Origin of the sequence: Brevibacterium jeotgali (assembly GCF_900169175.1) — a bacterium.
Lineage (GTDB): Bacteria > Actinomycetota > Actinomycetes > Actinomycetales > Brevibacteriaceae > Brevibacterium > Brevibacterium jeotgali.
Window position 1 is genome coordinate 1 of record NZ_FXZM01000005.1, and the last position, 56,563, is coordinate 56,563.

Here is a 56,563-nt window from a genome sequence, read left to right on the forward strand (position 1 = left end):
TCGCGGCACGCTCCGCCACCGTGGTCTCCGACCAACCGGTGAACGCCGCCGCACTCCGATCCTGCGCCTCGACGATCTGCTCGTCAGTGGCAGTCGGATACGTTTCCACGACTTCGCCGGTCGCCGGATTGAGGACCTGATAGATCGACATTGACTGCTCCTCTTCGTGGGGTACGAACACAATCGGCCAACCAGCCGACTAGTGTGGTTCCCACGTTAGGCGGGTCACACCCACGTGGCAAAAGGCAGTCCCCGAATATGGACGCCCGCGTCTATCGACGTGAGAAGACTCGGTCACGCGGCGGCTTCGACCACCGGCGCCCCGGGCCTGACCGAACCGACCCGACGACGGCCGAGCCGGCCCGCACAGCACGGGAACTGCTCGTCGACGACCCGACCCGCACGAGTACACCTGCAGGAATTCGACTGACAACCGATCAGAAGCCGAGCGATCGGCAACGGAGGACCCATGTCACGCACTGAGGATCTGGCACGCCACTACTACACCGTCGTCGACGCCGGCGATGCAGACGCGACGGTGGCGCTCTTCGCACCCGATGCCACCTACGATCGCCCCGGCTATGACACGCTCACCGGCCCGCAGATCGGCGAGTTCTACCGCGGCGCCCGCGTCATCGTGTCCGGCGCGCACACCGTCACGGAGATCATCGCCGACGACCGGCGCGCCGCGATCCGCGGCACGTTCGATGGTGTCCTCAACAACGGAGCAGAGGCCCACGAGGGCTTCGCGGACTTCATGGAGTTCGATGGTCAGGACCGCATCGCCAAGCGCACCACGTACTTCTTCCGCGCCGCGGTCTGAGAAGGTCCCCACCGGCGCCGAAGTCCCGGCCGGCTGAGCGGTCCCAGCCACATCAGACCCAGCCACATCAGACCCAGCCACGTCAGTCACGACCACATCAGCCCCAGTCGCATCAGTAGCGCTCGCATCAGTAACGGTCGCTCTCAGGCTGCCTCTCCCCGGCTGCCGCTCCCACGCTTCCTCCAGCGGAGGATCTTCTCCCGGATGCGGTCGCGTTCGCGGAAGTCAGTGGCACAATGTGCCCATGGAGACGCACGTCACGCACCCGATCAGTCAGGAGCACCTCGCGGCCGCAGAGGAAGAGCTCCGAGAGTCGCTCGACAGCGCGGGCATCGACGTGCGGATCGTCGAATCCGCAGAAGCCGCGGCAGAGGCCTCGCTGCTGCTCGATGAGATCTGGAGTGTGACGGGCTCCGGCACCACGGTGCTGGAGCCCAGCCTCTTCATCGCGCTGGCGCACGCCAAGAACTACACAGCGGCAGCGCACGACCGGGACAGCGGGAACTTGCTCGGAGTGACCGTGGGATTCTTCGCCGCACCCGTCGGGAAGTCGATGCACTCGCACGTCGCAGGTGTGAGGCACGAAGCGGTCGGCCGCGGCATCGGGGCTGCGATGAAGCTGCACCAGCGCCTGTGGTGCCTGGAGCGCGGCATCACACACATGACCTGGACGTACGACCCGCTCATCGCCCGCAACGCCTACTTCAACATCACGCGACTGGGTGCCCTTCCCACCGCGTATCACCCGGACTTCTACGGGCAGATGCGCGACGGCGTCAACGCCGGCCACGCCTCCGACCGCGCCTTCGTGGAGTGGGACCTCACCACCGCCAGGCCGGACCACTCCGACAGCACCCGGCCCGATGCCGCTCAACAGGGCGAGGCCTCCGACGACGCCGTCGCAGCCGTGCGGATCGACGCCGACGGCAGTCCGCTGGAGTTCGACGTGCCGCGCGAAGCGACACTGGTCTCCATCGAGATGCCCAGCGACATCGAGACGCTGCGCGGCACGGACCCGGAGCTCGCCTCCCGCTGGCGCGAGGTCGTCCGCCGCGCGTTTCTCGACCTGTTCGCCGACGGGTGGAAAGTCACCGGCTTCCGCCGCAGCGGCGCCTACCTCCTCACCCACCCCTGAGTGCCGATCGGGCCTCATGCCCTCCGCCCCGCCGGACGGGTCCTCAGACTCCCAGTGCTGTGAACAGATCGGTGCGCAGCGTCGCGGGGTCCATGTCCGGGGTCGGCTCCGTCGTGTAGACCTCCCAGAACGGCATCGCTGCGCGCTGGCCCTGCGACTCGAGCGCACCCATGAACGTCTGCCACGCCTCGCCCAGGCCGTCGTAGCCGCCCAGGTGCGCTGCCGTCGCGATCCGGCCGCCAGGCAGCGCCGACGCCCGCGCGACGAGCGGGAACGAGACCCGTTCGGCCCCATGATCTCCGCCGGCACCCTCCGGCACAGCGATCTCGCCGAGGTCCACCGCCCCGTCGAGCACCCGGTCCACCGGGATGCCCACCTCGATGTCGACGGTGTCCGCGGGCACCCGCGCGTACAGGGAGAACGCGGCGCCCACGGGCTGCACTCCTGCCTGCCCCAGTGCGGGGAACAGACGGGTGAAGACCCCGTCGAACAGGACCGGCAGATGCGCAGAGGGGAAGCCCTCCACGCGCACCGACGCGGTCACCTGCTCAGGAGCCTCGAGGAGCGCGGGCCGGGACGGCACTGGGACGGACACCGGGACGTCCTCACTGCCGCTCATCAGGCGTCCTCACCCAGATGCTGTGTGCGGAGCACCTTCTTGTCGAGCTTGCCGACCGACGTGCGGGGAAGCTCGGTGACGAACTCGATCACGTCGGGCAGCTGCCACTTGGCGAACTTCTCCAGCAGGCCCTCGCGGACCTCGTCCGCCGACACCGTCTCACCGTCGCGCAGGACGACGTAGGCGACGGGACGCTCGTCCCACTTCTCATCCGGCACGGCGATGACCGCGGCCTCGAGCACTCGCGCGTCGTCCATGATCGCGTTCTCCATGTCGATGGACGAGATCCACTCACCGCCGGACTTGATGACGTCCTTGAGGCGGTCCGTGAGCTTCACGTAGCCCGCCTCGTTGATGACCGCGACGTCGCCGGACTTCCACCAGCCGTCGTCGAAGCGCTCCGCGTTGTCATCCAGCTTGTGGTAGGCCGTCGCGATCCAGGGACCCCGGATCAGGAGCTCGCCCATCGACTTCCCGTCGCGCGGAAGCTCCTCCCCGGTCGGGTCGACGACCTTGACCTCGACACCGGCCACGGGCAGGCCCTGCGAGCGCTTGAGGTCCCACTTCGCGTCTTCGTCCAGCTCGCCCAGCTCCGGCTTGATCTGCCAGTTCACCGACACCACGGGGGTGGTCTCCGACGCGCCGTAGGCGTGGATTACCTCTGCGCCCGTGAGCTCGCGGAAGCCCTTCATGAGCGACACCGGCGGCTCCGTCGATCCGCTGATCAGACGCGCGCGGGACAGGTCCGGAGTCTCATCCTGGGCGCGGATGTACTCCAGCAGCCCGGCGAAGATCGCCGGCGCGCCGTTGGCGACCGTCACCTCTTCGTCCACGAATGCCTTCGCGATCGCGCCCATCTCCGCAGCAGAGAACTGGCCGGGCAGCACGACCTTCGCTCCGGCACCCGCGGCCATCTGCGGGAAGCCCCACGACAGCACGTGGAACATCGGGGTGATCGGCATGATGACGTCGGTGTACCCGACCTTCAGCCCCGCCGTGATCGCCATCGTGTGCAGGTAGGAGGCGCGGTTCGAGTAGTACACGCCCTTCGGCTTGCCCGTGGTGCCCGTCGTGTAACCGGCGTACGCGGCCGTCGACTCCTCGACCTGTTCGAAGTCGAACTCCTCTGGCGCCTCGCCCATCAGGTCCTCGAGGAACACGACGTTCTCAAGCGACGTCTCGACCTGCGAAGACGGAGTGTCCGAGGCGACGATCCACTGCTTCACGTACGAACCGGCCGCGAGCTTCTCCGCGATCGGCAGCAGCGATTCGTCGACGACGACGTACTGGGTCTGCGAGTGGTTGACGACGTACGCCAGGTCCGCCTCGCCCAGGCGCAGGTTCAGCTGCACCATCGTCGCCCCCAGCGCCGGGACTGCGAAGTACAGCTCGAAGTGCCGCCGCGAGTTCCAGTCGAGCACGCCCACCGTGCTCTCCGGACCGATCCCCAGCTTCGTGAGCGCGTGCGCGATGCGCGACACGCGACGCATCTCCTCGGCGTAGGTGCTCCGCCCCCAGTCGCCGTCCGACCGGCGGTACACGACCTCCGTGTTCGGGAAGTTCACCGCCGCGTGGCGCAGGAGTGAGAGAACATTGAGCTGGTAGTCGTCGCCCATGGTGGACGGGATTCCGCGAAGCATCGGCACCTCCGGGTGCAGTGATCGGATCTGCTGGCTGCCGCACGGGACGGACACGGCCCCCGTCTCGCACCGCACGATGTGACATCGGTGGGGAGACGGGGGCCGCACGCGTACATCCGCGCGGATGTGACTCAGAATACGGTGTAGCCGCCGTCGACCACCAGTTGCTGGCCGTTGACGAACGACGAACCCGAACCCGTGAGGAACACGGCGGCCGCCGCGAAGTCCTCCGGCGTGCCCCAGGTGCGGAAGGGCACCCGCGAGATCACCTTGTCGGTGAACTTCTGGTTGGCTACCGAACCCTGCGTCATCTCCGTCTCGATCCACCCGGGCAGGATCGCGTTCGTGCGGATCCCCTCCCGCGCGTACTCCGTCGCGAGCCCCCGCATGACCGACAGGACTCCAGCCTTCGTCGCCCCGTACAGGGTGTTCCGCGTGGGCGCCTCGATGCCCGCCAGCGAGGACACGAGGACGAGCGAGCCGCCCTCCCCCTGCTCCATGAGCGTGCGCACGGCGGCCTGGCAGCTGAGGATGACGCCCTCGATGTTCACCGAGGACACGCGCCGCCAGTCGTCGATCGACAGTTCGTGCAGACGCCCGTACGCGCCGGATACACCGGCATTGGCGATGAGGGTGTCGAGCCGACCGAACCGCTCGAGGGTGCTGGCCATCGACCGGGTGACGTCGGCCTCGTCGGCCACGTCGCAGGCGAACGCCTCGGCGTCCCCGCCCAGTCCCCGCAGCTGCGCGACCGCCGCCGCGTTCACCTCTTCGTTCCGCCCCCACACCGCGACCGAGGCCCCGGCCTGCACCAGCCCGCGCGCCATGCCGAGGCCGATGCCCCGATTGCCTCCGGTCACGACGACCACCTTGCCGGTGAGGTCGAGACCGACGCCTGCCGCGCCTGCCGCATTCTGCTGTGCGTCTGTCATCGTCAGGCCTCTTCCCTCACCTGGAGGAGCACCTTGCCGCGCACGCTGCGGGTCTCGAGCTCCTTGATCGCGGCACTCGCCTGCTCGAGCGTGTAGGTCCCGTGGATGACGGGATCCAGCCTGCCCGCGACGAGGTGGTCCCACATCGCCTCCCACTGCCTGGCGATGAGGCCCGCATCCTTCGCGAACGCGGCGCCCCAGCCCACGCCGGCCACGCTCACGTTGTTGAGGAGGAGTCGGTTGACCTTGACCTGGGGGATCTCGCCCGCGGTGAAGCCCAGCACGAGCACGGTGCCGAACGTCGCCGAGCAGCGCAGCGAATCGGTGAAGCGATCGCCGTCCTTCGGGTTGCCGACGGGATCTGCGACGAGGTCGACGCCACCGGGCACGATCTCCTTGACCGCATCCTTGAAGCCATCGCTCAGGACCGCATGAGCCGCGCCCAGGGAGCGGACTGTCTCCGCCTTCTCCTCGGTGGACACGACACCGATCACGGTCGCACCCATCGCGACCGCGACCTGCACGAGTGCAGTGCCCAGGCCACCCGCAGCACCATGCACGAGCACGGTCTGCCCGGCTTCCAGACGGCCCCGGACCCGCAGCGCGAAGTCCGCGGTCAGAAGGTTCATCGGCATTCCGGCCGCAGCCGACAGCGACACCGAGTCAGGCAGCTTCACCGTCGCGTTCGCGGGCGCGGTCATCACCTCGGCGTAACCGCCCTTGCCCGCGATCGTGGCGACACGGTCACCCACCGCGAGGTTCTCCACTCCTGCGCCGACTGCGGACACGACACCGGCGGCTTCGGAGCCGAGAGTGAAGGGAATCTCGTGCTTGACCTGGTAGAGCCCCTTGGTCTGGAGCAGCTCCGGGAACGTGACGCCTGCATAGGCGACGTCGATGAGGACCTGTTCCGCTCCGGGTGCGGGTGCCTCGATCTCTGCGACGGAGAGGGAGTCGGGACCATCGAGCGTGGTGACCTGTACGGCTTTCATGGATTCCTTTCGGGAAGCGCGTTGGCTGGATTGTGCGGTGGAGATGTCTGGTCAGCGGCCCGTGTACTGGGGCGCTCGCTTCTCGCGGAACGCGTTGGCGCCCTCCTGCGCGTCCTCGGTCCCGAGCAGGTGCGACTGACCCACGACCTCACGATTGAGATCGGAGCGCAGGGTCGGCAGCGCGATCTCATTGATCGCCTGGCGGGTGGCAGCCATCGACCGCGGAGCTCCGGCCGCGAAGGTCGCCGCCACTTCCTGCGCTCGCTCGAGCGGGGAGGAGTCCTCGACGAGCTCGCTCGCGAGCCCCCACTCCAGTGCCTTCTCGCCGTAGACGCGTTCGGCGGTCAGGGCCATCCGCATCGCGCGGTGGCGGCCAGCGGACGCTGCCACGAGGGCAGAGGCGCCGCCGTCCGGCATCAGGCCGATCTTCGTGAAGGCGAGCATGAAGAACGACGTCGGGCTCATCACGACGTAGTCGGTCGCGAGTGCGAGCGAGCAGCCCACACCGGCGGCGGCGCCGGACACGGCGGCGACGGTCGGCACGGACGAGTCCTTCAGCAGCATGATGATCTCGTTGACGTCGTCCAGCAGGCTGCCGGACGACTCGCCCTCCGCCTTGGCCTCGGCCTTCGCCTGCAGGTCCGCGCCGGAGCTGAACGAGCGATCGTCTCCTGTGAGCACGATCGCGCGGACGGCGTCGTCTGCCTGCGCGTCCTCGAGCGCCTTCCTCACAGTCGCGACGCTCTCGAGCACCACCGCGTTGAGGCGGTGCGGACGGTTGAGCTGGATGGTCATGACGCCGCGTTCGTCAGTGGAGACGAGGACGGCCTTCTCAGCGGTTTCGGTCATGTGTGTTCCTCTCGTGGGAGCTGGTTCGATGGGGAGACGGTTCGATGGGAGCTGGCTCGGTGGGAGCTGGTTCGGTGGGGAGACGGAGAGCTGGTCAGGATGCGTCAGCTGCGCGCGAGCGTCGGGTCGAGGCGCCTCTTCACGAGCTTGCCCGTGGGGGTGCGCGGCAGTGATGCGATGGTGTGGAACCGCCGCGGGATCTTGAAGTTCGACAGTCGGCCGTCCAGCCAGGCCCGCACCTCATTGTCGAGGTCCCGCGACGGGTCGACGTGGTCCTCGGGCTCCAGGTACGCCACGGCGATCTCGCCCAGCTCCTCATCCGGTTCGCCCACGACCGCGACGTCCCGCACGTCGGGATGGAGCGCGAGCGCGTTCTCGATCTCCTGCGGGTAGATATTCACTCCGCCGGTGATGATGAGGAAGCTCGTGCGATCCGCGAGGAAGAGATAGCGCTCCTCGTCGATCCACCCCATGTCCCCCGTCGTCACCCACGTGTCGTGCTGCGGATGGCGGGATTCGGCCGTCTTCGCGTCGTCGCCGAAGTACTGGAACGGAGTCCGTCCCTCCGCGACCTCGAAGTAGACGAGGCCGGTCTCTCCGGCCGGCAGCTCTTCCCCGCCCGGTCCGCAGACGTGGACCGTGCCCATGTACCCGTCGCGGCCCACGGAGCCCGGCTTGCGCAGCGCTTCCTCGGAGCTGATGAGCGTGAGGCCTGCGGCCTCGGTCGACGCGTAGTACTCATAGATGACCGGGCCCCACCACTCGATCATCTGCCTCTTCACCTCGGCAGGGCAGGGTGCTGCGGCGTGGATCGCATACTGCATGGACGTGACGTCATAGGAGTCGCGCACCTCCTGCGGGAGCTTGAGCATGCGGATGAACATCGTCGGCACCCACTGCGAGTGCGTGACGCGGTAGCGCTGGATGACGGCGAGCGCCTGCTCCGGATCGAAGCGGGGCATGATCACAGCGGTGCCGCCGCGGGCGTGAGTCGTCATGACGTAGCGCAGCGGTGCCGCGTGATAGAGCGGAGCGGGCGACAGGTAGACGCTGTCGGTGTCGAAGCCGTAGACCTGGGTGAACAGCTGCACGAGCGGAACGTTCGGGTCGTCGACCGCCTGGTCCTTGATCTCCGGCAGGATCCCCTTCGGCCTGCCGGTCGTCCCTGACGAGTAGAGCATGTCGTCGCCGCGCGGCTCGTAGGCCGGCTTCACATCGCTCGCAGCGGCGAGCGTGTCCTCATACGGGTCGAAGCCCTTGAGAGGCCCGCCGATCGAGATGCGGGTCTCGACGTCCGCGCACAGCCCCGCGAGCTCGTCCGCCTTCTCCAGACCACCGGAGAGCAGGACCACCTTCGCCTGGCAGTCGTGGACGATGTACGAGGCCTCGTCCGGGGTGAGATGGCGGTTCACCGCGGTGATGAGCGTGCCGGACCTGAGCGCCGCCCACAGGGCTTCGACGATCTCGAAGCGGTTCTCCGCGACGATCGCCACGTGATCTCCGGGCTCCAGCCCGATCGACCTGAAGTGGTTCGCCAGCCTGAGCGACCGCTCCTCGAGCTGCGCGTAGGTGAGGACGTCCTCCGTGTCCGCCATGATGAGCGCGGGCTTGTCCGGGTGGGCGGCTGCGTGGATTCCTGGATACACCGTGATCACTTCCCTGTGATGGTCGATGTGCCGATAACGGTTGTTTCTGACGCTACACTCAATTTGAGTGAACGTTTGCTCAGGACCCTAGCGGGATCCTGAACCACAGACAAGACATGTCCGCGCTCCGTCCCGGACACGAGAGGACCACCATGGGACAGCCCTCCCCCGTCGCCCAGGACTCGCCCACTGGGCAGGACTCGCCCACTGAGCAGGATCACGCCGCTGCTGGACACGCCGAGCCCGCAGCGCGCTCACCGTACGCGGAGCACACGGCGCGGCTGACCCGATCTCTCGCGCACGCACTCGTGAGCGAGAACGACGACGCAGAGCTGGCGGAGACTGTCCGCGCTCTCGCGACCCGCCTGCTCGACGCCTCCGAGGCCCCCGCCGCGGTCACGGTCGACGACCCGCACCCGCGCAGCGGATTCCGCCGGGACATCACGCCGATCACCTCTGCCGTCAACCCGCTGGCACCGCCGATGGCCATCCGTCGCGAAGGCGACGAGTCGGTGAGCGATGTGGCTCTCCCCCTGCAGTACCAGGGCCCTCCGGCCCGTGTGCACGGCGGGATAGTCGCCCTCATGCTCGACCAGGTCCTGGGCAATGCCGCTCACTCGACCGGCCTGCCCGGCGCCTACACCCGCGAACTCACCATCACGTACGACGCGGCGACCCCGCTCGACCGCCCGGTGCAGGTGGTCGGACGGATCGACCGGGTCGAGGGCCGCAAGAGGTTCATGTCGGGAGAGGTCCTGGTCGACGGCGCACCCAGCGCGCGGGCCCACGGCCTGTGGATCAGCCCGCGCTAGGAGGGCGCCCTGCGCCCTGCGGCGCAGGGCACCGCGGCGCAGGACACCGACCGGCCTCGCCCTCGGGCTCATCCTCGGTCGACCACCATGTCGCTCAGGGCGCGCTTGTTGATCTTGCCGACAGCGGTCTGCGGCAGCTGGTCGACGAAGAGCACCTGCTTGGGCGCCTGCACGGCGCCCTTGAGCTCTTTGACGTGGCTCATGAGCTGCTCCGGCTCCGCCGACTGGCCGGCCCGCAGCACGACGACCGCAGTGACCTGTTCGCCCCACTTCTCATCGGGCACGCCGAACACCGCCATCTGCGCGACCGCCGGATGGGTGGCCAGCGCGTCCTCCACCTCGCGGGGGTAGACGTTGAAGCCGCCGGAGATGATCATGTCCTTCTTGCGGTCGACGATGTAGATATAGCCCTCCTCGTCGATCCGCGCGATGTCGCCGGTATGCAGCCACCCGTCGACGATGGTCTCCGCGGTCAGATCGTCGCGCTGCCAGTAGCCGTCCATCGCTCCGCGCCCGCGGATGCACAGCTCACCGGACTCGCCCAGCGGGACCTCTTCGCCCAGCGGGTCCAGGACCCGCACATCGACCGACTGCACCGGCTTGCCGCAGGAGAGCAGTCGCTCCGGGTTCTGGTGGTCCTCGCGCGACAGGATGGAGATCGGGTAGCACTCGGTCTGGCCGTAGAGCTGCGCGAACACCGGCCCGATCCGCTCCAGCCCCTCCCGCAGCCGGGACTCCGACATGGGCGACGCCCCGTAGAGCACGTACTCGAGGCTGGACGTGTCCCGCTCATCCAGGTCGGGGTGGTCGAGCAGGGCATAGATCATGGTGGGGACGAACAGGGTGAAGTTGATCCGCTCGCGCTCGATCACCTCCAGGACCGCCGCCGGATCGAAGCCGTTCATCAGGTGCACCGTGCCGCCCCGTGCCAGCGTCGGTGTGACATTGGTGCCCGCCACGTGGCTCATCGGAGGGATCAGGAGATAGCGGGGCGAGGCCGGGATCTCGAAGTCCGCAAGGATGTCCGCGGTGGACGGACCCATGCTGATCTGGCGCCGCGTCACCCCCTTGGGCCGGCCCGTCGTGCCGCCCGTGTAATTGATGATGGCGCGGTCGTCGGGCCCGCCCTCGTCGCGGAACGGCTGCGGCCCCACACGCGCGGCGGCGGTTTCCAGGTCCCCGGCGAACTCCAGGTCCCCGGCGAACTGCGCGGGGCCGAACGACCACGCGGTGAGCCCGGCGCCGGCGACGAACTCCACGAGCTCGCGACCCCGCTCGGAATGATGCAGCTCATCGACGACCAGCGCCGATACCCGAGCATCCTCGATCTGGAAGATCTGGTCCGAGACACCGCCCATCGGGTGCAGCCACGTGGCGTAGAGGCCCAGTGACTGCACCGCAGCACCCAGCGCCCACACCTCGTACCGATTGGCACCGAGCGCGGCGACCCCCTCCCCGCGGCGCAGTCCCGCCTCTGAGAGAACCGCCTGGTAGCGGCCTATGAGGTCGAGGACCTCCGCGTACGTCTTCTCCCCGCGCTCGTCCACGAAGGCCACCCGGTTCGGGTAGCGCTCGAGGACGCGCCGGATCTGCGCGCCGATCGTGGGGCCGGTGAGGTGAGCTGCGATCTCCATTGATCCTCCGTTGTGTTCCGTCTCGGCCTGCGATGGTCGAGCGTTCCTGCGATGGTCCTGATGAGACGTGCGCGAGAGGCCTCGGGCACTGCTCCCGCACTGTCGCTGTCTAGCGAGTCCTGCGCTGTCTAGCGAGTCCCGCTGTCCGAGAAGGCTCTGTCGTAACCGTCGGCGAAATCGTCGACGATCTGCGCGACGGACAGCACGTCGCGCACTCCCGCCACCGAATGCCCGGCGGAGTGGATGTCCGCCCAGCGCGTGGGGCCGATCCCCCGGGCCCGATTGCCGAAGAGCTCCGCCGCGGATTCCCGTGTGACGCCCTCGTCGAGCGATTCGAGATCCACGCCCGCCGCGTGGATCGACTGCGTCAGCATATTCGTCTGCAGCCCCGTGAAGGCGCTCGTGAGCATGACCCCGTCCGGGTCCGAGTCGATGATCTCCTGCTTGTAGGTCGCAGAGGCAGGGCTCTCGCTGCTCGCGATGAAACGCGTGCCGGAGTAGGCGAGGTCATATCCGGCCACGCACGCCGCCGCGATGCTCCGCCCATCGGTCATGCCGCCGGCGAGCACCACGGGGCCGTCGAAGAACTCCCTCACCGCGGTGATGAAGGCGAACGGGTTGAGCCACCCGGTCTGTCCTCCCGCACCGGCGGTCAGCAGCACCAGCCCGGAGGCCCCGGCGGCGACCGCCTTGCGGGCGTGCGCCACTGTCGCGACGTCGGCGAACACGGCGATCCCGGCCTCGGCGAACAGCGGCGCGACCGGCGCGGGCGAACCCACCGATGTGATCACCATGCGTGCGGAGGATTCGGCGATGAGACGCGCATGCCGCGCGGAGTCCGCATCGGCCATCACGAGATTGGGGCACATGAGGCCGGCCGTGGTCTCCTGCACTCTGCCGAGCTCGTCCAACCACTCTCGCAGCGTGTCCTCCGACCGCGCATTGAGCGTGGGGAACGCCCCGACGACGCCCGCGCGCAGGGCAGCAGACGTGAGCCGCAGGTCGGAGACCCGCAGCATCGGTGCCACGATCAGCGGCATGCGGAGCCCGGAGAAGTCGGGAATCGTGCCCCTCACGTGAGGAACGCCCTCACCCAGGTCGCGAGCATCGGCTCGGTTCGGGGGTCCCGGCCGGAGAACGTGTAGGTGAGCGCCATCCCGCGCATGCTCGTGAACACGAGGTCGAGCGAGCGGCGGAAGTCGGGATCCGCGGCGACGACCTCGCCGAACGACCTCGCCGACGATGCGCGCACCCGTCGCAGCACTCTCCGTTCGTGGTCGACGATGTCGCCCGCGAGCTCGGGGTCCGTCCGCGCCGCGATCCACGTCTCCATCGCGGCCCAGAAGTTGTCCGCGAAGAACGTCTCCCACATCCGCTCCACGGCCCACTCCACCCGTGCGGCCACGTCATCGGCCGCCGGGGCGTCCGAGAAGTCGGACTGCTGCGCCGCGTCCATCCGGTCGTCCATGAGCCGCTTCACCGCCGAGGCGATGAGGACCCTCTTCGACGGGAAGTGATGCAGCAGCTTGCCCCGCGACACCCCCGCCCGCTGCTGGACGCGCAGCGTCGTGGTCGCCGCGTACCCGTCCTCCAGCAGGCAGTCCATCGCCGCGGTGAGGATCGCGTCCTTCGCGATCCGGCCGCGCTCCTGACCACTGCCGAGGGCGCGCTCACCGCCGAGGCCCCAGTCGGCCGGGGCCTCGGCAGCGGTTCCGTCATGCACGTCGATCAGTGTGCCGATCAGCGCGGAGCCATGCGGATGGCGCCGTCCAGACGAATGGTCTCTCCGTTGAGCATGGAGTTCTCGACGATCTGCGCGGCCATGAGGCCGAACTCCTCCGGCACGCCCAGACGGGAGGGGTGCGGCACCTGGTCGCCCAGCGACTTGAGCGTCTCCTCTGACGCTCCGAGCATGAGCGGTGTGTGGAAGATGCCCGGCGCCACGGTCATGACACGGATCTGCGACGACGCGAGGTCACGGGCGATCGGCAGTGTCATGCCCACGATGCCGCCCTTCGACGCAGAGTACGCGGCCTGGCCCACCTGGCCGTCGAATGCCGCCGCGGATGCGGTGTTGATGACGACGCCGCGCTCCTCGCCCACCGGGTCGATCGCCTGCATGTGCGCTGCCGCCAGTCGGGTCACGTTGAAGGTGCCGATGAGGTTGACGGTGACGACCTTCGTGAAGTGGTCCAGAGGGAAGACACCGTTCCGTCCGGAGACGCGGTGCGAGCCGCCGATCCCGGCGCAGTTCACGACGATGCGGAGGTCACCCAACTCGCTCGTGCGCTCGATGGCCGCCTGGACCTGCGCCTCGTTCGTCACGTCGCCCTCGACGAAGATGACGTCATCGCCCAGCGCCGCGATCTCGTCAGACCCCTTGAGGTCGAAGGCGACTGCTTTGCCGCCCCGCTCGACGATCGCCTGCACTGTCGCGAGCCCCAGCCCGGACGCGCCTCCCGTGACGAAGGCGACCTGATCCTTGATCTGCATGATGATGCTCCTTCTCCGAGCCCTGTGCCCGATCGAAAACGATTACCAGTCCATATTGACTGGTTTAGGCGGATATGTGAAGCTGGGCACACCGGCACCGAACATTCGTTCAGTTGGATTCGTCGAGTTCGACCAGCCAGTTCGCCCCAGTCGATTCGCCACAGACTCTCGAGACAGACTCACCGAGGAGAAGCCATGACCGACGCAGTCATCGTCGCCGCGCGACGCACACCCACCGGAAAGCGCGAGGGAGTGCTGTCCGGCGTCCACCCCGCAGACCTGTCCGCCCACGTCCTCGAAGACCTCGTGCAGACGGCCGGCGTCGACCCCGCGCTCGTCGAGGACGTCATCTGGGGCTGCGTCACCCAGGCCGGCGAGCAGACGGGCGACATCGCGCGCACCGCCGCCCTGTCCGCAGGCTTCCCCGAGACGGTCACCGGCGTCACCGTCGACCGCCAGTGCGGCTCCTCGCAGCAGGCGGTCCACTTCGCCGCCGCAGGCATCGTCTCCGGCCAGTACGACATCGTCATCGCGGGCGGCGTCGAATCCATGTCGCGCAATCCCATGGGCTCGTCCTCCATGGGCAAGAACCCCTACGGCGACCGCTTCATGGAGCGCTACGGCGTGAAGCCCAACCAGGGCGTCGGCGCAGAGATGATCGCAGAGAAGTGGGGCCTCTCCCGCTCGCAGGTGGACGATCTGGCGCTGGAATCGCATGCCCGCGCGGCCGCGGCCACCGACTCCGGCGCCTTCGAATCACAGATCACTCCGGTCCAGACGGAGGACGGACTCGTCTCCGCGGATGAGGGCATCCGTCGCGGCGGCACCCCCGAAGGGCTCGGCAAGCTGAAGACCGTGTTCAAGGAGGACGGCATCGTCACCGCGGGCAACTCCTCGCAGATCTCCGACGGCTCTTCCGCGCTCCTCATGATGAGCAGCGACCGCGCGAAGGAACTGGGCCTCAAGCCGATCGCACGCGTCCACACCGCGGTGCTGGCCGGCACCGACCCGGTCATCATGCTCACGGCGCCCATCCCGGCGACGCAGAAGGCTCTGAAGAAGTCCGGCCTCAGCGTCGATGACATCGGCGTCTTCGAGGTCAACGAGGCGTTCGCCACCGTGCCGCTGGCCTGGCAGCGGGAGCTGGGCGCGGACTTCGCGAAGGTGAATCCGAACGGCGGCGCCATCGCGATGGGGCACCCGCTGGGCGGCTCCGGCTCGCGCCTCATGACCACGATGGTCCACCACATGCAGAACAACGGCATCACGTACGGCCTGCAGACCATGTGCGAGGGCGGCGGTCAGGCCAACGCGACGATCCTCGAGCTGCTCTGATGGTCACGAGGAACCTCTACGAAGAGGACCACGAGGACTTCCGACGCACCGTCGCCGCCTTCTATGACAAGGAGGTCGTGCCCCACCAGGATCGCTGGGAGGAGCAGGGCGTCGTCGATCGGTCGATGTGGAAGGCCGCGGCCGAGGCCGGGGTCATCGGATTCTCCCTGCCGGAGCAGTACGGCGGCGGGGGCGTCACCGACTACCGCTTCGAGATGGTCCGCGGAGAGGAATCCGCGCACCGCGGCATCCAGTCGTCCATCAGCGGATGGGGCGTGTCCGACGGCATCGTCCCCGGCTACCTCACCGGATTCGGGAGCGAGCACCTCCAGGAGAAGTACCTCCCGGGGCTTGCCGCCGGTGACCTCATCGGCGCGATCGCGATGACGGAGCCGGAGGCCGGGTCCGATCTCCAGAACATCCGGACCAAGGCCGTCAAGGACGGCGACGACTGGGTCATCGACGGAGCGAAGACGTTCATCACGAACGGGCAGACCTGCGACTTCGTCATCGTCGTCGCGAAGACCGATCCCGATGCCCGCGGGTCGCGCGGGACCTCCCTCTTCATCATCGACGACGGGACGCCCGGCTTCACGAAGGGTCGCAAGCTCGACAAGGTCGGCCTCGCGGCTCAGGACACCTCCGAGCTGTCGTTCGAGAGCGTCCGAGTGCCCGGAACGCAGCTGCTGGGCGAGCTCAACAACGGGTTCATCCACCTCATGACGAATCTGCCGTACGAGCGGATGGGCATCGCGTCCGGCGGTCTCGCGGGCGCCCGCGCCGCCTTCCACTGGACGGCCGACTACGTCTTCTCCCGACAGGCGTACGGCGCGACGATCGGCGATCTGCAGGCGACCCAGTTCGAACTGGCGGAGCTCGAAGCGCGCATCGACATGCTCGAGGCGTACGTCGACCGCTGCGCCCTCGCACTCAACGCGGGCACGCTGACGGCGATCGACGCTTCGAAGGCGAAGATGCTGGGCGCCGACCTCCAGATCGACGTCGTCACGCGAGGACTCCAGCTGCACGGCGGTTACGGCTACATCCTCGAATACCCCATCGCCCGAGCGTTCCGAGACAGTCGGATCCAGTCGATCTACGGCGGCACGTCCGAAGTCATGAAGCACATCATCGGCAAGGACATCCGCTCTCGCTACCGACAGGACCGGTGATGCCTCGGGAGCCTCGTCTCCCGACACACTGCGCTGGCCGGGCACTGCGCGTGCGGCTGGTCCGCCGACTGCTGATCGACTGCCGCTGAACCACTGATCCCCACGCCGCTGGGAACACGAAGGGGCGGGCCCTGGGCCCGCCCCTTCAGCGCGTCCGATCACCACCCCGCAAAAGCGACTAGGATCACAAGTTGAGTAAGACCTCGATTATCCGGGCCTCCCCCCTTGCGCTCTGGGTGATCAATCGATAAGTTCAACCGCGAGGTCGGCGATCTGCGGATCGGCACCAGGCACAGCAGCCGTGTTCGGTCCGACCCCGACCCAAGAGCCACGGGCAGCGGGTATCCGTCTGCCCTCCAATGAAGGCGAAGGTGACTTCAATGACTCGAGTGAACGCAGGCATGGACAAAGTGCTGTCCGTGCTCACCGCGATCGCCGTCGTAGCGATGATGCTGCACGTCGTCGCGCACGCGCTCATGCGCTTCTTCCTCAACTCCCCCCTCTACGGCACCAACGAGATCGTGTCGTTCTGGTACCTGCCGATCGTCGCGCTGCTGGGCATCCCCGCAGCCCACCTGCAGAAGGAGCACATCACCGTCGTCCTGCTGGTGGAGACCCTGGGCCGGAAGGTCCAGAACGTCTTCCTGGTCTTCGCCTGCCTCATGGGCGCACTCGTGAGCGTGGGCTTCACGATCTTCGGCTTCCAGGAGGCCCTGGACAAGATGTCCATGGGTGCCACCGCCGGTGTCACCGACATCGTGACCTGGCCGGTCTATTTCCTCGTGCCCCTCGTCTTCCTCGTGCTGGCCGCGCTCTACATCGTCGACATCTGGGTCGTCGCCCGCACCGGGGACGCGGACAACGACGTCCGCACTGACGAGAAGGCAGAGGCCGAACCACAGGCAGAGGCCGAATCGCTCGACGAGACCGCTCGCTGAGACGTCGTCTCCGCGAGCCCCACCACATTCTTGGCGAAGGACCCCCGATGACAGCTTCGAAACTCACCACCGGCGGCAGCACCGCAGCAGCGGACGCCCAGCAGCCCTCCTCCTTGGCTGCCGGCACGCTCCTGCGCACCGGCAACCGTCGCAAGCCCGGCAAGACCGCCCTGATCGTCTGCTTCGTCCTCCTGGCCGTCTGCCTGGGTGGATTCTTCACCAGCTCCTCCGGCCCCGTCGCCGGCCTCTGGTGCGTGGCGATGATGATCCTGCTGATGTTCATGTCCGTGCCCGTCGCATTCTCACTGGCGATCCCCAGCCTGATCGGCGTCTACGGACTCGCAGGAGTCCCGGCCATGACGAACATCCTGGCCACCTCACCCTTCAACGCGGTCTCTTCCTGGACCTACTCCGTGCTGCCCATGTTCATCTTCATGGGCATGCTGCTGGCCCAGTCCGGAATGGCCGCGCGCATCTACCGCGCCACCGACCGCTGGTTCTCCTGGCTGCCGGGCGGCATCGGCATCGGCACGACCGCCGCCGGCGCCGGCCTGGCGTCCGTGTCCGGCTCGACCATCGGCATGACCTACACGCTGGGACGCGCCGGCATTCCGGAGATGCTCAAAGCCGGCTTCGACAAGCGCGTCGCCGTCGGTGCCGTCATCGTCTCCGGGCTGCCCGGCGGGCTCATCCCCCCGTCGATCCTGCTCGTCGTCTACGCCGGCATCGCCTCCGTGCCCGTCGGCCCCCAGCTCATGGCCGGCGCCGTACCCGGCATCCTCATCGCTGCGACCTTCGGACTCTTCATCCTCTGCCTGGGCATCTTCGCCCCCAAGCTCGTCGGCCGAGGCAAGTACGCCACCGTGGAGAAGGAGAAGGTCACCTGGGGCCAGCGCTTCCAGTCCCTCGGTGAGATCTGGGGCTTCCCCCTGATCATGTTCGTCCTCTTCGGCGGCATGTTCTCCGGTGCCTTCACCCCCACCGAGGCCGGCGCCGCCGCCGCTCTGACCGCGATGCTGCTGACCCTGTGGTACACCCGCAAGGACAACCCCATCGGCAACGTCTCGCGCGCCGCAGTGTCCACCGTCTCCTCCACCGCCGCGATCTTCTTCATCATCATCGGCGCGGAGATGCTCACCAAGCTGCTGGCGATCACCGGCCTGGCACCGGTCATCACGGAGTTCATCACGGGGCTCGGCCTCAATCGGGTCGGCTTCCTCCTCGTCCTCGTGGTCCTCTACGTCTTCATGGGCATGTTCTTCGACACCCTGTCCATGATGCTTCTGACCATTCCGATCCTGCTGCCGACCCTGGCAGCCATGGATGTCAGCCCGCTGTGGTTCGGAGTGTTCGTCGTCCTGCTGGGCGAGCTGGGCATGATCACCCCACCCGTGGGCATCCTGTCCTTCATCGTGCACAACATCGCGAAGAACCCGGAAGTGAACGTCGGTCACACCATCACGCTGAAGGACATCTTCACGGCCCTGCTGTGGTTCCTGCCCGTCGCGGTCCTCTTCCTGATCCTCATGATCGCCGTACCGCAGATGACCGAATGGCTGCCCGACCTGCTCGAACGCACAGCCGGCAGCACAGCCACCCAGTAGTACAGCCACCCAGTAGTACACCCGCAGTACAGCAGTACAGCAGTACCGCAGCAGTACAGCAGAGGGGTGCCGACCGGCCACAGGGCCGGTCGGCACCCCCGCCCCACCCGTTCGCTGACATCTCCGGGAAGACCGTCCCGGCAGAAAGTGAGACCACATTGCTCCTCTCCGCAGTGCGCACCTCGCGCCTCCACCGCCTCGCACCCGCCGTCGCCGGCGCCAGTGCACTCGCCTTCGCCCTCACCGCATGCGCCGGTTCTGCCGGCAGCGGTGGCGGCGAGGGCGGCGGCGATGCAGCCGGCGCCTACGAGGCCGGTGCCAGCCAAGAGGATGTCGACGCGGCACTCGCAGACCTCGAGCCGGTGGAGATCATCTATCAGCCGTCTGCCGCCTCTCAGGAGTCTGTCCAGTCGCCGTCGGGCACGGTGCTCGCGGAAGCGATCGAGGAGCGCTCCGGAGGCAAGATCACGGTCGACACCGTCTGGGGCCAGGCGATCGCCGGATACTCGGAGATCCACGATGCACTGGGCGACGGCCGCATCGACCTCGCCTACACCCTTCCGGTCTACGACCCGGCGCAGTTCCCAGCGGTCAATGCGCTGGGCGATGCACTGGGTGGACTGGATCCCTCGCCGTTCGTGGGCGAGATGATCACGAACGCCGTCGCCACCGACGTCGCGTGGCAGACCCCGGAGATCGTCGCCGAGTACGAGGACCTGGGCATTTCGCCGATCGCTCCCACCGTCGCGTCCGGCGGCTACTACACGATGTGCAACACCCCTGGCGTCGAGGAGTCCGACTTCGAGGGCCGCCAGGTCCGCATCGCGTCGAAGACGCAGGGCGAGCTCATGTCCAGCATCGGCGCCTCACCCGTGTCGATGGAGTACACGGAGACCTTCGAGGCGCTCCAGCGCAACACGGTCGACTGCACCCTGGGCCAGCTCGTCCCCTCTGCTGAGAGCGGCATCTTCGAGGTCGCCCCGCACATCGGGTACATGACGGAGACGAGCATCTCCCGCAGCCCCGGCGCCCTCATCGCGGGCTCAGGCGTCAACGACCTGCCCCTGGGCTACCAGCAGGTCATCTTCGATGCCTACACCGATTACTTCCACGGCCAGATGATGACGACGATCAATGGCAACTCCGTCGCCATCGGCATGGCCAAGGAAGCCGACGGCGAGGTCGAGGAGATCCCCGCGGAGTTCCAGCAGCAGATCGCCCAGTTCAGCGAGGACAAGCGCGCAGAGCTCGCCGAATCCGGCGTGGCCGGCGACGAACTCCAGGCACGGGTCGAGGAATCGGCCGAGAAGTGGGCGACTCGCATCGAGGAGATGGGCTACTCGGACGAGGGCACGACCGAGGACTTCGACGAGTGGTTCGACGAGGACACTGACTTCCGCCCCGTCGGCCAGGCCATCTTCGAGGAGGTGATCCTCCCCCAGCGTCCGGCCTGATCCCCACAGTTCCGCCCCCAGTCACACCCCATCGAGCGGCGCTCACGAGGAGCGCCGCTCGGTCGACTCAAAGGAGAGCCGATGACCACTGCACGACTGACTCACCGATTGCCGAAGGCTGCGACCGCGGCTGGCGCGTTCAGCGCACTCGCACTGACTCTCGGCGCCTGCGCAGGAACGGCGGGCAGCGGGGAAGGCGACGGCGGAGGGGGTGAAGGAGGCGACGGCTTCGCATACGACGCGGCCCAGGAGGATGTGGATGCGGCTGTCGCGGACCTCGATCCCGTGACGATCACCTTCCAGCCGTCCGCCGCCTCTCCGGACTCCGTCATGGCTCCGGCCGGCACGGTCTTCAAGGAGATCGTCGAAGAGCGGTCCGGCGGGAAGATCACCGTCGACATCGTCTGGGGCCAGGCGATCGCCGGCTACGCGGAGGTCCACGACGCCCTGAGCGACGGACGCCTCGACGTGGCCTACACACTGCCGGTCTACGACCCCGCCCAGTTCGCGGCGATCAACGATCTGGGCACCGTCATGGCGGCGGTCGAACCCTCTCCCTACAGGGGCGAGCTCGTCGCGAACGCCGTGGGCAACGAGCTCGGATGGAACAACGAGAACGCTCTGACGACCTACGAGGAGATGGGGCTGACTCCTCTCACCCCCTTCGCCGCCTCAGGCGGGTACTACACAGTCTGCAACAGCGCGGTGGAATCCGCGGACGACTGGGACGGTCTCCAGGTGCGGATCGCATCGACCGCACAGGCGGCGCAGACCCAGCACCTGGGCGGTTCGCCCACGTCGATGGAGTACGCCGAGACGTTCGAAGCCCTGCAGCGCGGCACGGTCGACTGCACCCTGGGACAGCTCGTGCCGTCTGCGGAGGCCGGCATCTTCGAAGTCGCGCCCCACCTGGGCTACACGACGGAGGCTTCGTTCTCCCGCAGTCCCGGCGCCTACCTCGCAGGGTCCGGCTTCAAGGATCTCCCGCTGGCGTACCAGCAGATCATCTTCGACTCCAACGCACTGGCCTCCGCGGGCGGCATGGAGGCCGTGATCGGCGGCAACGCGGACGCGGTGCGGCAGGCGAAGGAGGCCGGCGGTGAAGTCACTCCGTTCACCGATGAGCTCCAGGACCAGATCGCGGAGTACTCGGTGGGCCTGTCCGAAGAGGCCATCGGCAACGGCCTGATCGGCGACGACATCCTGGAAACGGTCAACAGTTCGGAAGAGGAGTGGTCGACCCGCTTCGAGGAGCTGGGCTACACCGACGAGGGCACCGTCGAGGACTTCGACGAGTGGTTCGACCCGGACACGGACTTCTCCGACTACGCGACGGCCGTGTACGAAGAGGGCACTGCACAGGAGCACCGCCCCAGCTGATCCTCCGCCCGTCCCTCGCAGACACCTGGGACGGGCGAAAGGGCCCGGGATCCCGATCGGTCACGATGACCGCCGAGGCCCCGGGCCCTTTCGCATGCGCCCAGCCGTTCGTGCGTGGCCAGCCGTCCGTGCGTGCCCAGCCGTTCGTGCGCGCCCAGCCGTCCTCACATGCTCAGTACCGGAAGGTCGCGATGGCGTCGGCCGACCATTCCCACGCATCCCACGTCCGGACCGCGCCGCGGGCAGCGACCGTCGCGATCACGGCCTCGTCCGCGAGCTCCGAGGCATCCGGAGAACTCAGACGCTTGCCGTCGCGCGGCAGGAAGAGGGTGTCCACGCGACCTTCCCGCGCGGCCGCAGCGATCTCCGCCAGGTCGAACGACCCACGACCGTTGTGGGCCTGCGTGAGGGCACGCTCCGACTCCTCCTTCTCCACCGCCTCGGACCGTGCGCCCAGTCGCTTCCACGCCTCGGACCTCAGTGAGTCCGGCGACGTGTGCTCAGGATTGCCCGCGATCACCTCGTCGTGGATCACCGGGTAGGGGCAGACGCTGCGGAAGATCGAGAGATACTCCGCGACAGAGGCGAGCACGAGCGGCTGTGACCGGTCGGTCCCCAGCTTCGCCGCCACCGCTTCGCCCACCGCGCGCAGGAACTTCTCCGTGAGCATGGTGTCGGCTTCGTCCGCACCGCCGTGGCCGTGGAAGGCGGCCTGGCCGGCACCGATCGAGCGGTGCTGCAGCTGCGGCTCCGGCAGCTCCCCGATGACGTCGTCGTAGTCGGTCGGGATGTCTCCCTGCGGCAGCTGTGTGATGCTGTTGCGGGTGGCGTCGAAGAGGCGCACGGAATTCTTCGACAGGGCGAGCACATAGGCCCTGCCGGCGTTCTCCACCACAGGCACGACGGGGCGGACGTGGAAATGCTCCCCGACCGTCACCGAATCGGCGACCTCGATCGGGATGCGGTTCGTCGAATGGAAGCCCGCAGCTGCGAACACCACGAGCCCGCGGCTCTGCTGCCGCCAGTACGTCGAGTCGGAGATCAGCTCGCGCACGGGCGCGAGCAGCGTGGACGCCTCCTCGTCACTCAGACCCTGCTCGCGGAGGCACGAAGCCGCGGTCTTGAGCTGTGCGGACAGGATCGCCGCAGACGTGCCCGCGGTCGTGCTCCGGACTTCAGTGGGGACATAGAAAGTGACCTTGGGGCCCGGACCCGCATCCGCTTCGACGACGGCGTCGAAGGCGAGCGTGTCAACGATTCCCTGGGGATTGGTCGTCATCGGTGATGACCTCCTTGGCGGCAACGCGTCTACGGTGACGTAGCTGACGCTCCCCACCCTAGTTCAGGCGCCACCCCCGGTCACCGATTCGAGGGCCTCCTCCAGGTCCGCCCAGAGATCCTCGACGTCCTCGATCCCCACACTCAGTCGCACGAGCCCCTCTGGGACGGTCTCCGGCTCCGCCGTGTGACGACGACGGCGCTCGATGAGGCTCTCCACACCGCCCAGGCTGGTGGCGGGAGTCCACAGGCGGCAGCCGTCGACCAGTGCGTCCGCCGCTGCGGCCGAACCCAGATCGATCGCGATGATGGCGCCGAACCCGTCCATCTGCGCGGCGGCGCGATCGTGGCCGGGATCGCTGCGCAGGCCGGGGAAGCGGGTCTCCTGCACCGCGGAGTGGTCCGCGAGGCGCTCCGCGAGCATCTGGGCGTTCTGTCCGGACCGCTCCACGCGCAGCGCGAGGGTGCGCAGACCGCGCAGGGCCAGCCAGACGTCGAACGGCCCGGCGATCGCCCCCTGGATCGAGCGGTGGTGCAGCAGCCGGTCCCGGACCGTGGCGTCGGCGGGCACGCACGCACCCAGGACCACGTCCGAATGCCCCGCGAGGTACTTGGTGACGGAGTGCACGACGACGTCCGCCCCGCTCTCGAGCGGTCGCTGCAGCAACGGGGTGGCGAACGTGTTGTCGACGACCACGAACGCGCCGTCCGCCTTCGCCCGTTCGACGAGAGTGGGGAGGTCGGCGACCTCGAGCATCGGGTTCGTGGGCGATTCGATCCACAGCAGGACGGGACGCTCGTGCCCCAGCTGGGCCTTCGCCTCGGTCGCGCTCCGCACCGCCGCGATGACTGCCTGCGTGTCCTCGACATCGACCGTCACCAGGTCGAAGCGTCCGGTCTTCGCAGTCTCCTGCGCACCCAGCAGGGCGCCCTGGTAGGTGTGGGTCGGCATGATGACGGTGCCGCCCGGGGCCACGAGGTCGAGTGCCGACGCGATCGCCGCCAGGCCGGACCCGTAGACGAGCGCGGGCACGTCCGCGCCCTCGAGCCGGGCGAGCGCGTCCTCGAACGGATCCCACGTGGGGTTCGAGTACCTCCCGTACGCGCGGGCACCGCTCGCCACCGCGCCCGTGCCCACGTATGTGGACGACAGGGTGATGGGCGGGTTCACGGGGGTGTCCTCGCCGCGGGCCGGGCGACCCAGATCGACGACACGTGTGGCGGGGTGATGGTTCCGGGGCGAAGACGTCGGCATATCCCCACAGTAGCCCCGACGGTCAGAACAGTCTTCACCCGGTTCGAAGCCCCCGACCGTCTCGACGCCGAACAACGACTGCTCAGATCATCGCCCTGGCGATCCTCACCGCCCTGCTGGGCTCCGGCCGCCCGCTGCTCAGTCCAGCTGCTTCTCCAGCACGACGAACTCGAGGTCCTCGCGCTGGGGCAGCCCGAACTGCTCCTGCCCGTAGGGGAAGGGCTCGGTCTCGCCCGTGGGGACGAATCCGCGTCGCGCGTAGTAGTCGATGAGCTCGGAGCGCTGCCGGATGACGGTCATCCTCAGCATCGTCGCGCCCCAGCGTTCTGCGACCGTCTGCTCCGCGGCCGCCAGGACCAGCGAACCGATTCCGCCTCCCTGTCTCTGCGGGGACACCGCGAAGGTGCCGAAGTAGGCGATGCCGTCGCCCAGGTCCTCCAGCTGCACGCACGCGACTGGCGGGGCAGGCGCGCTTCCGGTGGACGCGGTGAGTGCTTCAACGCCCTCCCCCTCCCAGAAGAGGAGGATCAGACCGCCGGCGGCATCGAGCATGTCGCGCCCCATCGCCTCATCGAGCCGCTGACCGGCCAGCAGATCCGCCTCCGTCGTCCATCCGGCGCGGGAGTCCTCGCCCCGGTACGCCGATTCGACGAGCGCCACGAATGCGGTGACGTCCTCCGCCTGCGCTTCTCTCCAGGTGAGTGCACCAATCATGCGGTCTCCTCCGTCAGTCGTTCCTCCGACCGCGCCAGACCGCGGCCGAGACGACGACATCCTCCCACGACATCCCGGTCGTCACGTTCACGATGGGCCGGCCCGGCGCGGGGTCTGCGGCAGCCGCAGTGACGACGTCGCGCAGCGTGAGGACCGCATCCCACGACAGGGCTCCCTCGCGGATCGCGATCCCCACATCACCCGACTCCGCTTCCGCGCTCGCACGGCTCTCGACGATCACCTGCGACCGCTCCAGCAGCGCACCGGGCAGTTCGCGCTGATGCGCTTCGTGCGCGCCCATGCCGATGACGACGGCGTGATCCGGCACGGCGTCCGCGGACAGGACCGGGGCATCCGACGAGGTGGCGGTCACGACGACGTCCGCGTCGCGCACGGCGGCATCGAGCGCGGGACCGATCAGGGCCTCGGCGGCGGTGATGCCCTGCTGTGCGGCCACGTCCCGCAGCGTGTCCGACCGGCCCACCGTGCGGACGCCGTAGGTGACGTGGGTGACCCGCGCGACGCTCCGTGCGGCGTCCAGATGCAGACTGCCCTGCACTCCGGTGCCCACGATCACCAGGCGGATGCCGTCCGGGAAGCGCGCACGAATGGTCTCCGACACCGCGGCGAAGGACAGGGCGGGGGTCCGCAGGTTCGTGAGCGCAGCACCGTCGAGCACTGCCTGGAGCGTGTGCGTCGTGCTGTCGGAGAGCAGCACCGCTCCCTGGATGAAGGGCAGGCCCCTGTCTGGGTTGCCGGGCGTGAGGGTGAGGACCTTGATGCCGGTGTGGGCGCCCACCTCGGACGGCATGAGGACGTAGTCGCCGTTCTCCATCGGCACGCGTGTCCGGATCCGGTCCGACTCCGGGTCGAAGTCGACGACCGCGTCGCGCAGTGCCGCGATCGCGTCGGCGAATCCGACGGCCGCGACCTCAGCGGGCCCGAGCATGAGGGGCGCAGCGACCGCCGCCTCGGGGTCGGTTCCGGTGGGCTGATGGCCGCCCTGGGTCTGGCTGCTGTCGGGTGTCATGCGTCCTCCTTGAGTTCACGAAGGTGATCCGCGAGCACGAGTGCGTGGTTCTCCTCCTCGTCCTTCGCCGCGTACAGGAGCACCAGCAGGTCCTCCTCTGATGCGGCGAAGCGGTCCAGCAGATCCTGCGGTGCGTCGGTGCGCCGCAGTTCGGCTTCGTAGGCCTCGGCGAAGTTGTGGAAGGTGAGGTGCCCGCTGTGGAATCGGCGGCGCAGATCGTCCGACGGTGCGACGTCACGGTCCCAGTCGTCGTGACCGAGCGCGGACTTCGCCACTCCCCGCGGCCACAGCCGGTCCACCAGTACGCGATAGCCATCGGGCTGGTCATCGCGGTGCAGCCGGACAGCAGCGATGCCGGCGGAGTCGTCGGTCTCCATCGTCTCGTCGTCGCCCATGCACCCACGCTACTCGGATCGGGGCAGGGCTGCGAGTGCGGACGGCGGGTGTGACGAGCAGGTGTGACGGGCCGGTGTGACGGGCCGGTGTGAGGGGTGAGTGCGAGAGCCAGTGCGGACGTCTTCGGGTGGTGAGACGGCCACGGGCAGTGTGGTCCAGGGCACGTAGACTGACACCCGTCCGGAACTCACCGTCCAAACTAGGAGGAGACGACGTGGATCTGACTCCGATCATCGAGAAGCTCAATACGGGACTGTTCATCAACGGCCAGTGGCGGGACGCCGAGGGCGACCGCACGCTGGAGGTCCGCAATCCCGCGAACGGATCGGTCATCACGACGATCGCCGACGCGTCCGAGGCGGACGCACTCGACGCGATCAACGCTGCACGGGACGCACAGGCCGGCTGGGCGGCGACCGCTCCGCGCGAACGAGCAGAGATCCTCCGCCGCGCCTTCGACCTGCTCCACGAGCGCGCTGACGACATCGCAGCCATCATGACCGCGGAGATGGGCAAGCCACTCGCCGAATCGAAGGGCGAGGTGGCCTACGGCGCCGAGTTCTTCCGCTGGTTCTCCGAGGAGGCCGTCCGTGTGGGCGGCGACTTCGTCCAGTCGACGGACGGCAAGAACCGCCTCATGATCTCCAAGGAGCCCGTGGGCCCCTGTGTGCTCATCACTCCGTGGAACTTCCCCCTGGCGATGGGCACGCGCAAGATCGGTCCCGCGATCGCTGCCGGCTGCACGATGGTGCTCAAGCCCGCACAGCTGACCCCGCTCACGTCGTTCATGCTCGTCGAGGCCCTGCGCGACGCGGGTCTGCCCGATGGCGTCCTGAACGTCGTGACCTCCTCCTCCGCGCGACGCGTCGTCACGCCGTGGATGGAATCCGGGATCGCCCGCAAGATCTCCTTCACCGGGTCGACCGAGGTCGGCGTCAACCTCATGAAGCAGGCTGCTGACAGCGTCATGAAGACATCGATGGAGCTGGGCGGCAACGCACCGTTCCTCGTCATGGACGATGCAGACGTCGACGCAGCGGTGGAGGGCGCGGTCCTCGCGAAGATGCGCAACAACGGCGAGGCCTGCACCGCCGCGAACCGCATCTACGTCCAGAAGCCGGTCGCTGAGGAGTTCTCGCGCAAGCTGGCAGAGCGCATCGGAAGCATGAAGGTGGGCGACGGTCTGGCCGACGGCACCCAGGTGGGACCGCTCGTCGACCAGGACCAGCTGGACAAGGTCGCGGAACTCGTCGACCAGGCAGTGGGCGCCGGTGCCACGGTGCTCACCGGCGGCCAGAAGGTCGACGGCGACGGGTACTTCTTCGCCCCGACCGTGCTGACCGACATCCCGGAGAACGCCACGCTGCGCGTGGAGGAGATCTTCGGGCCGGTCGCCCCCATCGTCACGTTCGAGACGGACGACGAAGCGATCGAGCTGGCGAATGGCACGGAGTACGGCCTGGCCTCCTATCTCTTCTGCACGGATCTCGAGCGCTCGCTGGGCCTGTCGGAGCGTATCGAGTCCGGCATGGTCGGCCTCAACACCGGCCTGGTGTCCAACCCGGCGGCACCGTTCGGCGGCGTCAAGCATTCCGGTCTGGGCCGTGAGGGCGGCACGTCCGGCATCGACGAGTACCTCGAGACGAAGTACGTCGCAGTCCCGCGCGCGAACGCGACGTGACACACACCGTCTCCTGACGCGCACAGCGACGGCGGCATGAAGAAGGCCCCCGCCCACGTGGAATCACGTGGGCGGGGGCCTTCTTCGCTGCGCGATCGGGCCCCGCTGCCCTCAGGCGCGCCGGCGGGCGAGGATGTCGCCCAGCTGTGGGGGCTGCTCCGCAGCCGGTGCGGTGCTGCGACCACGGCTGCTGCCGCTGCCCCGGATGGCCGCGCGGCCGTGGCCCAGAGGACCCTCCGACCCGGTGGCCGTCTCTGTCGTGGACCGGGTCGAGCGGACACTCTCATCGCGCGCCGCGTCAGCGAGCGCAGGACGGTAGCCGAGCTCTTCAGCGAACTGCGCGGCGAGCGATTCGTGGTTCGTGGGCGCCAGCGAGTAGGACGAGGCGTCGGCGACGACGGGTGAAGGCTCGTCCCGCTCGGCGACGGGAGCGTCGACGTACGTGGGAGTCGGCAGGGCGGTCGGGGTCCACTCCCCCGGCGCACGACGCCGTGCCAGCGATTCGGCGATGGTCGGCGCTTCCGGCTCCGGAAGCGCCGAGGCTGCGAAGACCGACCGGGTACGGCTCGCCACGGTGGGCTGAGCGGAAGCGTCGGGTCCGGGCCTGTCCGCTTCCGAGAAGTCCGTGCGGGCCTGCGCGGAGTCTGTCTGCGGGGCTTCGGTCTGCTCGGCTGAATCGCGCTCGGCGTCGGTCTGCTCTGCCTCTGCCTGGGCGTCTGCCTCTGGCTGGGCATCTGCCTCTGCCTGGGCGTCTCCGGCAGCCGCGGCGTCGCGGACGATCGGGATGTCCGCAGTGATGGGATCGTCCACGTCGATCGCCGTACGCGCAGCAGTCGGCGCAGCGGCACGTTCCTGTGGGTCGGGACGAGCCCGGTCCACAGTCGACATCCGGCCCACAGTCGAAGCCGGGCGCTCAGGCGAGGTGGCGCGGGCACGAGGAGCCGAGTCCGCCTCAGCGGTCATGCCGCGGCGCAGGACCCGGATCTCCCTGTTGAGCGCGCGCACCAGCCCGAGACTGGCGAGCCCCAGTGCGGCCGTGACGACCGGTACGCCCCAGGGCATCGATCCGAAGACGACGAAGCCCACGAAGACGAGAGTCAGCAGCGCCAGACCGATCACGGCGAGGCCGCAGAAGGGCAGCACTGCCCGGAGCGTGCGCACGCGCTTCCGTGCCGACGCGTCCATCGTCGGACGGCCGGCGCCGGGGCGGTGGCCGCTTCCGCGCCCCCTGCCGTGGTGCGTGTGCGGACGAGAGCCGCCCGGTGACGGGTGCGACGACGAGCCCGACCCCGTACGCCCCGACGAGGGCTGTGCGAGGCGTGCGCGGATGTCCGCCGGGAGCGCGCTCGGCATGCGCTCGGCGGCTGCGGCGACACGTCGAGGAGCAGGGCGGTGCGAGGAGTTCATGGGAAGGTCCATCGTTTCGGTTTCAGTGGATCCGGTGGATCCTGCGGAGGCGACGACTGTCGTCCCTGCGGGGGCGAAGGCGAGGACGTCCGCGGTGCCGGTGGCACTGCGGACGGCAGAGGATGTCGGAGCTGAGAGATCGAGCGGAGCGGACTGCCCCACCGCCATCGGCAGGGCTGCTGCGTCGCTCTCCCACCCCGGTGGGCCATGGGCGTCCGTCTCCGCCCCGTCGTCCCGACTCCCGTCGGAGGCACTGCGCGGCGTGTGGGAGCCACCGACCACTTCCAGCGCGGGGCCCTCCGTCCGGAGACTCAGCTGGGGTGCTGCCCGTGAGGTCTCCACGCCCGGCACCGGCAGGTCGATCCCGGCCGGGTGCGAACCGCCTCGCAGCAGATGCGGGCGCGAAGCATCCGTCGTGCAGCGCGGAGTGCGGTCGACCTCGACGGTCTGTGCCCGGTCCGGAAGCCGCTCCTCATGCCTCTCAGCACTGCGCTTGAGGATTGCGGGCACGATGACGGCAAACAGCACTGCTGCGAGAAGCAGGAAGGCGATGCTCGTGTCCACGAGACCAACCTTAGATTCGCAGGCGCGGTCACGATCGGATCACCACCCGCGTGTCTCCGATGTTTTCGCTGGAAGTGACCGTGAAGGGCTCTGAAGAGCCCCGATCTCCACTGCAGGAGGCCTCAGTCGTCGTCGAGCGGCGACAGGGGGCCCGCGTCCGGCACGATGTCATCGCCCGTCTCCTCCTGCACGATCGGACCGCTCTCACCCGCGCGCAGACCTCCGGTGAGTCCCTGCTCCCGGGCGTACCAGTGCATGAGTCCGAACGGGACGTCCTCACTCAGCAGGCTGAACACGCGGTGGTCTCGCCAGTCGCCGTCGATGTGCATATAGCGCTCCCGCACACCCTCGTCCCGGAAGCCCAGCTTCTCCACCACCCGCAGGCTCGCCGCGTTCTCCGGGCGGATCGCGACCTCCATCCGGTGCAGTCCTGCGGCGAAGCAGTGGTCGGTCGCCAGCGCGACCGCGACGGGCATGCATCCCCGCCCGGCGACGCGTCGATCGATCCAGTAGCCCAGGCTCGCGGATGCCAGGGACCCCCACTGGAATCCGGAGACCGTGAGCTGCCCGCGGAAGCGGCCGTCCACCTGGAGCGCGAACGGCAGCGACCGGCCTTCGCGTCCGCTGCGTGCCGACGTGCTGCGCACCTCCGCGAAGCCCGGCGCGCGCCACGTGGGATCCGGGACAGTCGCTTCCCACGGACGCAGCCAGTCAGCATTGGCCTTGCGGACCTCGACGTACTCGCGGCGGTCGCCGCGACGCAGAGGGCGCAGCAGCAGAGGACCCCAACTCAGCTCCGTCGGCCACATCCGGTCACCCCTCGGATACCGCGGACGCACTCAATCGTCGAGGTCCGCAACGAATTCCTTCAGCCAGGCACGGAGATCCGCGCCCAGGTCCTCACGGCGACTGGCGAGCTGGATCACCGCCTGGATGTAGGCGAGCTTGTCACCGGTGTCATAGCGATCGCCGGTGAACACGACTCCGTAGACGCCCTGTTCCGGTGTCCCGGCAAGGTCCTTGAGCGCGTCCGTCAGCTGGATCTCGTCGCCGCGGCCGGGCGCGGTCCGGTGCAGCACCGGGAAGATCTCCGGCGCCAGCACGTACCGGCCGATCACCGCGAGGTTCGACGGCGCGTCCTCAGGAGCCGGCTTCTCCACGAGGTCGGTGATCCTGACGACGCCGTCGATGTCCGTCTGCTCGACGGCCGCGCAGCCGTACATGTCGATCGATTCCTGCGGAACCTCCATGAGCGCCACGACGCACCCACCGGTCTGCTCGTGCACGTCGATCATCGTCGGGAGGATCGGGCTGCGCTCGTCGATGAGGTCATCGCCCAGCAGTACGGCGAAGGGCTCCCGGCCCACATGATGCTCGCCCTTGAGCACTGCGTGCCCCAGCCCCAGCGGGTCGCCCTGGCGGACGAAGTGGATGTCGGCGAGCTCGGAGGACTCGCGGATCAGTTCGAGCTTCGCGTCGTCGCCCTTCGCCCGCAGAGCCGCTTCGAGGCCGTCGACGCGGTCGAAGTGGTCTTCGAGCGGCCGCTTGTTGCGGCCGGTGACCATGAGGATGTCGGTGAGACCGGCGTGCACCGCCTCTTCGACGACGTACTGGATCGCCGGCTTGTCGACGACAGGAAGCATCTCCTTGGGTGTCGCCTTCGTCGCCGGCAGGAATCGTGTCCCCAGGCCGGCGACGGGCACGACGGCCTTGCGCACCGCTGCGGTTTCGTTCTTCGACATGCTGGTCATTCTAAGCTGGGGACGATGAGCACATCGGGTCCTTCTGCAAAATCCGCGCTGAGAGCGACGATCCGCGCGCGTCGCACCGCTCGCGTCGATGCGTCGCGCGCGGATGACGAAGGAGCGCCCGGCGTCTATGCCGCGCATGTCGCAGAGCTCGTCCGTTCGATGCGGCCCGCCGCTGTCGTCGGCTATGCGGCTCTGCCGGGCGAGCCGAGCCTCGATGCCGCGCTCCGGATGCTCCTCCGCACGCAGACGCCCGTCCTCCTCCCCGCCACGCGGAAGGGCGAGCCCCTGCAGCTGGGGCAAGTGACCGGCCCTCTCGACGATCTGCCCCGCGGCACGTGGGACATCCGGGAGCCGGCCGATCCCCTTCCCGCTCCCGAGGCCCTCGGACAGGTCCCAGATGCAGATGCTGCTGGCGACGGGGAGACGATCCTGGTGCTCGTCCCCGGCCTGTCGTATGACACCCGGGGGATCCGCCTGGGCAATGGAGGCGGGTTCTACGACCGGACCTTCGGCCCGCAGGGCCAGTTCGCGGACGGGCCCCTGGAACGACTGCGGGCGCGCCTTCGCTTCGTGGGCGTCTGCTGGGACGAGGAGCGCACCGATGGTCTGCCGCGCGCGGCATGGGACCTCACGGTCCGTGCGGTCCTCACGGAGACGGGCACGCATCTCGTGAGTTCCGACACCTGACGCTCCGCTGGGAAGGCGGGCGCACTATCATTCAGAGGGTCCCTGTCGTGAAAGGTCACAATGCCCACCTATTCTTACCGTTGCAAGAACTGCGATCACGCGTTCGACATCCACCAGAGCTTCTCCGACGATGCGCTCACGGCCTGCCCGTCATGCGGCGAGGAACGGCTGCGGAAGGTGTTCGGCTCCGTGGGCGTCAGCTTCAAGGGGTCCGGCTTCTACGCGACCGATTCCCGCTCGAGCACCAGCGCCAGCACCCCCGGGTCATCCGACTCGTCGTCGTCATCCGACGCGTCGTCGTCCGACTCGTCGTCGTCATCCGACGCGTCGTCCTCCTCATCGGAGTCGGCCTCATCGGACTCCTCACCGTCCTCGTCATCGGATTCCGGCGGTGCCGCGACGAAGACCGCGGCGGCTTCAGCCCCTGCTGCCAGCTGACTGCGGGGCATCTGACGCACAGACGCAGCTGCAGCACCTGTCGCACCACTTGCGGTCACAGGTTCCCGTCCAGAGGCGGCCTCCATCCACAGACGGAGGCCGCCTCTGGCGGACAGCGGCGCGCCCCGGCACAGTCAGGGCATGGACGTCCTCACCTCGCTGCGCACCGGACTCAGCCGACCTCGCGTGCTGCTCACCCGCATTCCCGCACGTCCGGTCGGCGTGGTGCTCCTCTGCGTCGCCACCGCGCTCGCGGCCTGGATGCTCGTGCCGCGCACCGGGACGGAAGAGGTGCTCGTCGCCGCGCACGACCTCGCACCCGGCACCTCCCTGCAGCCGAGCGATGTGCGGGTCGCCGACTATCCACCGGATCTCGCCCCCGCAGACGCGCTGACAGAGTCGTCCGACGTCGCTGTGGCGGTCACCGGCGGGGCCATCGCGTCCGGCACTCCCCTGACCTCTGCGTCCCTCGTCGGGCCCGATAGCGGGATCCGCCCGGAGGGCACGGTCCTCGCCCCCACCGTGTTCGGCGATTCCCAGGCTGTCTCCGTGGTCCGCCCGGGCCATCGCCTCCGGGTCTTCACCGCGAAGGACGGAGCCGGCGACGCGGGCGCGGAAGCGGACGAAGCCGGACTGCCCGGAGCAGCAGACAGCCCCGACGCCCTCCTCAGCGACGCAGTCGTCACTGCTGTCCACACCCCGACGGGCGGTATGGGACAGGGCTCGACAGTCGTGACGCTCGCGATCTCCGAGGAGGAGGCCGCAGCACTCGCACACGAAGCAGGCTCGTACCTCACCTTCGCTCTTCTCAACTGATCTATCGACGCAGGTCCGGCACGTCGCCGGCGCTGCCCAGCGCCGCAGCAGCCATGCTCCCCCGACGTGACGTCGCACACGGCGGAAGCCCCGATGCTTTGCACAGGTGACCGACATGTGTAATCTCGTGGCTCGCAGTACTGTAGAAAGCGCTGAGCCCCGTCATGGACGTGATCGTCGGCTCCCGCGCCGCTCCGTCCCATCGAACACGACACTGCGAATCACCGCCGGCGAATGCCCCTTCAGCCAGATCCGACGGCGCGGTTGCGAAAGGACCACTCGAAATGTTCCAAGGCTTCAAGGATTTCATCCTCCGTGGCAATGTCATCGAACTGGCGACCGCGGTCATCATCGGTGGCGCCTTCACGGCGATCGTCACCGCGATCTCCGACAAGGTCATCAACCCGATGATCGCCGCGCTGGGTTCCCCGGACATGGGCGGGCTGGGCTTCCGGATCCGTCCGGACGTCGAGGCGACCTTCGTCGATCTGGGCGCCGTCATCACTGCGGCCGTCAACTTCGTGATCATCGCCGCAGTCGTGTACTTCATCATCATCATGCCGATGAACAAGGTCTCCGAGATGCGCAAGCGCGGGGTCGGCGAGGACGAGATCCCGCCGTCCAGCGAAGAACTCCTCGCCGAGATCCGCGACCTCCTGTCGCACGGCCGACAGATGCAGGTCCCGGACCAGCGAACCGACGGCGACTCCCCCGACGTACCGCGCCACTGAGTCTGGCTGCATCACGTCAGTGCGGCAGGCTCCGCCGCTCATGACGCAGGGCGCGGATGACGTTCGTTCGTCGTCCGCGCCCTGCGTCATGTCAGTGACCGGAATTCGCGCCACTGCTGCACGCACGCGACCGCTGCACGCACACGAGTGCTGCACTCACGTGTCGTCGTCGTGCGAAACAGAGGGTTCACCGCGAGGCGGAGCCCAGTGCGGGGGCCGCTCCGCCAGGTGCCGCTCCAGGTCGGTGCGCGCCTGAGCCGTCGAGGCGTCGTCGGATTCGGGATCAGCCACGTTGCCCAGCAGCCTCCGGTAGCGGGCTATCGCGGCCTGCGCGGCGGGGCTGAGGTTCTGGGGAGCGTCAGACGCGCCCACTGTCGTCAGCCCCTCTGAGCCGGTGATCCGGGGCCGGCAGCATCCGCGTCAGCCGCAGCTGCGTCGGCATCGGGCTCCTGATCCGCGTCGACTCTGCTCTGCACGGCAGTGTCGTCACGATCGTCGTCACCCAGGTCGTCGGTCTCGTCCACCGGATCCTGTGCATCTGCCGTCGTGGCAGGCTCCGCACTGTCAGCGCCGGCGACACCATCTGCCTCGGCAACGCTGTCATCGCTGTCGACGCTGTCATCCCCCGCAACATCGTCTGTCTCGGCGCCCCCGGGCCCCGCGGCCTGTGTCCATTCCCTCAGGCCGGCGTCCCGCAGTTCCGCGTGGCGGAGGCTGTCCGTGTCGTACGAGGGGATGATCTGGTCGGCCGGGACCGCTTCCGGCGCTGCCTCGGCATCCTGCGCGTCGTCGTCCACGACGGCACCGGTCGCCGGCACCGTGACCGCGGCAGCCTGTTCCGCAGCACGCTGCGCGGCCCGGCGCTGGGCGCGGGTCATCGGAGCGTTCGACGTCTGCTCAGCTGCGGCCGGATCCTCGGAGTCCTGCTCACTGCGCGCCGATGAGTTCGACGCCGCGCGCTTCGACGCCGCCACCCACGCGCGGTACGCCTTCACCGCAGTGTCCAGAGCGGACTCAGTCCGAGCCGAGCGCAGCTTCTGTGCCAATGCGGCACGCAGCTGCTCCTTGAGATCCGTATCGGAGCGGGACACTCCATCCGACTGGATCCACTCGATCATCGCGATGAGCTGCTCATCGGTGTACATGTGCATCGGCAGGCCGGACGCCACGCGGGGGCGGCTGCCCTGGCGATCGACGACGACCGCCGCGGCGCGGGCTGCATTGAGCAGTGCCTGCGGAGACAGTTCCTCGACGGTCTCCTTCCACGCCTCGAAGAGACGGTTCGCCTGACGCTGCGGATCGACGAACGCGTCCGTCGTCCAGATGCGCACGGACCTCCACCCACGCCGTGCCAACTGCTCCGGGCGCAGGCGTTCACGCTGGCGGATGCTCTCCGTGTTCGCATACATCGCGCCGTCCGATTCGACGGCGACGACCATGCCGTGGACGGCATCCGCAGAGTTCGCGATCGCCAGGTCGATGCCCTGGTAGTCGAGGTGGGCGAGCACGCCCTTGCGGCTGAGCCGTTCCGCGAGGTCGGTCACGATCGGATCACCCAGTTCCGCTGCGGGCTCTGTCGCGATGCGGTTGGCCTCCTCGCGGTCACTGCGCACCATCGCGCCGGTGCCGGTCACAGCACCGTAGGTGCGCTCAGTCGGTTCTCCACCTGCTGCGATCTCACCGAGCAGGGCCGGCAGCAGAGCTGCGCCGTGGTCCAGTCGAGCGGGGTCGAAATCGTCCGCTTCGAACGCGGAGACCACGGTGAGGCGCCTGCGCGCACGAGTGACCGCCGCGGCCAGGAGCCTGTCGCCTCCGGGCTGGGACAGCGGGCCGAAGGAATGGATGACACGTCCGTGCCGAGTGCGGCCGTATCCCAGGGACAGGATGACTGCGTCGCGATCCATGCCCTGGATCTGCTCGCAGTCCGTGACGACGAACGGCTCCTTCTCCGGGTCCTCGAAGAACGCTGCGACATAGGGGAACTGTCTGATCGCCTTCTGGATCCCCGCAGCGACCCGCTGTGCATGCCACGGCGTCAGCGTGATGACTGCGAGCGACTGACGCGCACGGGTGCGCGCGTGCCGGGTGACGAGGTCGACGACCTTCTCCACTTCGACGTCGAGACTCTCGACCTGTCCCGTCGCTGTGTCCGGCGTGCCCATCGCGTCGGGGACATAGGCGAACTCCAGTCCGCTGCCCTCCCCCGTGAGCGCGGTGGGCACCGTCCGGATGTGCGCGTCGTAGAAGTGACGATTGGCCAGTTCCACGAGCTCCAGAGGAGAGACGCGGTAGCTGGTGTGCAGTCGATGCAGCGGCAGGAACTCGGCCAGATCCTCCCAGACGCTCTGCGGCGCCTCTTCCGGTGTCAGTGCGCGCCGGTCGACAGTGACGCTGAAGTCACGAGGACCGGGCAGGCGCATATCGCCCAGAGCGATGACCTGCTTGGCACGCGCCAGCGCCGGGAGGACTTCGGAGGTCGTGAGGCGCCCGGCATCCGCCAGGACGACGGTGTCGAAGAGCGGCACGTCTGCGAAGAGCTCCGGCACCTGGAAGGGGGTCACCGTCCACACGGGCGCAAGGGTCGTGACGATGTCCGGTGCTCGTGCGGTGATCTCCGCGACCGTCGGCCGGTCGGACCGCAGTGTGTCACGGACGACCTGGGCCTGATCGCGCTGCTCCGCGATCGCTCGCTTCCACCTGCGTGCGTGCCCGTAGCGCAGGCGGGAGGCGCCGGCTGCGACGTACTGGCGGTCGGAGACCCTGTAGTCCGCCGCGATGCGATGGAGGACGGCACCGTCATGAGCACCGATCAGCGCATCTGCGCCGGCAAGATCCTGAAGGATCGTCGCCCACAGCGCCAGATCGAATTCGAGCCCCACGACTTCGTGGGCGACGCGGCGGTCCCGCAGGTCGTCGAGCAGCTCACTCAGACCCGCGTCGCGCAGTGCATCGTCCGTGCGGGTCCGTGCCGGGAGGTCGCTCAGCGACTCGTTCTCCTCGGCAAGGGCCTGCAGACGCGCTTCGAGCTCTTCGACGAGCATGTCTTCGAGCTCGCCGCCGTCGGGGGTCGTGGCCAGAGTGGGGACGAGTGCCGAAAGCTCCGCGGACAGGGCCCGGTACTCGGCGACCGCTTCCGGGATCCCGCGGGGCACCTTGGGTCGGATATCGCCGCCGGCGAGCTCCTTGAGCTCGCGTCGCTGCTTCGACGCGGCGAGCAGCCCTGCGTGCATGTCTGCGACCTGGGCACCGGGACGCAGGAATTCGCGTGCGGCCTTCTTCAGCCGATTGCGCTCGAAGAGGCCCATGTCGCGCCCTGCCTGCGCCCGGTACTCAGCTGTGCCGGTGGCGGCGATGAGGTCGCTCAGGCTGTGCTCGAAGACGTCCGGACTGAACACATCGAGCGTCTGCCGGAGCTCCTGCAGCAGCAGGAGCGCTCGGCCCCACGCACCGATGGTGCGTTCGGGGTTCAGACCCGATTCGCGCAGCACGGGCAGCGCGACGCGAGAGAATTCCGGGACCAGCTCGACGGACTTCTTCGCCCGCTCCTGCGCGCGGCTCACTTCGTCACTCGAGTCGACGCGTGCACCGAACCAGACGGTGTCGCTCACCTCCATCGTGAACGCGCCCATCCGCGACAGCTCGAGCAGCTGCGTCCTGAGATCCGCGCGGTCCTCCGCGGACAGCTCCAGGATCGTGCGGTCGAACCGCACACTCGTCGACGGACCGGGCCTCACCGCTGTGAGTGCGGCCAGTCGCTCCATCACTTCATATGCGGAGACGCCCCACGGTTCACGGATGCGGTGCAGGGACTCTGCGTGCTCACGCAGCGCGGCGCGCTGTTCGGAGAGTCGGTCCACCAGGCCGGTGAGCTCCGGCTGCGGCGCGCGCTCCGCAGAGCTGATGAGGCGGATGAGGCTGCGGCGGAGAGATTCTCCGTCACCGCGGCCGTCGATCGCGAAGCCCTCGAGGCCCGCCTGGGCCATCCTCTGCGAGAAGTCGCCCAGTTCGTCCTCGTCCTGCGCCACGTAGAGGACACTGCGGCCGGAGTGCGTCAGCGAGGTCGCCAATGCCACGGCCAGCTGTGTCGCACCCGTGCCGGGAGGAGTGTCGACGACGACGGAGGCGCCGTCCAGAGCAGCATCGACCACGGCCTGCTGGTCGCCGTCAACGTCGATCGCGAGGAACTCTTCGTGCGGAGCGCGGTCGGGAAGAGCACGCGGCCCCTGGTCCGCGGGGTCGGACGTGTCGATGCGCTCTGTCGGCACACCGTCGCCCCCCGCACCCGCGGCCGAGTCCGCGTCCGACTTCTTCCCCGCGTCCGCGCTCGTGCCTGCGTCCGCACTCGCCCCCGAATCCGAGGTCGCCACGGTGCGCGTGTCTGCGTGTCCGTCTGGGCCTGCATCTGCGCCTGGGCCAGAGTCTGCGACTGCGCCTGAATCTGCGCCCGGAGCCGCATCAGCGTCAACACCCCCGTCCGCGTCTGCGTCCGCGTCCGTCCCTGCGTCTGCCCGGGTGCTGGGCTGACGGAAGCCGACGCGGGCCTCGGCATCGCCTGCGAGCGCGCGCAGCAGCGGATGCTCCTCCGGCAGCGATTCGGACGCGTACGGCACCGTGATGTTCGCGAACGTCGACACGACGAGCCGCTCGTTCACGAGCATGCCGAGCACCGGACGGGTGAGCGTCCGGAGCCGGTTGAAGACGGGGGCCGGGTCGAAGCCGTGGGCCAGCCCCGTCGCAGCGACCCATTCGTCGACGTCGACGACGACGTCGTGCTCCTGGCGCAGATATTCCACGAGTGCCGGGTTGATGCGGACTTCCTCGGAGAGGCTGATCTCGTAGTCGTCGACGCTGCTGCCGCGCGGCAGCAGGTGCACGTTGCGCAGGATGACGGGAGCCGCGAAGTCTTCGCGGCCGTTGCCCTTCGGCCGGTTCCACGACGCGAAGCCGATCGCCAGCTGCGCGGCGGCGATGCCGCGCTGGCGATGGAGCTGGTCCGCCTTGCTGCGGATCGACCGGGCGCGCCTGCGCGCGTCGGCGAGGTGCTCGGGATCGCGCAGGAGGCTCGAGAGCCGAGTCGCGCGGCCCGCGAGCAGCTGGGCGAGGCCGGAGGGGTGGGCGCCGGTCAGATCGATCGATCCGTCGCGAGACTCACGGAAGTGCAGCATCGTGTCGCGACCGCCGATCCGGGCAGCCTGAGCCCTCCAGTCGGCGAACACGTCGTCGACTGACGGGGGAAGAACGGAAGCAGATTCTGACACGTCTCCGACACTACCGGGTCGCACGGACACGGCACGATGCGGCGCACCGAGGACGATGGATTTTCCGGGGGACGCCTGATCTGCGGCCCCTTCCGCCGCGCATGCGCCGCCAGAATCCGCCCCGTGGGGAGCGGGCCGGGATTCGCACAGGCGTGGACAACCAGTAGTATGGCGATGTTCGCGCGCATGAGCCCGCGAACACGCCCCCGTAGCTCAGGGGATAGAGCACCGCTCTCCTAAAGCGGGTGTCGGCAGTTCGAATCTGCCCGGGGGCGCCACATCGACTGCTCGGACCGCATGTCCGGGCCATGCCACGCCTTCGGGCGATCCCGTTCACTCAGGCCGGTGGGCGCTGCGCTCACAGGACGGCGCACCCGCTCAGCAGGGCCACGGCGCCGGCCGCGTGGACTCCCACCCCCGCCGCGGACACCGGCGCGATGAGCACCGCGAGGCCCGCACCCGGCCACCGCCGGGGGCGCTGGCGACGGCCCACCAGGGACGCCACCCGTGCACTCGGTCCGTCCTCTCGGCGTCCTCCTCGCACCGGCGATCCTTCCCGCGGACTTCCGCCTGTCGCCCCCAGGACGGACAGTGCTCCCGCAGCGGGGACCTCCGGTCCTGCAACCGAGGCCGTCTCCACCGCCGAGGCACCGGCCGCCTCGGGTGCCCGGGGGCGCTCGGCCTCCTGCAGCTTCACGAGCGCGCTCACGAGCGCGCCCGTCCCGACCGTGCGCAGCGCTCCCGCGTCCGCGTCGATCTCCAGCAGGTCCAGCACCGTCCGTTCGCACGTCGCGATGAAGGGGATCCAGCGCAGCGGCGCCGCGGTTCCCCTCGCGAGGGCGGCGATGAGGTGGTGCCGATGCTCCACGTGGATCGCTTCGTGTGCGACGACGGCACGCAGCTCCTCCTCGTCGAGGAGGTCGACGGCACCACGGGAGACCACGATTCCGCCGCACCGCGCCGGCAGTGCATAGGCGAAGGCCGTCCGGTCCTCGTCCACCCGCACCCGCACACCGGCGACGCATGAGGTCGCACGGAGGTCGGCACGGGCAGAGCGGCACGCCCGCGGAATCAGGACCACGAGCTCCCGCAGCAGGGAGGCGGCGATCACAGCGATGGTGAGCGCGGACGCTCCGATGAGGACCGCGCTCGGTATGCCCACCGGGACCGGCTGCTCGGAGAACGGGTTGGTCGCCGCGAGGCACTGCCGACAGACCTCACCCGCTGCACCCGGCACCAGGCCGGGGCCGGTCACCGACCACGTGAGGACTGGGCCGACGGAGATGAGCGCCAGCACCCATGCCGCACCCCCCACGGCGACGGCGGCGATCGCAGTCCTCGGGCGCAAGGAGAGCTGGGGCCGCACCGCGCCGAGCGCTGCGGGCCCCGCGAACGCGACGCAGACGAGGGCTGCGAGCAGGGCCGCCGCGAGGACGAGCGCACCGGGCATGTCAGCGCTCCCCGTCCTGGGTGCGCAGGTGCTCGCGGAGCAGGTCGAGGTCCTCCGCGGACATCGAGTCCGCGAAGCGGAGGATCGTCGCCGACCGGTCGCGGCTGGCGGCGAGCACCCCGCCCATGACGGCGGCATCATGGTCCTCGCGGCTGGTGACCGGCTCGTAGGACGTCGAGCGACCCTCACGACGCGCCCGCACGTACCGCTTGCGCTTGAGATTCGTGAGCACCGTCGCGATCGTCGTGTACGCGGGGTCGGTGGGCAGCGCGTCGATGACCTGTCGCACAGTCAGCGCACCGCGATCCCACAGGATCTCGAGGACCTGCCTCTCCAGGGGGCCGAGCGCCCGGGGCTGTCGTTCCACCGTCCTCCTCGTCTCTGCCGCAGGTGACGCGCACTCACGGCGTCCGGTCACGCCGACGCCGTGGATCGGGGCCTCGGCACGGGACACACCACCATTCCCTGCAGCCGCCACAGCAGTGCGTACCCGGTGAGGGCGAGCGCCAGCACCGCGAGGATCGGCTGCAGCGGTGCGAAGTACGTCAGCGCCCCCGTGTAGCCCAGCGCCAGGAGCGCGACCTTGTTGCAGACCGGGCATCCGACGGCGAACCACGCGAGCACCGTTCCGAGCATACCCATGCGGCCGCCTCGGGAGACGGCCGCCGACTGCGGCGGGGAGTCTGCACCGTCCCGGTCGTCGCCTCCAGCGGCGGTCCCACCGACGCGCACGTACGTCGCGGCGAGCATGCCCGTGAGCGCTGCCATGAGGACGAGGACGGGCACGTTCCACCAGACGGGCGGGATGTCGCGCGTGAAGACGGGGTTGGGGATGAGCACGGTCGCCGCACCGATGAGGACCCCGACCATCACTGCGACCGCCACGGCGACCCAGGTGCGCCACCGCGTCCAGGTGCGCAGGGCCAGCAGCACCGCGCGGACGTCGATTCGCCAGGGCATCCGCGCCGTCCCACGGGCGGGCGTCACGTTCTCACGGCCCGTCGTCCCCGGACCGCCCTTCGACGGCTGTGGCACCGGCACGGCGTCCTCCTTCGGTCAGCGTCGTCTCATGACGCCGCGTGCGGCGTCTCCTGCATGACTATGCACATTAGTCGACTATGCTCCATAGTAGTAGTCAGCTCGACACTCCCGCCCCCACGCATCAGGAGGCCCTCATGGCCGCACGCTCTCCGCGCCCGCGCAGCAGGTGGTGGATCCCCGTCACCGTCGTCGTCGCAGCAGCCGCGCTCGTGCTCGCGATCCTCGTGATCGACCGGGGGGACGTCGACGAGGCGGACGAATCCGTCGCGCAGGACTCAGACACCGCCGGCGCACAGGAGCACAGCGCCGCCACCGACGTCGAGCACCCGGAGCACGCCGCCTTCACCGAGGCGGAGACCCGCGACGAGGACGATGTCCAGGCGATCGGGCCGGTCGACGCACCGGTGGTGCTCGTCGTCTTCTCCGACTACCAGTGCCCGTACTGCGCATCCTGGTCCGCCGACACCCTGCCGTCGATGATGGACTACGCGGACACCGGGGACCTGCGCATCGAATGGCGCGACGTCAACGTGTTCGGAGACGCCTCCGAGCAGGCGGCGAAGGCGGCGCACGCCGCCGGCCGCCAGGGCTCGTTCTGGGAGTTCCACGACGAACTGTTCACCGGCGGGGAGCACCGCTCGCCCGACGACCTGACCGCGGAGGCGCTCACGGACACAGCCGAAGGCATGGGCCTCGACACCGCACAGTTCGACGAGGACCTGGAGTCCGACGAGACGCAGGAGGCGATCGACGAGTACGCACAGATGGGAGTGGAGCTCGGCGCGTTCTCGACCCCCGCATTCCTGGTGGGCGGCGAACCGATCGTCGGCGCTCAGCCCACGGACGTGTTCACCGAGGCCGTCGACACCGCGCTCGCGGCACAGAGCTGATCCGCTTGGACATCGGCTTCGTCAGCGCCTTCACCGGCGGCGCCCTGGCTCTCCTGAGTCCGTGCGCCGCGCTGCTCCTGCCCGCCTTCTTCGCATCGACGGTGGGAGCCGGTGCGCGCCTGCTGCTCCACGGCACGGTCTTCTACAGCGGGATGCTGCTGGTCCTGGTCCCCCTGGGGGTCGGCGCCGGAGCACTGGGCGGCCTCTTCACCACCCACCGGCCACAGATCGTGATCGGCGCGGCGGTCATCCTGACGGTCCTGGGCGTCGCCCAGTTCCTGGGCTTCGGATTCGACCCGGCGAAGCTCGTGCCCGGCGGCGACGCGGCCCGCACCCGGACGGCACGGGCGAGCGGAATGACGAAGACCTTCCTCCTGGGCGCCACGAGCGGAGTCGCGGGCATGTGCGCCGGCCCGATCCTCGGTGCCGTCCTCACCCTCGCGGCCGCCCGCGGCGACATCGTGGGCTCCGCGTTCATGCTCGCCGTCTACGGCGCGGGCATGGTCGTGCCGCTGCTCCTCGTCGCCGCGCTCTGGCACCGGCTGGGCGGACGCGGACGCGCCGTGCTCCGCGGTCGCGAGATCTCTGTCCTCGGCACGCGACTGCAGACGATCTCGATGCTCACCGGAGCGCTCATGATCATCGCAGGGATCGTCTTCTGGGTGACGAACGGTCTCGTCTCCGTGCCCTCGTTCGTCTCCACCGAACTCCTCGCACGGTTCCAGTCGTCGGCGCTCCTCACGAGCCCGGCGGCGGACATCGCCGCGGTCCTCCTCCTCGCGACGGTCGTCATCGCCCTGTGGTTCGCCCGTGAGCGGCGCCTCTCGCGGGCACGCGTCTCCACCCGCCCAGAGGGAGAGGGACATGGATCTGAACGATGAGAGCCCCGTTGCCTCTGTGAGCACAACCGGGCCCCACCGCGGTCGTGCAGCCGCTGCGGCAGCGGCCCTCGCCCTGACCCTCGCCGCCTGCACGTCCGGCGAAGGCCTCGAGAGACAGGGTCCTGCCGACGTCGAGGGGCTCGAGCGCGACCCCCGCGCGTCGTCTCTGCAGCTGCCTGCGGCCGATACCGCGCACGTGCAGATGCCCACCCAGTTCGGGCAGCTCGTCACCGTCGAACCCGCCTGGGATCTGCCCGTGCAGCGCGGCGAGGACATCTTCCTATCGGCCGAGGAGACGGACCGCGCACTCGTGTTCCGCGCCGTCGACTCCACGGGCGCCGTGCGCTGGTCCGCGGAGAGGCCCCTCGCCTGCGCGGGCTTCGTCGTCACGCAGGATGCGGAGGGCCGCGATCTCGCGGTGCTCACCGATGCAGAGACCTCCGAGGACGACCTGTCGGTGACCACGGCGAGCGCGTACGACCTCGGCACCGGCGAGCAGGTGTGGGGGCCGGTCGAGGTGCCCGGCCCGCACACCGGCCCGGGTCTCGTGTTCGAAGCGCCGCCGGAGGGGTTCATGGGCCAGAGCGGGGAGCCCGCGGTCCTCGACCCGACCACCGGCGAGAGGCTCAGCGACGACGGCAGAGTGATAGGCGAGTTCAACGGCACCATCCTGCGCGTCGAGGGCGATGACGTGACCGCGCAGACGGGGGCGGGTCACGAGTGGTCGACGCCGCTCAGCGAGATCGGCGGAGGTGCGTTCTCTCTGGAGGCTCATGCGGCGGCGACGGCGGCCGACGGGCTCGCACTGCTCGACACCGGCGAGGGTGCGGGTCCGCTGCTGGACCTGGAATCCGGTGAGCTCCTCGCCGGCGACGTCCACGACGTCGCCCGCGACACGGGTTCCGCCACGATCGCGGTCCTCGACGGGGACGGTCTCACCGTTCTCGACGACGAGGGCGACGAGCAGCTGGCGATGTCCGTCCGCGAGGGTACGACGCTCGAAGCAGTCGTCGGGGTTCTCGTCTACGTGCGCGACGGCGGCTCGGTGCGTGTCCACAACGGGATCACCGGGACCATCGCTCAGGCATACGCGAAGGACGGTGCAGGACCGGTCGCCGTCCCCTCCCTCGTGACGAGGGAGGGGACGGGGGCGCTGAATGCGGGGAACCGGACTCTCCTCACCACCGACCGCGTGGTCGAGGATCGGGGGTGACGTGAGGCGGGGTCACCGCTTGACGCGCACCACCATCGTGGGAGCAGCGGAGTAGGGCAGAACCGACTGCGAGGTCGAGCCCAGGAGCAGTCCCGCGAACCCACCGCGGCCTCGGGAGCCGATGACGAGGATGGCGCACGTGTCCGACGCCCGCACCAGCACTTCGGCCGGCTGACCGTCGAACAGTGTCCACCGCACCTCGAGATCAGGGTGCTCCTCGACGATCGCCGCCCGGGCGGCCTCGAGCTTATCCGTGCCCTCCTGGATGAGCCGTTCCAGGTCGCCCTGGGACGGGATCCACTCCGGCCCGATCACCGTCGTCGTGATGACCGCCTGGATATGGAGCGGCGAGTTCCGGCGCATCGCGATGTGTGCGGCCTCCCAGAGCGCCGGCGATTCCCTGCCCAGCGAATCGACGCCCACGACGACCTGACCGGTGTAGTCGATGCCCGGGACCGTGTCCGTCTCCTCTGACCGCTCGATCGGACCGTCCGCGCTGCTGTGGACCGGGCGGGACGAACTGGGACGGGCCTCGCCGGTGACCCCCGGCTCCCACCCGACGGGGACGACGATCGTGGGGCATGCGGAGTGCGCCGGCAGCGCCGAGGACACCGTGCCCAGGAGCCGCCCGGCGAAGCCGCCCTTGCCGCGCGATCCGACCACCGTGAGGCTGGCCTGCTTCGACTCCTCCACGAGGACACCCGCAGCATCGCCGATCTCGATGATCGCCTCGACGGGCACGTCCGCCGCCTTCACCTCTGCGGCCGCCTCCTTGAGCACTGTCGTGACCGATGAGCGGACCGCAGAATCGTCGATGGGCACGTACGACACGTCGATGGTCGCGGCCGCGACGCTCGGCACCGTGTACGCACCGACGACGCGGATGGAGCGGCCAAGAGCCTTCGCCTCACCGATCGCGAAGCGGAGCGCGTTGCGGCTGGCGTTCGAACCGTCGACACCGACGACGATCGCCTGGGGGTCCGCGACCTCCGAGGTCTGGTTGTCTGCCATGTCTCCTCCTCCGTGTCACCACGGGCCGCTGAGCGGCCCGTGCCTCGCTCGCCCCCTGTACGGGTGCGTCGTGGCTCACATTACCGGCGATGCGAGATTCTGCGGGGCGGTTCACCACGATGTGATCCGCCCCCACTCGGATCCTGGAACGCCACGCGGATCGCAACGAGTTGCGTCGAGCAAGGCTCCTTGTAGGCTGAAGATCCGAACGACAAAGGAGGCAGTATGGGTATCCTCGCGTTTCTGCTCTTAGGACTCATCGCCGGCGCCATCGCCAAGGCGATCCTTCCGGGCCGTCAGGGCGGCGGCTGGATCGGCGCGCTGATCTGCGGCGCCCTGGGCGCCGTGCTCGGCGGCTGGATCGGCAGCGCTGTGTTCGGCACCGGCGTGACTGAGTTCTGGTCGCTCACCTCGTGGCTGCTGGCCATCCTGGGCGCCCTCATCGTGCTGGTCGTGTGGGGCTTCATCTCCCGCGCTGTCAGCAAGACGTGACACCGACCGCACGGTAGGCCGAGGCGCGTCGGAGTGGAGAGCACTCCGGCGCGCCTCTCTTGTGCCCGGACTCGCGCCCGGACGGCTTCACGCCGCCGGCGCGGCCACCGCCGCCGAGGCCGTCGTCACCGCAGCCGTCCCGCTCCCCCAGCCGTCGGCCACGAGGAACGGGCGCCACTCCTCGACCGGTTCTTCGATCTCGCGCAGCCAGAACCGCCCCACGCGCGGCGGAGACGGGGCGAAGCGCAGCGCCCATCCCATCTCCTCCGGTGTGCGGTCGCCCTTGCGGCCGTTGCACGACCGGCAGCAGGCCACCAGGTTCGTCCACGTGTTCCGCCCTCCGCGCGACCTCGGCAGGACGTGGTCGATCGTCGTCGCGTGCCCGCCGCAGTACGCGCAGAGGTGGCCGTCCCGCCGCAGCACACCCCTGCGGGACAGCATGACGCGTCGACTGCGGGGCGGCTTCACGTACCGCGTGAGGATGATCACCGACGGCCGGTCCAGCTCGACCGATGCGCTGCGGATCGGGATGGCGTCGTCTGACTGCAGCACTGCCGCCTTGCCCGTCAGCACGAGGACCACCGCGCGCTTGAAGGACACGACGGACATCGGCTCGTAGCCGGCGTTCAGGACGAGGGTCTTCACGACGCACCTCCAGGACTGCGCGGATGCGCGTGAATGACGAAACGGCGCCACACATGCGTGTGGCACCGTTCGTGGTGGACCGGCCCTGGGCCGAAGAGAGGGGATATCGCCTCTGGGCATATCCCCTCGACAGGTATGAGACGAGGACGTATCTCCTCTGCGCCGGTCACGGCGCGTCGGATTCCCGCGGGCGCAGGCAGGACTGCAGTGCCACGCGCACATAGTGTGCGGAGCGTGTGCATCACCGGCTTCGTCGCCGATCGCAGTTCGTGCCTCTCACCCATGACCCCTCCTGGACTCACTGCACCAAGGGTAGGCCCATCCGGGTCCGATGTGGAGTGCCGCGTCCGTCGTGTCATCGAACGTGCCGCCGGTGTTCCCGCAGCGTTCACCGGAATGCGGGGTAGACTCCGGAGCCGATCGGCACCCGCAGACGCAGAGACACCCGCGCTCCGTCCGGACCTGTGGACGGAGTGCGGGTGTCTTCGTGCGTGATGCGATCAGAGAACGCGGATGTAGGTGACGCTCCCCATCCACGAGTGGCTGCGGTAGGAAGTGCCGGACGACGACGATCCTGCGTCGTACATCATGCCGTTGCCCGCGTAGATTCCGATGTGCCCCGGCTTGTACACGAGGTCACCGGGCCTCGCCTCCGAAGCGGAGACGGTCTGACCGGCGGACGCCTGTGCGCCGGAGCTGCGGGGCAGATTCACCCCGACCTTGCTGAACACGAAGGAGGTGTAGCCGGAGCAGTCCCAGCCGGAGGTCGAGGTGCCGCCGTAGACGTAGGGGACACCCGTGTACTGCTTGGCGATCGCGATGACCTGCTCGGCCTTCGATCCATCCGGAAGCGCGGCGCCGCCGTCGTCGGAGGATTCGCCCGAATCAGAGGATTCGGAGTTCGACGAACCGGAGTCGGAGGAACCCGAATCAGAGGAGCCGGAGTCGGAGGAACCCGAGTCGGAGGAGCCGGAGTTCGATTCGACGGACTCGGAGGGAGTGGGCTCCGGCTCAGGCTCAGGCTCCGGAGCCTTCTCCGCAGTCACGTTGGAGACCGAGGCGGCGCCGACGACGTCCGCGTCGTCGGTGTCCTCGTCCTGCTCCGGGATGACCGTCTTCGCCTGGTTCACGAAGTCGGTGGTGGGCGTGTCGTCCGCTTCAGCGGTGACGGCCGCCGCATCATCCTCACCCATCGCAGGCAGAGTGGCGGTGACGACGAGTCCGCCTGCTGCGGCGACGACCGCCGCGCGACGACCGACCACGCCGTAGTTGGCGCCCAGGGCGTCGGTGAGTTCTGTGAGCGGGGTCTTGACGCGGGTTTCGGCCGCGCGGCGACCATGCTTCCTTGTAGCCACGATGTCCTCTCCATTTCCTACGAGATGTCGCACGTCGAGCTGGAGATGCTCTGTCCTTCCGGACTGTGCTGCCGGTCGCCCGGCCCCTCGCCGCCGCTCAGGTCCTGTTGCTGTTTCTTCGATCCGATCGTGCGGGTGCGGCGTGCGGAACCCGGGTCGGATGGCCTTCTTCCGAAGGCGCCTCGACAACTGTAAACGATCGGCAACGCCATGTCACATTTGGATCACGGATCAGATCACGGACGGTGACCTTCCGCGTCGACGGCCTCGCATCGTCGCAGGTGAGAGCCTCGATTAACCGAATGGACCTGATGTAACGAGGTTGCGCGTCAGCGTGTCACGAACACGAAAGCCGCGGTCTCGGACGGAAGATCGAGCACATCCGCGGATCCTTCAGCGCGGATGCTCACGTAGTCGCCGTCCCACTCCACGGTCACCACTGCGCCCGGCAGGATCCCGGTCTCCTGCAGCTGCGCCAGGAGCTCGATATCGACCTGGAGCGGCTCCGCGAGCCACGCGATGCCCACGGTCCGCGTCTCACCGGACTTCACCGCACGCGTGAGCGAGACCGTGTCCGGCACGACCGCCGGATCTGCGCCCAGGTCTTCGAGTGCGGGGATCGGGTTCCCGTACGGACCCGTCGTGTGCTCCGGGAGGATCGAGAGGAGTCGTGTCTCGACCTGCTCGCTCATGACGTGCTCCCAGCGACAGGCCTCATCGTGGACGAGCGACCAGTCGAGCCCGACCACGTCGGAGAGCAGCCTTTCGGCAAGACGATGCTTGCGCATCACATGTGTTGCGAGATCGCGTCCCTCGTCGGTCAGAGCGAGGTGGCGGTCCGCATCGACGACGACCAGGCCGTCCCGTTCCATGCGGGCCACAGTCTGCGAGACCGTCGGACCGGAATGCTCCAGGCGCTCGGCGATGCGCGCGCGCAGCGGGACGATCCCCTGCTCCTCAAGCTCGATGATCGACTTGAGGTACATCTCGGTCGTGTCGATGAGGTCGTTCACGTCTCACGCTCTCTCTTCGCAGTCCCGACACACAGTCGGGGAGCCATCGCATCCGTCTGGACAGGGCGGAAGCACCCGCGGTCATTTTACGGTGCAAAGCGGCGAACGGACACTCAGCCGAACCGGGGCGCCCCGCGCCGTCATGGCTGGAGTCGCACCGCAGACCATGTCGCCGCGTCGTCCAGGGATGCCGGGCGGCCGTCCCGACTGGTGAAGAGGAACCGATCATGCATGCGATTGAGCCTCCCCTGCCAGAACTCGATCTCGTAGGGCAGCACGCGATAGCCGCCCCAGTGAGACGGCCGTTCGACGTCCTTGCCCTCCCATCGGACCTCGAGCTCTGCCACCTTCCGAGCGAACGCATCCCGCCCGCGGACCGGCTGCGACTGCGCGGATGCCGCCGCCCCGATCTGCGAACCGCGAGGGCGCAGCGCGAAGTACTCGTCCGACTCCTCCGGTGTCACCTTCGACACGACGCCCCGGACGCGCACTTGGCGCTGCATGTCGTGCCACGGGAAGACCAGCGCCACGAGTGGATGCGCCTCGATCTGCCGTCCCTTCGCGGACAGGTAGTTCGTGAAGAACACGAAGCCGCGCGCATCGAAGCCCTTGAGGAGGACGATGCGGGCAGCGGGGCCGGCGTCGTCGTCCGTCGCCACGACCATCGCGTTGGGCTCCCCCAGGCCCTCGCCCGCGTCCTCGTACCAGCGGGAGAAGATGCCGTGGGGAGTCTCCGCCGGCAGGTCGATGTCCACGTCGTCGTACTCGACCCGCTGCCGCGCCAGTGCCGCGATGGCGTCCTGTGCCGCTGCGGGAGCCGCTTCCGTCTGCTCATCCATGGCTCCACGCTACTCCCGGCACACCCGAACTCGCCGCACACCCGAACTCGCGGCGCACCCGCACGCGGGAGGCGCCCGCCCCTCCCTCGCCGCGCAGGAGGACCGGCCTCGCAGTAGGATCGCTGGCGTGAGTACTGACACCCCCGCAGACATCGTGATCCCCGCCCATCTCCAGCCCGTCGACGGACGCTTCGGCGCAGGTCCCTCGCGCGTGCGCCCCGAGCAGATGGCCGCGCTCGCCGCCGCCGGCCCCACCGTGATGGGCACGTCCCACCGCCAGAAGCCGGTCAAGGAGCTCGTCCGTCGCGTACGCACCGGACTCACCGAGCTGTTCTCCCTGCCGGACGGCTACGAGGTGATCCTCGGCAACGGCGGATCGACCGTCTTCTGGGACGCCGCCTCGTTCGGACTCGTCCGCACACGTGCGTCGCACGCCCAGTTCGGCGAGTTCGGGTCCAAGTTCGCGAAGGCGACGAAGACCGCCCCGTTCCTCGAGGAGTCGCTCGTCGTCGACGCGGAGCCGGGCACCTCCGCAGTGCCGCAGACCGACGCATCGGTGGATGTCTACGCGTGGCCCCACAATGAGACGTCGACGGGAGTGGCGACGTCGATCCGGCGCCCGGCGGACATCGCCGACGACGCACTCGTGGTCATCGACGCGACATCCGCAGCAGGCGGCATCCCCGTCGACATCCGCGAGACGGACGTCTACTACTTCGCCCCGCAGAAGAACTTCGCATCGGACGGCGGCCTGTGGATCGCCCTCGTCTCCCCCCGAGCCATCGCCCGCATCGAGGAGATCGCCGCGTCGGATCGCTGGATCCCGGAATCACTCAGCCTCGCGACGGCGCTGGACAATTCCCGCAAGGACCAGACGTACAACACTCCGGCCGTCGGGACGCTGGTCCTGCTCGCAGAGCAGATCGAGTGGATGAACACCCACGGGGGACTCGCCTGGGCCGGTGCCCGCACGGCGGAGTCATCGGCTCTCGTCTACGCGTGGGCCGATGACTCCCCGATCGCTCGTCCGTACGTCTCCGACCCGGCCGACCGTTCGCAGGTCGTCTGCACCATCGACTTCGACGCATCGATCGATGCTGCGCGCCTGGCATCCGTCCTGCGCGCCAACGGCATCGTCGATGTCGAGCCGTACCGGAAGCTGGGCCGCAACCAGCTGCGCATCGCGACCTTCACCGCGGTGGACCCCGACGACGTCCGCGCACTGCTCGCATGCATCGATCACGTCCTCGAGCAGTGGGGAGCCACCGCCACGGCCTGAGGCGTGTGGTGCCTCTTCCCGCGGGCAGAGGCACCACACCGCTCAGGCGCGCCGCGTCAGGCGGCGACGAAGTGGTGGATCACCGTCCCGGCGAAGACCGCCAGGGCCAGTGCAGCGCACCCGAACTCGATGAGGATGCCGATGCCGGCGGCCTTGATCGCCGCCCAACTGGTGTCCCACGCCTTCCGCGCATCGCCCAGCCGCTGCCACTCTGCGGCCCAGAGGCCGCCCACGAAGCCCAGCAGCAGGCCGATCACGGGAACGACGAAGAACCCGACGACCGCCAGGATCCCGCCGACCAGCAGCGAGCGATTCGGGATCCCGCGCTCCTTGAGCCGTCGACCGGTCAGCACCCAGCCGGCAGCCATCCCCAGCGCCACGAGGACCGTGATCGCGGCGAACGCCGTCCATCCGGTGCCGGTTCCCACGACGATCGCCCACACGAGCGCGGACACGGCGATCGTGGCGGAGCCCGGCAGCACCGGGACGACGATTCCCACGATGCCCACGAACATCGCGAGTCCTGCGAGCACGGTGACGATGACGTCTGCGGTCACGATGAGGAGCTCCATTCGGATCAGGGGTGCCAAGGGGCCTCGGCAGGAGGATCGGTCCTGGCGCATCCGTCCGATCCGGAGTCTACGGGCGTCGTTGAACACGTGGACAGTGCAGGGCGGTCAGGCTTCCATACTGTGATGGAGCTGTGATCGCTCAGCCCTTCGGCTGCCGACCGTCGTAGCTCAGCCGGATGAAGCGCCGTGACCGGCGCACGTAGTGCACGCGCAGGTGCTTCGCAGACACCATCCAGAGCACTCCGATGAGGATCCCCACCATGCCCGAGGCGGCTCCGACTCCCAGCGCGGCCCGCGGGCCCAGCTGGTCGACGATCCACCCGGCGAACGGGGCTCCCAACGGCGCCCCACCCAGGACCACGGCGGCGTAGATCGACATGATGCGGCCGCGCACGCCCGCCGGTGTGGTCGTCTGCACATACGCGTTCGCGGACGTGAGCATGGTGATGGACGACAGGCCCAGCGTGGTGAGAGTCAGTGCGAACGTCCAGTAGTTGGGCATGACTGCCGCGGCTGCGCACGCCGCACCGAACGCTCCGGCCGCCCAGAAGATCGTGCGCAGGCGCGGCCGGTCGCGCCGGGCGGCCAGCAGAGCACCGGTCAGGGAACCCACCGCCAGGATCGAGTTCAGCAGTCCGAAGGCGCTGGCATCACGGCCGAACTCCATGCGCGCCATCGTCGCCGTGTAGATGTTGAACTTGATGCCGAACGTCGAGACCACGAAGATCACCGCCAGGACGACGATGATGTCGGGTCGTGTGCGCAGGTAGCGGAAGCCGCCCATGATCCCCCGACCGGGGGCGCGGCGGGTCCGGGCGTCCGGCGACTGCAGACGGCCGCGGTCCAGCGACAGCAGCACTCCGACGGTCCCGGCGAAAGCCAGCCCGGACAGCAGGAAGACGGCGGAGGCGCCGATCGCTGCCGTCAGCACACCGGCGACGGCGGGACCCAGCATGCGCGCGGTGTTGAACGACGCGGAGTTCAGGGAGACGGCATTGGGGACGAGCGCGTCTCCCACGAGTTCGGAGACGAACGTCTGGCGAGCAGGATTGTCGACGGTCGCCACGATGCCCAGCGCCAGGGCGAGCAGATAGACGTGCCACAGCTGGATCGCGCCGGTGGCGGTGAGGGCGAAGAGGACCAGACCCATCGTGCCCATGAGGACCTGGGTGATGAGGAGCAGGCGGCGACGCTGGAAGCGGTCCGCCAGTGAGCCCGCCACGGGGAAGAGGACGAGCTGCGGCCCCAGCTGCAGGGCCATCGTGATGCCCAGGGCCGTGGCGTCGTCGTCGGTCAGCTGGGTGAGGACGATCCAGTCCTGGGCAGTCCTCTGCATCCAGGTGCCGGTGTTCGACACCAGTGCGCCGCCGAACCACTTCCGGTAGTTGGGTTCGGCCAGCGACCGGAACATCGACGTCATCCGCGGGAGTGCGCCTCCTCAGGCCGGGCTCCCACATGCTCGACGATGTCGAGCGATTCGTCGAAGTCGTCGACGACGGAGCTCGCGGGCTCCGTGGAACGGCGCTGCACGTCCGTCTCCGAATGCGCTCCGCACCCGGAGTCGAGCGCGACGATGCGTCCGTCGAAGGGCGCCCACTTGTTCGCGCACACGCCGAAGCGGGTGCGCATGCTGCCGGCGATCGGCAGGAGGAAGCCGCATGTCGAGCACTGCCCGCGGGCCTCGCGGGCGAACTCCCCTTCCGGTCCGGCGTCGGACTCCACCCACCGCTGCGCGGCGCTGGCGATCCCTTCGCGGGACAGCACGCGCGTCCGGCCCAGCCCGTACTCGAAGTTCGGCACCTGATCGATGTCGTCGCCGGGGCGCACGTCGACCTGTTCGAGGCCGAGGTCCAGATTCGGGTCGTCCTCCGCCTTCGGCAGGACATCCTTGGGCCGCATGTCCCCGGGGCGCACACGCTCGTCCCACGGCATCCAGGCGGGTGCCACGAGGGCGTCGGCACCCGGCAGCAGCGCGGTTTCGCACACGGTGGTCTTCTTGGCGCGCGGCGCGCGCGCCAGCACTGCCACCCAGTGCCACCCGCGGTAGGCCGGGTTGGTGCACGCGAAGCTGTGGGTCACGAGCCGCGTGTCCTCCGCGACGACGCCCAGGTGGGCACCGACCTCGGACTCTCCGGCGACCTCGGTGATGGCTGCGCGGGCGACGTCGACGGCCTCGGCCAGCACAGTGTCCAGGACGATCGCGGTCGGCCTGCGCGGCTGACGGCGTTCCCGTGCGGTCGGCGCGTCCGTCGCCGAGGTCGTGGTGGCCTCAGACGACTCTGCCGCCTCAGCGGCACCAGCCGCTCGGGTCGTCGCGGTCGGCGAGGTCGCCTCCGCGGACGCCAGCCAGCGGTCGAACAGTCCGGACATCAGCCCTCCAGGTCGTCTGCGATTGCGCGGAGCACTTCCGCCACGCGGTGGGAGTGCCCAGCATCAGGGTACCGCCCACGGCGCAGGCCGTTCGATGTGTCATCCAGCATCGTGATGACGTCCTCGATCATCGCTGCGGTCTTCTCCGGGTTCCGACGCACGCGGGCGGGCGACTCGTGGACCCGGGCCTTGAGCACCTGCTTGCCCTTCCGCCCGTCGACGATGTCGAACTCCAGCCGCATCCCGGGAGCCGCGGCGACACCGTCGGGCAGCGACGAGCCGTGGAGGAAGATCTGCTCGCCGTCATCCGCGGTGACGAAGCCGAATCCCTTGTCTGCGTCGAACCACTTCACGCGTCCTGTGGGCATGTCCGTCCTTTCACGGCCGCGCGGCTGCGCGACCGGTCGATGGGGTGCGCGGTGCGCACGGGGTGGGTGTGCGCGATGCGCATCGGGGCGCCTTGCGGCGCGGGGTGATGAGGGTGGCCGCAGTCCATCGCGGCGGGCCTGTGCGTCAACGGGCTGCGCGTCGCACACCCGCGAACGGGATGCGGCTGAGCCTCAGATGGAGCGGCGGCGGGCGATACCCTGGGCGAGCACCACCAGCATCAGGATGAACGCGAGCGGCAGCAGCACCATTCCCGTCCATGTGAACACCGGTGGCACCGACGATCCGAGCAGCCCGACGATCACCACCAGCGTGAGGCAGGCGAGACCGAGCAGCGCGATCACTGCCGCGGCCGCGCCGAGCACGGCACCCGGGGGTCTCTGCGTGTCTTCTGCCATCGGGCACCTCCTTCTTCCGCTGACCGTGGGCCCCCACCATGATAGCCCCGACTAGAATGGGGAGGATGCCCGAGTCGCCGTCCTTCGCCGCCTGGCTGCGCACCGCGCCGGAACCCTGGTTCCGGGCCTTCGCCGCAAACCGCACCGATCTGCTCCGCACCGACGTGACCGACGTCGCCCGCCTGGCCGCGCTGGCCGCCTCGCAGGCGGCGGTCGCCCGAGGCCTGGAGTCCCTCGACGCGCCTGCACTGCGCGTGGTCCATCGCGCTGCCGTGCTTGCCCGCATCACCCCCGCCGTCGACCGCTCCGAACTGCTCGCCGCGGCAGAGGGGCCCGCTCCCGTGGCAGCCCTCACCGCAGCGATGACGGCCGGCCTCGTGTGGCCGGCAGCGGGAGCCGATGACCCGGCTGCGGCCTCGGCGTACCGCGTCCAGCCGGAGGCGGGTGCGCTGCTGCCCGTCACCGCGGCGGCCCGGGCGACGCCCCAGCCGTGGGAGTCCGCAGCGGATCCGCGACCCCTGCGCACCGCGACGGTGTCGAACGCACTGCTGGAGAACGCCCAGGGCGCCGGAGTCGCCGGGGCCGTGTCCCGTGCCCTCACCGTCGTCGCCGAGTTCTCCGACCACGATGTCTCGCAGCTGGTGAGCGGCGGCGTCGGCAAGCGCGACGCGCAGTCCCTCGCTCGCGCAGCGGGCACGGACACAGCCCGGTTCGCACTGCTCGTCGAGCTCGCCTCGTCTCTGGGGTGGCTGGCCACGACGCGCGACCCCGCCGATCCGCAGTGGAAGCCCACCGCGGAGTTCGACACCGCGGCATCCTCGCCGCGGGAGCAGGTGTGGACCGATCTCGTCACCACGTGGCTGACCCATCCGGTCGACATCGCGCACGTGCTCGCGGGATCGACTCCTGCGGGTGAGCGCATCCACCTCCTGGGCCGCGATGAGCACGCGCGCACGGCGTTCGGGGGCTTCCCGGCCTCGCGTCCGCAGATCCTCACCCTGCGCCGGCTGGTCCTCGTCTCCCTGCTGCGAGAAGGCGAGGGCCGGGCCCTGAGCGAGGAGGACGTCGTGGTCCTCCTGTCATTCACCCATCCGCTGCTGTCGGCAGTGCGCCCGAACGAGGTGGCACAGGTGCTCGCCGAGGCGGAGTCGTTCGGCCTCACCGCCTCGCCGCTGGGTCATGCCGACGCGCACGCGCTCACCCCGGTCGGACAGGCGCTCGCGGAGTGGATCGCAGCGGTCGATGATCCCTTCGACGTGCTCG

At 69.0% G+C, this 56,563-nt stretch carries 54 protein-coding genes, 1 tRNA gene and 1 pseudogene (1 of these 56 cut by a window edge); 21 read left to right on the forward strand and 35 right to left on the reverse strand.

The genetic code is table 11. The annotated features are described in order from the left end of the window. Window positions 1-151: aldehyde dehydrogenase family protein (locus BJEO58_RS05985; RefSeq protein WP_145997553.1), on the reverse strand; the 151-nt coding region annotated here is incomplete at its 3' end. Between the two features lie 318 nt (window positions 152-469). Here BJEO58_RS05985 and BJEO58_RS05990 point away from each other — a divergent pair. Together BJEO58_RS05990 and BJEO58_RS05995 are read left to right on the forward strand one after the other, a co-directional pair. After that, window positions 470-823, forward strand: coding sequence for a nuclear transport factor 2 family protein (locus tag BJEO58_RS05990; protein WP_101588585.1), 354 nt, complete (start codon window positions 470-472; stop codon window positions 821-823). 244 nt (window positions 824-1,067) lie between these two features. Then, the gene (locus BJEO58_RS05995) at window positions 1,068-1,958 is read left to right on the forward strand and encodes a hypothetical protein (RefSeq protein WP_101588586.1); all 891 of its coding nucleotides are present in this window, start codon (window positions 1,068-1,070) and stop codon (window positions 1,956-1,958) included. A 43-nt stretch (window positions 1,959-2,001) separates the two neighbouring features. Here the strand turns inward: BJEO58_RS05995 and BJEO58_RS06000 are convergent, their stop codons facing one another. From BJEO58_RS06000 to BJEO58_RS06025, 6 genes are all read right to left on the reverse strand, one after another. Continuing rightward, a complete protein-coding gene (locus tag BJEO58_RS06000; protein WP_101588587.1) occupies window positions 2,002-2,577 on the reverse strand; it encodes a GyrI-like domain-containing protein in 576 nt (191 codons plus the stop codon). Next, entirely contained in the window at window positions 2,577-4,217 is a 1,641-nt protein-coding gene (locus BJEO58_RS06005) for a long-chain-fatty-acid--CoA ligase (RefSeq protein WP_180951850.1), read from the reverse strand. Before BJEO58_RS06005 ends, BJEO58_RS06000 begins: the two co-directional genes overlap by 1 nt. Before the next feature lie 131 nt (window positions 4,218-4,348). Then, complete coding sequence (locus tag BJEO58_RS06010) at window positions 4,349-5,149, reverse strand: SDR family NAD(P)-dependent oxidoreductase (protein ID WP_101588588.1); 801 nt, start codon at window positions 5,147-5,149, stop codon at window positions 4,349-4,351. 2 nt (window positions 5,150-5,151) lie between these two features. After that, window positions 5,152-6,141, reverse strand: coding sequence for an NADPH:quinone oxidoreductase family protein (locus tag BJEO58_RS06015; RefSeq protein ID WP_101588589.1), 990 nt, complete (start codon window positions 6,139-6,141; stop codon window positions 5,152-5,154). Window positions 6,142-6,192: 51 nt separating this feature from the next. After that, on the reverse strand, window positions 6,193-6,990 hold the full coding sequence (locus BJEO58_RS06020) for an enoyl-CoA hydratase-related protein (protein WP_101588590.1): 798 nt from the start codon (window positions 6,988-6,990) through the stop codon (window positions 6,193-6,195). Window positions 6,991-7,094: 104 nt separating this feature from the next. Beyond that, on the reverse strand, window positions 7,095-8,636 hold the full coding sequence (locus tag BJEO58_RS06025) for an acyl-CoA synthetase (RefSeq protein ID WP_101588788.1): 1,542 nt from the start codon (window positions 8,634-8,636) through the stop codon (window positions 7,095-7,097). A 152-nt stretch (window positions 8,637-8,788) separates the two neighbouring features. Between BJEO58_RS06025 and BJEO58_RS15070 the strand changes: the two genes are divergently transcribed. Beyond that, window positions 8,789-9,448, forward strand: a complete 660-nt coding sequence (locus BJEO58_RS15070; RefSeq protein ID WP_219617079.1) for a PaaI family thioesterase — start codon at window positions 8,789-8,791, stop codon at window positions 9,446-9,448. Between the two features lie 68 nt (window positions 9,449-9,516). Here BJEO58_RS15070 and BJEO58_RS06035 read toward each other — a convergent pair whose 3' ends face one another. The 4 genes from BJEO58_RS06035 to BJEO58_RS06050 form a co-directional block, all read right to left on the reverse strand. Further along, window positions 9,517-11,082 (reverse strand): AMP-binding protein, encoded by a 1,566-nt coding sequence (locus tag BJEO58_RS06035; RefSeq protein ID WP_101588591.1) that lies wholly within the window; start codon window positions 11,080-11,082, stop codon window positions 9,517-9,519. 128 nt (window positions 11,083-11,210) lie between these two features. Continuing rightward, window positions 11,211-12,158 (reverse strand): NAD(P)H-dependent flavin oxidoreductase, encoded by a 948-nt coding sequence (locus tag BJEO58_RS06040; RefSeq protein ID WP_219617080.1) that lies wholly within the window; start codon window positions 12,156-12,158, stop codon window positions 11,211-11,213. Continuing rightward, a complete protein-coding gene (locus BJEO58_RS06045; protein WP_219617081.1) occupies window positions 12,155-12,805 on the reverse strand; it encodes a TetR/AcrR family transcriptional regulator in 651 nt (216 codons plus the stop codon). The genes BJEO58_RS06040 and BJEO58_RS06045 overlap by 4 nt, the downstream gene beginning before the upstream one ends. 17 nt (window positions 12,806-12,822) lie before the next feature. Further along, window positions 12,823-13,575: an SDR family NAD(P)-dependent oxidoreductase gene (locus BJEO58_RS06050; RefSeq protein ID WP_101588592.1), complete on the reverse strand. Its 753-nt coding sequence runs from the start codon at window positions 13,573-13,575 to the stop codon at window positions 12,823-12,825. A 195-nt stretch (window positions 13,576-13,770) separates the two neighbouring features. On the opposite strand from BJEO58_RS06050, the gene BJEO58_RS06055 reads away from it, so the two are divergent. The 6 genes from BJEO58_RS06055 to BJEO58_RS06080 all read left to right on the forward strand — a co-directional run bounded on the left by BJEO58_RS06055 (window position 13,771) and on the right by BJEO58_RS06080 (window position 21,458). Further along, window positions 13,771-14,910, forward strand: coding sequence for a thiolase family protein (locus tag BJEO58_RS06055; protein WP_101588593.1), 1,140 nt, complete (start codon window positions 13,771-13,773; stop codon window positions 14,908-14,910). Then, a complete protein-coding gene (locus tag BJEO58_RS06060; RefSeq protein ID WP_101588594.1) occupies window positions 14,910-16,082 on the forward strand; it encodes an acyl-CoA dehydrogenase family protein in 1,173 nt (390 codons plus the stop codon). The genes BJEO58_RS06055 and BJEO58_RS06060 overlap by 1 nt, the downstream gene beginning before the upstream one ends. Before the next feature lie 380 nt (window positions 16,083-16,462). Continuing rightward, window positions 16,463-17,020 carry a TRAP transporter small permease gene (locus BJEO58_RS06065; protein WP_246076139.1) on the forward strand — a complete coding sequence of 186 codons (558 nt, stop codon included), beginning with the start codon at window positions 16,463-16,465 and terminating at the stop codon, window positions 17,018-17,020. 47 nt (window positions 17,021-17,067) lie between these two features. Then, on the forward strand, window positions 17,068-18,624 hold the full coding sequence (locus tag BJEO58_RS06070) for a TRAP transporter large permease (protein ID WP_101588596.1): 1,557 nt from the start codon (window positions 17,068-17,070) through the stop codon (window positions 18,622-18,624). 158 nt (window positions 18,625-18,782) lie between these two features. Continuing rightward, window positions 18,783-20,078, forward strand: coding sequence for a type 2 periplasmic-binding domain-containing protein (locus BJEO58_RS06075; protein ID WP_101588597.1), 1,296 nt, complete (start codon window positions 18,783-18,785; stop codon window positions 20,076-20,078). An 81-nt stretch (window positions 20,079-20,159) separates the two neighbouring features. Then, entirely contained in the window at window positions 20,160-21,458 is a 1,299-nt protein-coding gene (locus BJEO58_RS06080) for a type 2 periplasmic-binding domain-containing protein (protein WP_101588598.1), read from the forward strand. Window positions 21,459-21,630: 172 nt separating this feature from the next. Here BJEO58_RS06080 and BJEO58_RS06085 read toward each other — a convergent pair whose 3' ends face one another. The 5 genes from BJEO58_RS06085 to BJEO58_RS06105 form a co-directional block, all read right to left on the reverse strand. Next, window positions 21,631-22,737 (reverse strand): baeRF3 domain-containing protein, encoded by a 1,107-nt coding sequence (locus tag BJEO58_RS06085; protein WP_101588599.1) that lies wholly within the window; start codon window positions 22,735-22,737, stop codon window positions 21,631-21,633. A gap of 63 nt (window positions 22,738-22,800) precedes the next feature. Continuing rightward, window positions 22,801-23,991, reverse strand: a complete 1,191-nt coding sequence (locus BJEO58_RS06090) for a trans-sulfuration enzyme family protein (RefSeq protein ID WP_101588600.1) — start codon at window positions 23,989-23,991, stop codon at window positions 22,801-22,803. Between the two features lie 138 nt (window positions 23,992-24,129). Then, entirely contained in the window at window positions 24,130-24,705 is a 576-nt protein-coding gene (locus BJEO58_RS06095; protein WP_101588601.1) for a GNAT family N-acetyltransferase, read from the reverse strand. Between the two features lie 13 nt (window positions 24,706-24,718). Then, window positions 24,719-25,735, reverse strand: coding sequence for an ornithine cyclodeaminase family protein (locus BJEO58_RS06100; RefSeq protein WP_101588602.1), 1,017 nt, complete (start codon window positions 25,733-25,735; stop codon window positions 24,719-24,721). Further along, window positions 25,732-26,130, reverse strand: coding sequence for a DUF488 domain-containing protein (locus BJEO58_RS06105; protein ID WP_246076137.1), 399 nt, complete (start codon window positions 26,128-26,130; stop codon window positions 25,732-25,734). The genes BJEO58_RS06100 and BJEO58_RS06105 overlap by 4 nt, the downstream gene beginning before the upstream one ends. Window positions 26,131-26,345: 215 nt before the next feature. On the opposite strand from BJEO58_RS06105, the gene BJEO58_RS06110 reads away from it, so the two are divergent. Beyond that, on the forward strand, window positions 26,346-27,812 hold the full coding sequence (locus BJEO58_RS06110; RefSeq protein ID WP_101588603.1) for an NAD-dependent succinate-semialdehyde dehydrogenase: 1,467 nt from the start codon (window positions 26,346-26,348) through the stop codon (window positions 27,810-27,812). Window positions 27,813-27,923: 111 nt separating this feature from the next. Here the strand turns inward: BJEO58_RS06110 and BJEO58_RS06115 are convergent, their stop codons facing one another. The 3 genes from BJEO58_RS06115 to galU form a co-directional block, all read right to left on the reverse strand. Beyond that, window positions 27,924-29,783, reverse strand: a complete 1,860-nt coding sequence (locus BJEO58_RS06115; RefSeq protein ID WP_101588604.1) for a hypothetical protein — start codon at window positions 29,781-29,783, stop codon at window positions 27,924-27,926. A 122-nt stretch (window positions 29,784-29,905) separates the two neighbouring features. Continuing rightward, window positions 29,906-30,592: a GNAT family N-acetyltransferase gene (locus BJEO58_RS06120; protein WP_101588605.1), complete on the reverse strand. Its 687-nt coding sequence runs from the start codon at window positions 30,590-30,592 to the stop codon at window positions 29,906-29,908. 30 nt (window positions 30,593-30,622) lie between these two features. Beyond that, window positions 30,623-31,534 carry a UTP--glucose-1-phosphate uridylyltransferase GalU gene (gene galU / locus BJEO58_RS06125; RefSeq protein WP_101588606.1) on the reverse strand — a complete coding sequence of 304 codons (912 nt, stop codon included), beginning with the start codon at window positions 31,532-31,534 and terminating at the stop codon, window positions 30,623-30,625. A 15-nt stretch (window positions 31,535-31,549) separates the two neighbouring features. On the opposite strand from galU, the gene BJEO58_RS06130 reads away from it, so the two are divergent. Both BJEO58_RS06130 and BJEO58_RS15320 read left to right on the forward strand, forming a co-directional pair. Beyond that, a complete protein-coding gene (locus BJEO58_RS06130) occupies window positions 31,550-32,221 on the forward strand; it encodes a 5-formyltetrahydrofolate cyclo-ligase (RefSeq protein ID WP_101588607.1) in 672 nt (223 codons plus the stop codon). A 60-nt stretch (window positions 32,222-32,281) separates the two neighbouring features. Beyond that, a pseudogene (locus BJEO58_RS15320) lies at window positions 32,282-32,377 on the forward strand (FmdB family zinc ribbon protein); the annotation flags it as partial. A gap of 62 nt (window positions 32,378-32,439) precedes the next feature. Here BJEO58_RS15320 and BJEO58_RS15325 read toward each other — a convergent pair. Then, the gene (locus BJEO58_RS15325) at window positions 32,440-32,670 is read right to left on the reverse strand and encodes a hypothetical protein (RefSeq protein WP_308297860.1); all 231 of its coding nucleotides are present in this window, start codon (window positions 32,668-32,670) and stop codon (window positions 32,440-32,442) included. A 130-nt stretch (window positions 32,671-32,800) separates the two neighbouring features. On the opposite strand from BJEO58_RS15325, the gene BJEO58_RS06140 reads away from it, so the two are divergent. Beyond that, window positions 32,801-33,475, forward strand: a complete 675-nt coding sequence (locus BJEO58_RS06140) for an SAF domain-containing protein (protein ID WP_101588609.1) — start codon at window positions 32,801-32,803, stop codon at window positions 33,473-33,475. Between the two features lie 284 nt (window positions 33,476-33,759). Continuing rightward, on the forward strand, window positions 33,760-34,206 hold the full coding sequence (gene mscL / locus BJEO58_RS06145; RefSeq protein ID WP_101588610.1) for a large conductance mechanosensitive channel protein MscL: 447 nt from the start codon (window positions 33,760-33,762) through the stop codon (window positions 34,204-34,206). Between the two features lie 156 nt (window positions 34,207-34,362). Here mscL and BJEO58_RS06150 read toward each other — a convergent pair whose 3' ends face one another. Both BJEO58_RS06150 and BJEO58_RS06155 read right to left on the reverse strand, forming a co-directional pair. Beyond that, complete coding sequence (locus BJEO58_RS06150) at window positions 34,363-34,578, reverse strand: hypothetical protein (protein WP_101588611.1); 216 nt, start codon at window positions 34,576-34,578, stop codon at window positions 34,363-34,365. Between the two features lie 5 nt (window positions 34,579-34,583). Then, complete coding sequence (locus BJEO58_RS06155) at window positions 34,584-39,464, reverse strand: PDDEXK-like endonuclease domain-containing protein (RefSeq protein ID WP_144573898.1); 4,881 nt, start codon at window positions 39,462-39,464, stop codon at window positions 34,584-34,586. Between the two features lie 202 nt (window positions 39,465-39,666). Between BJEO58_RS06155 and BJEO58_RS06160 the strand changes: the two genes are divergently transcribed. Next, window positions 39,667-39,742: transfer RNA gene (locus BJEO58_RS06160), tRNA-Arg, on the forward strand. 80 nt (window positions 39,743-39,822) lie between these two features. Here the strand turns inward: BJEO58_RS06160 and BJEO58_RS06165 are convergent. Genes BJEO58_RS06165 through BJEO58_RS06175 form a run of 3 tightly spaced genes read right to left on the reverse strand, consistent with a single transcriptional unit; the run spans window position 39,823 to window position 41,955 of the window. Next, window positions 39,823-40,914, reverse strand: a complete 1,092-nt coding sequence (locus BJEO58_RS06165) for a M56 family metallopeptidase (protein WP_101588613.1) — start codon at window positions 40,912-40,914, stop codon at window positions 39,823-39,825. Between the two features lies 1 nt (window position 40,915). After that, window positions 40,916-41,281 (reverse strand): BlaI/MecI/CopY family transcriptional regulator, encoded by a 366-nt coding sequence (locus BJEO58_RS06170; RefSeq protein WP_101588793.1) that lies wholly within the window; start codon window positions 41,279-41,281, stop codon window positions 40,916-40,918. 47 nt (window positions 41,282-41,328) lie between these two features. Further along, window positions 41,329-41,955: a hypothetical protein gene (locus tag BJEO58_RS06175; RefSeq protein WP_246076136.1), complete on the reverse strand. Its 627-nt coding sequence runs from the start codon at window positions 41,953-41,955 to the stop codon at window positions 41,329-41,331. A 134-nt stretch (window positions 41,956-42,089) separates the two neighbouring features. Between BJEO58_RS06175 and BJEO58_RS06180 the strand changes: the two genes are divergently transcribed. From BJEO58_RS06180 to BJEO58_RS06190, 3 genes are read left to right on the forward strand one after another with little or no spacing between them, the layout of a single operon-like run. Next, window positions 42,090-42,845 carry a DsbA family protein gene (locus BJEO58_RS06180; protein ID WP_246076135.1) on the forward strand — a complete coding sequence of 252 codons (756 nt, stop codon included), beginning with the start codon at window positions 42,090-42,092 and terminating at the stop codon, window positions 42,843-42,845. A 5-nt stretch (window positions 42,846-42,850) separates the two neighbouring features. Next, window positions 42,851-43,726, forward strand: coding sequence for a cytochrome c biogenesis CcdA family protein (locus BJEO58_RS06185; protein WP_101588615.1), 876 nt, complete (start codon window positions 42,851-42,853; stop codon window positions 43,724-43,726). Continuing rightward, window positions 43,710-44,939 carry a hypothetical protein gene (locus BJEO58_RS06190; RefSeq protein WP_101588616.1) on the forward strand — a complete coding sequence of 410 codons (1,230 nt, stop codon included), beginning with the start codon at window positions 43,710-43,712 and terminating at the stop codon, window positions 44,937-44,939. Before BJEO58_RS06185 ends, BJEO58_RS06190 begins: the two co-directional genes overlap by 17 nt. Window positions 44,940-44,951: 12 nt before the next feature. On the opposite strand, the gene BJEO58_RS06195 is transcribed toward BJEO58_RS06190, so the two are convergent. Beyond that, window positions 44,952-45,950, reverse strand: coding sequence for a universal stress protein (locus BJEO58_RS06195; protein WP_101588617.1), 999 nt, complete (start codon window positions 45,948-45,950; stop codon window positions 44,952-44,954). Between the two features lie 225 nt (window positions 45,951-46,175). Between BJEO58_RS06195 and BJEO58_RS06200 the strand changes: the two genes are divergently transcribed. After that, window positions 46,176-46,442: a GlsB/YeaQ/YmgE family stress response membrane protein gene (locus BJEO58_RS06200; RefSeq protein WP_101588618.1), complete on the forward strand. Its 267-nt coding sequence runs from the start codon at window positions 46,176-46,178 to the stop codon at window positions 46,440-46,442. Window positions 46,443-46,529: 87 nt separating this feature from the next. On the opposite strand, the gene BJEO58_RS06205 is transcribed toward BJEO58_RS06200, so the two are convergent. From BJEO58_RS06205 to pdxH, 4 genes are all read right to left on the reverse strand, one after another. Next, entirely contained in the window at window positions 46,530-47,087 is a 558-nt protein-coding gene (locus BJEO58_RS06205) for an HNH endonuclease (RefSeq protein WP_101588619.1), read from the reverse strand. Between the two features lie 500 nt (window positions 47,088-47,587). Further along, a complete protein-coding gene (locus BJEO58_RS06210) occupies window positions 47,588-48,442 on the reverse strand; it encodes a C40 family peptidase (RefSeq protein WP_101588620.1) in 855 nt (284 codons plus the stop codon). Window positions 48,443-48,771: 329 nt separating this feature from the next. Next, window positions 48,772-49,455, reverse strand: coding sequence for an iron-dependent transcriptional repressor DtxR (locus BJEO58_RS06215; RefSeq protein ID WP_101588621.1), 684 nt, complete (start codon window positions 49,453-49,455; stop codon window positions 48,772-48,774). Window positions 49,456-49,595: 140 nt separating this feature from the next. Then, on the reverse strand, window positions 49,596-50,294 hold the full coding sequence (pdxH, locus tag BJEO58_RS06220) for a pyridoxamine 5'-phosphate oxidase (RefSeq protein WP_101588622.1): 699 nt from the start codon (window positions 50,292-50,294) through the stop codon (window positions 49,596-49,598). A 127-nt stretch (window positions 50,295-50,421) separates the two neighbouring features. Here pdxH and serC point away from each other — a divergent pair, with 127 nt between their 5' ends. Continuing rightward, window positions 50,422-51,573, forward strand: a complete 1,152-nt coding sequence (gene serC / locus BJEO58_RS06225; protein ID WP_246076134.1) for a phosphoserine transaminase — start codon at window positions 50,422-50,424, stop codon at window positions 51,571-51,573. A 56-nt stretch (window positions 51,574-51,629) separates the two neighbouring features. Here serC and BJEO58_RS06230 read toward each other — a convergent pair whose 3' ends face one another. The 5 genes from BJEO58_RS06230 to BJEO58_RS06250 form a co-directional block, all read right to left on the reverse strand. Continuing rightward, window positions 51,630-52,130 (reverse strand): DUF456 domain-containing protein, encoded by a 501-nt coding sequence (locus BJEO58_RS06230; protein ID WP_101588795.1) that lies wholly within the window; start codon window positions 52,128-52,130, stop codon window positions 51,630-51,632. 154 nt (window positions 52,131-52,284) lie between these two features. After that, the gene (locus tag BJEO58_RS06235) at window positions 52,285-53,565 is read right to left on the reverse strand and encodes an MFS transporter (protein ID WP_101588624.1); all 1,281 of its coding nucleotides are present in this window, start codon (window positions 53,563-53,565) and stop codon (window positions 52,285-52,287) included. Further along, the gene (locus BJEO58_RS06240; RefSeq protein ID WP_101588625.1) at window positions 53,562-54,515 is read right to left on the reverse strand and encodes a DUF3027 domain-containing protein; all 954 of its coding nucleotides are present in this window, start codon (window positions 54,513-54,515) and stop codon (window positions 53,562-53,564) included. The genes BJEO58_RS06235 and BJEO58_RS06240 overlap by 4 nt, the downstream gene beginning before the upstream one ends. Further along, window positions 54,515-54,883, reverse strand: coding sequence for a cold-shock protein (locus BJEO58_RS06245; RefSeq protein WP_101588626.1), 369 nt, complete (start codon window positions 54,881-54,883; stop codon window positions 54,515-54,517). The genes BJEO58_RS06240 and BJEO58_RS06245 overlap by 1 nt, the downstream gene beginning before the upstream one ends. Before the next feature lie 192 nt (window positions 54,884-55,075). Then, window positions 55,076-55,300 carry a hypothetical protein gene (locus BJEO58_RS06250; protein WP_101588627.1) on the reverse strand — a complete coding sequence of 75 codons (225 nt, stop codon included), beginning with the start codon at window positions 55,298-55,300 and terminating at the stop codon, window positions 55,076-55,078. A 65-nt stretch (window positions 55,301-55,365) separates the two neighbouring features. Here BJEO58_RS06250 and BJEO58_RS06255 point away from each other — a divergent pair, with 65 nt between their 5' ends. Next, window positions 55,366-56,563 carry the 5' portion of a helicase-associated domain-containing protein gene (locus BJEO58_RS06255; protein ID WP_101588628.1) on the forward strand. Its footprint extends 1,127 nt past the window's final position, so 1,198 of the gene's 2,325 nt are visible here — the first part of the coding sequence; its start codon is at window positions 55,366-55,368; the stop codon falls past the right edge of the window.

Bases quoted from the DNA above. Each gene is read 5' to 3' on its own strand.
- BJEO58_RS05990 (WP_101588585.1), top strand. From the start codon at position 470: ATGTCACGCACTGAGGATCTGGCACGCCACTACTACACCGTCGTCGAC.
- BJEO58_RS05995 (WP_101588586.1), top strand. From the start codon at position 1,068: ATGGAGACGCACGTCACGCACCCGATCAGTCAGGAGCACCTCGCGGCC.
- BJEO58_RS06000 (WP_101588587.1), bottom strand. From the start codon at position 2,577: ATGAGCGGCAGTGAGGACGTCCCGGTGTCCGTCCCAGTGCCGTCCCGG.
- BJEO58_RS06005 (WP_180951850.1), bottom strand. From the start codon at position 4,217: ATGCTTCGCGGAATCCCGTCCACCATGGGCGACGACTACCAGCTCAAT.
- BJEO58_RS06010 (WP_101588588.1), bottom strand. From the start codon at position 5,149: ATGACAGACGCACAGCAGAATGCGGCAGGCGCGGCAGGCGTCGGTCTC.
- BJEO58_RS06015 (WP_101588589.1), bottom strand. From the start codon at position 6,141: ATGAAAGCCGTACAGGTCACCACGCTCGATGGTCCCGACTCCCTCTCC.
- BJEO58_RS06020 (WP_101588590.1), bottom strand. From the start codon at position 6,990: ATGACCGAAACCGCTGAGAAGGCCGTCCTCGTCTCCACTGACGAACGC.
- BJEO58_RS15070 (WP_219617079.1), top strand. From the start codon at position 8,789: ATGGGACAGCCCTCCCCCGTCGCCCAGGACTCGCCCACTGGGCAGGAC.
- BJEO58_RS06035 (WP_101588591.1), bottom strand. From the start codon at position 11,082: ATGGAGATCGCAGCTCACCTCACCGGCCCCACGATCGGCGCGCAGATC.
- BJEO58_RS06050 (WP_101588592.1), bottom strand. From the start codon at position 13,575: ATGCAGATCAAGGATCAGGTCGCCTTCGTCACGGGAGGCGCGTCCGGG.
- BJEO58_RS06055 (WP_101588593.1), top strand. From the start codon at position 13,771: ATGACCGACGCAGTCATCGTCGCCGCGCGACGCACACCCACCGGAAAG.
- BJEO58_RS06060 (WP_101588594.1), top strand. From the start codon at position 14,910: ATGGTCACGAGGAACCTCTACGAAGAGGACCACGAGGACTTCCGACGC.
- BJEO58_RS06065 (WP_246076139.1), top strand. From the start codon at position 16,463: ATGACTCGAGTGAACGCAGGCATGGACAAAGTGCTGTCCGTGCTCACC.
- BJEO58_RS06070 (WP_101588596.1), top strand. From the start codon at position 17,068: ATGACAGCTTCGAAACTCACCACCGGCGGCAGCACCGCAGCAGCGGAC.
- BJEO58_RS06080 (WP_101588598.1), top strand. From the start codon at position 20,160: ATGACCACTGCACGACTGACTCACCGATTGCCGAAGGCTGCGACCGCG.
- BJEO58_RS06085 (WP_101588599.1), bottom strand. From the start codon at position 22,737: ATGACGACCAATCCCCAGGGAATCGTTGACACGCTCGCCTTCGACGCC.
- BJEO58_RS06090 (WP_101588600.1), bottom strand. From the start codon at position 23,991: ATGCCGACGTCTTCGCCCCGGAACCATCACCCCGCCACACGTGTCGTC.
- BJEO58_RS06095 (WP_101588601.1), bottom strand. From the start codon at position 24,705: ATGATTGGTGCACTCACCTGGAGAGAAGCGCAGGCGGAGGACGTCACC.
- BJEO58_RS06100 (WP_101588602.1), bottom strand. From the start codon at position 25,735: ATGACACCCGACAGCAGCCAGACCCAGGGCGGCCATCAGCCCACCGGA.
- BJEO58_RS06105 (WP_246076137.1), bottom strand. From the start codon at position 26,130: ATGGGCGACGACGAGACGATGGAGACCGACGACTCCGCCGGCATCGCT.
- BJEO58_RS06120 (WP_101588605.1), bottom strand. From the start codon at position 30,592: ATGTGGCCGACGGAGCTGAGTTGGGGTCCTCTGCTGCTGCGCCCTCTG.
- galU (WP_101588606.1), bottom strand. From the start codon at position 31,534: ATGACCAGCATGTCGAAGAACGAAACCGCAGCGGTGCGCAAGGCCGTC.
- BJEO58_RS06130 (WP_101588607.1), top strand. From the start codon at position 31,550: ATGAGCACATCGGGTCCTTCTGCAAAATCCGCGCTGAGAGCGACGATC.
- BJEO58_RS15325 (WP_308297860.1), bottom strand. From the start codon at position 32,670: ATGCCCCGCAGTCAGCTGGCAGCAGGGGCTGAAGCCGCCGCGGTCTTC.
- BJEO58_RS06140 (WP_101588609.1), top strand. From the start codon at position 32,801: ATGGACGTCCTCACCTCGCTGCGCACCGGACTCAGCCGACCTCGCGTG.
- mscL (WP_101588610.1), top strand. From the start codon at position 33,760: ATGTTCCAAGGCTTCAAGGATTTCATCCTCCGTGGCAATGTCATCGAA.
- BJEO58_RS06165 (WP_101588613.1), bottom strand. From the start codon at position 40,914: ATGCCCGGTGCGCTCGTCCTCGCGGCGGCCCTGCTCGCAGCCCTCGTC.
- BJEO58_RS06180 (WP_246076135.1), top strand. From the start codon at position 42,090: ATGGCCGCACGCTCTCCGCGCCCGCGCAGCAGGTGGTGGATCCCCGTC.
- BJEO58_RS06190 (WP_101588616.1), top strand. From the start codon at position 43,710: ATGGATCTGAACGATGAGAGCCCCGTTGCCTCTGTGAGCACAACCGGG.
- BJEO58_RS06195 (WP_101588617.1), bottom strand. From the start codon at position 45,950: ATGGCAGACAACCAGACCTCGGAGGTCGCGGACCCCCAGGCGATCGTC.
- BJEO58_RS06200 (WP_101588618.1), top strand. From the start codon at position 46,176: ATGGGTATCCTCGCGTTTCTGCTCTTAGGACTCATCGCCGGCGCCATC.
- pdxH (WP_101588622.1), bottom strand. From the start codon at position 50,294: ATGGATGAGCAGACGGAAGCGGCTCCCGCAGCGGCACAGGACGCCATC.
- BJEO58_RS06235 (WP_101588624.1), bottom strand. From the start codon at position 53,565: ATGACGTCGATGTTCCGGTCGCTGGCCGAACCCAACTACCGGAAGTGG.
- BJEO58_RS06240 (WP_101588625.1), bottom strand. From the start codon at position 54,515: ATGTCCGGACTGTTCGACCGCTGGCTGGCGTCCGCGGAGGCGACCTCG.
- BJEO58_RS06245 (WP_101588626.1), bottom strand. From the start codon at position 54,883: ATGCCCACAGGACGCGTGAAGTGGTTCGACGCAGACAAGGGATTCGGC.
- BJEO58_RS06250 (WP_101588627.1), bottom strand. From the start codon at position 55,300: ATGGCAGAAGACACGCAGAGACCCCCGGGTGCCGTGCTCGGCGCGGCC.